The organism is Microvirga sp. TS319, assembly GCF_041276405.1.
Classification (GTDB): domain Bacteria; phylum Pseudomonadota; class Alphaproteobacteria; order Rhizobiales; family Beijerinckiaceae; genus Microvirga.
Genome location: NZ_JBGGGT010000001.1, coordinates 1,429,634 through 1,487,304 on the forward strand (window position 1 = coordinate 1,429,634; position 57,671 = coordinate 1,487,304).

General features: G+C 61.7%; 46 protein-coding genes and 12 pseudogenes (2 of these 58 running past the window's edge). 30 read left to right on the top strand and 28 right to left on the bottom strand.

Annotation, left to right across the window (positions count from 1 at the left end):
- From AB8841_RS06535 to AB8841_RS06560, 6 genes and pseudogenes are all read right to left on the bottom strand, one after another.
- On the bottom strand, positions 1-549 hold the 5' portion of the coding sequence (locus AB8841_RS06535) for an ABC transporter permease (RefSeq protein WP_370435004.1). 492 nt of this gene lie to the left of the window's left edge; 549 of the gene's 1,041 nt are visible here — the first part of the coding sequence; its start codon is at positions 547-549; the stop codon falls past the left edge of the window.
- A 143-nt stretch (positions 550-692) separates the two neighbouring features.
- Positions 693-1,694 carry a sugar ABC transporter substrate-binding protein gene (locus AB8841_RS06540; RefSeq protein WP_370435558.1) on the bottom strand — a complete coding sequence of 334 codons (1,002 nt, stop codon included), beginning with the start codon at positions 1,692-1,694 and terminating at the stop codon, positions 693-695.
- A gap of 78 nt (positions 1,695-1,772) precedes the next feature.
- Positions 1,773-2,534, bottom strand: a complete 762-nt coding sequence (locus AB8841_RS06545) for an ATP-binding cassette domain-containing protein (RefSeq protein WP_370435005.1) — start codon at positions 2,532-2,534, stop codon at positions 1,773-1,775.
- A gap of 17 nt (positions 2,535-2,551) precedes the next feature.
- On the bottom strand, positions 2,552-3,253 hold the full coding sequence (locus AB8841_RS06550; RefSeq protein WP_370435006.1) for an SMP-30/gluconolactonase/LRE family protein: 702 nt from the start codon (positions 3,251-3,253) through the stop codon (positions 2,552-2,554).
- A 40-nt stretch (positions 3,254-3,293) separates the two neighbouring features.
- Positions 3,294-4,592 carry an ROK family transcriptional regulator gene (locus AB8841_RS06555; protein WP_370435007.1) on the bottom strand — a complete coding sequence of 433 codons (1,299 nt, stop codon included), beginning with the start codon at positions 4,590-4,592 and terminating at the stop codon, positions 3,294-3,296.
- 346 nt (positions 4,593-4,938) lie between these two features.
- Positions 4,939-5,394: pseudogene (locus AB8841_RS06560) on the bottom strand (DDE-type integrase/transposase/recombinase).
- Between the two features lie 41 nt (positions 5,395-5,435).
- Here AB8841_RS06560 and AB8841_RS06565 point away from each other — a divergent pair.
- Both AB8841_RS06565 and AB8841_RS06570 read left to right on the top strand, forming a co-directional pair.
- Positions 5,436-6,035, top strand: a complete 600-nt coding sequence (locus AB8841_RS06565; RefSeq protein WP_370435008.1) for a sensor histidine kinase — start codon at positions 5,436-5,438, stop codon at positions 6,033-6,035.
- Positions 6,036-6,091: 56 nt separating this feature from the next.
- Positions 6,092-6,403 (top strand): response regulator, encoded by a 312-nt coding sequence (locus AB8841_RS06570; protein ID WP_370435009.1) that lies wholly within the window; start codon positions 6,092-6,094, stop codon positions 6,401-6,403.
- Between the two features lie 452 nt (positions 6,404-6,855).
- Here AB8841_RS06570 and AB8841_RS06575 read toward each other — a convergent pair whose 3' ends face one another.
- From AB8841_RS06575 to AB8841_RS06585, 3 genes are read right to left on the bottom strand one after another with little or no spacing between them, the layout of a single operon-like run.
- A complete protein-coding gene (locus tag AB8841_RS06575; protein WP_370435010.1) occupies positions 6,856-7,884 on the bottom strand; it encodes an ABC transporter permease in 1,029 nt (342 codons plus the stop codon).
- A gap of 24 nt (positions 7,885-7,908) precedes the next feature.
- On the bottom strand, positions 7,909-9,462 hold the full coding sequence (locus AB8841_RS06580; protein WP_370435011.1) for a sugar ABC transporter ATP-binding protein: 1,554 nt from the start codon (positions 9,460-9,462) through the stop codon (positions 7,909-7,911).
- 54 nt (positions 9,463-9,516) lie between these two features.
- On the bottom strand, positions 9,517-10,485 hold the full coding sequence (locus tag AB8841_RS06585; protein WP_370435012.1) for a substrate-binding domain-containing protein: 969 nt from the start codon (positions 10,483-10,485) through the stop codon (positions 9,517-9,519).
- 391 nt (positions 10,486-10,876) lie between these two features.
- Here AB8841_RS06585 and AB8841_RS06590 point away from each other — a divergent pair.
- Positions 10,877-11,575: pseudogene (locus tag AB8841_RS06590) on the top strand (IS6 family transposase).
- 282 nt (positions 11,576-11,857) lie between these two features.
- Here AB8841_RS06590 and AB8841_RS06595 read toward each other — a convergent pair.
- Positions 11,858-12,787 carry a 3-keto-5-aminohexanoate cleavage protein gene (locus AB8841_RS06595; protein ID WP_370435013.1) on the bottom strand — a complete coding sequence of 310 codons (930 nt, stop codon included), beginning with the start codon at positions 12,785-12,787 and terminating at the stop codon, positions 11,858-11,860.
- The gene (locus AB8841_RS06600; RefSeq protein ID WP_370435014.1) at positions 12,784-14,124 is read right to left on the bottom strand and encodes an aspartate aminotransferase family protein; all 1,341 of its coding nucleotides are present in this window, start codon (positions 14,122-14,124) and stop codon (positions 12,784-12,786) included. The genes AB8841_RS06595 and AB8841_RS06600 overlap by 4 nt, the downstream gene beginning before the upstream one ends.
- Before the next feature lie 166 nt (positions 14,125-14,290).
- Here AB8841_RS06600 and AB8841_RS06605 point away from each other — a divergent pair, with 166 nt between their 5' ends.
- Positions 14,291-15,220 (top strand): LysR family transcriptional regulator, encoded by a 930-nt coding sequence (locus tag AB8841_RS06605; protein WP_370435015.1) that lies wholly within the window; start codon positions 14,291-14,293, stop codon positions 15,218-15,220.
- Positions 15,221-15,323: 103 nt separating this feature from the next.
- On the opposite strand, the gene AB8841_RS06610 is transcribed toward AB8841_RS06605, so the two are convergent.
- Both AB8841_RS06610 and AB8841_RS06615 read right to left on the bottom strand, forming a co-directional pair.
- Positions 15,324-15,800 (bottom strand): thioesterase family protein, encoded by a 477-nt coding sequence (locus AB8841_RS06610; RefSeq protein ID WP_370435016.1) that lies wholly within the window; start codon positions 15,798-15,800, stop codon positions 15,324-15,326.
- A 44-nt stretch (positions 15,801-15,844) separates the two neighbouring features.
- Positions 15,845-17,134, bottom strand: coding sequence for an ArgE/DapE family deacylase (locus AB8841_RS06615; protein ID WP_370435017.1), 1,290 nt, complete (start codon positions 17,132-17,134; stop codon positions 15,845-15,847).
- A gap of 308 nt (positions 17,135-17,442) precedes the next feature.
- Here AB8841_RS06615 and AB8841_RS06620 point away from each other — a divergent pair, with 308 nt between their 5' ends.
- The 7 genes and pseudogenes from AB8841_RS06620 to AB8841_RS06650 all read left to right on the top strand — a co-directional run bounded on the left by AB8841_RS06620 (position 17,443) and on the right by AB8841_RS06650 (position 23,551).
- The gene (locus AB8841_RS06620; RefSeq protein WP_370435018.1) at positions 17,443-18,228 is read left to right on the top strand and encodes an ABC transporter substrate-binding protein; all 786 of its coding nucleotides are present in this window, start codon (positions 17,443-17,445) and stop codon (positions 18,226-18,228) included.
- An 85-nt stretch (positions 18,229-18,313) separates the two neighbouring features.
- Positions 18,314-18,961: an amino acid ABC transporter permease gene (locus tag AB8841_RS06625; RefSeq protein WP_370435019.1), complete on the top strand. Its 648-nt coding sequence runs from the start codon at positions 18,314-18,316 to the stop codon at positions 18,959-18,961.
- A 12-nt stretch (positions 18,962-18,973) separates the two neighbouring features.
- Positions 18,974-19,633: an amino acid ABC transporter permease gene (locus AB8841_RS06630; RefSeq protein ID WP_370435020.1), complete on the top strand. Its 660-nt coding sequence runs from the start codon at positions 18,974-18,976 to the stop codon at positions 19,631-19,633.
- A gap of 35 nt (positions 19,634-19,668) precedes the next feature.
- Positions 19,669-20,415 carry an amino acid ABC transporter ATP-binding protein gene (locus AB8841_RS06635; protein WP_370435559.1) on the top strand — a complete coding sequence of 249 codons (747 nt, stop codon included), beginning with the start codon at positions 19,669-19,671 and terminating at the stop codon, positions 20,413-20,415.
- A gap of 26 nt (positions 20,416-20,441) precedes the next feature.
- Positions 20,442-22,073 carry a N,N-dimethylformamidase beta subunit family domain-containing protein gene (locus tag AB8841_RS06640; RefSeq protein WP_370435021.1) on the top strand — a complete coding sequence of 544 codons (1,632 nt, stop codon included), beginning with the start codon at positions 20,442-20,444 and terminating at the stop codon, positions 22,071-22,073.
- A 10-nt stretch (positions 22,074-22,083) separates the two neighbouring features.
- Positions 22,084-22,539, top strand: coding sequence for an N-acetyltransferase family protein (locus AB8841_RS06645; RefSeq protein ID WP_370435022.1), 456 nt, complete (start codon positions 22,084-22,086; stop codon positions 22,537-22,539).
- Positions 22,540-22,852: 313 nt separating this feature from the next.
- Positions 22,853-23,551 (top strand): annotated as a pseudogene (locus tag AB8841_RS06650) (IS6 family transposase).
- A 19-nt stretch (positions 23,552-23,570) separates the two neighbouring features.
- On the opposite strand, the pseudogene AB8841_RS06655 reads toward AB8841_RS06650, so the two are convergent.
- A pseudogene (locus AB8841_RS06655) lies at positions 23,571-23,774 on the bottom strand (IS6 family transposase); the annotation flags it as partial.
- Between the two features lie 338 nt (positions 23,775-24,112).
- Between AB8841_RS06655 and AB8841_RS06660 the strand changes: the two are divergent.
- Entirely contained in the window at positions 24,113-25,228 is a 1,116-nt protein-coding gene (locus AB8841_RS06660) for a D-alanine--D-alanine ligase family protein (RefSeq protein WP_370435023.1), read from the top strand.
- 40 nt (positions 25,229-25,268) lie between these two features.
- Here AB8841_RS06660 and AB8841_RS06665 read toward each other — a convergent pair whose 3' ends face one another.
- The 3 genes and pseudogenes from AB8841_RS06665 to AB8841_RS06675 form a co-directional block, all read right to left on the bottom strand.
- Entirely contained in the window at positions 25,269-25,769 is a 501-nt protein-coding gene (locus tag AB8841_RS06665; protein WP_370435024.1) for an RES family NAD+ phosphorylase, read from the bottom strand.
- 394 nt (positions 25,770-26,163) lie between these two features.
- Entirely contained in the window at positions 26,164-26,325 is a 162-nt protein-coding gene (locus AB8841_RS06670) for a hypothetical protein (RefSeq protein WP_370435025.1), read from the bottom strand.
- Between the two features lie 58 nt (positions 26,326-26,383).
- Positions 26,384-27,108 (bottom strand): annotated as a pseudogene (locus AB8841_RS06675) (IS6 family transposase).
- A gap of 44 nt (positions 27,109-27,152) precedes the next feature.
- On the opposite strand from AB8841_RS06675, the pseudogene AB8841_RS06680 reads away from it, so the two are divergent.
- The 9 genes and pseudogenes from AB8841_RS06680 to AB8841_RS06720 form a co-directional block, all read left to right on the top strand.
- Positions 27,153-27,404 (top strand): annotated as a pseudogene (locus AB8841_RS06680) (transposase); the annotation flags it as partial.
- Positions 27,405-27,550: 146 nt separating this feature from the next.
- A complete protein-coding gene (locus AB8841_RS06685) occupies positions 27,551-28,048 on the top strand; it encodes a chemotaxis protein CheW (RefSeq protein ID WP_370435026.1) in 498 nt (165 codons plus the stop codon).
- A complete protein-coding gene (locus AB8841_RS06690) occupies positions 28,048-29,496 on the top strand; it encodes a CheR family methyltransferase (RefSeq protein WP_370435027.1) in 1,449 nt (482 codons plus the stop codon). Before AB8841_RS06685 ends, AB8841_RS06690 begins: the two co-directional genes overlap by 1 nt.
- Positions 29,497-29,498: 2 nt before the next feature.
- Positions 29,499-30,101 (top strand): chemotaxis protein CheW, encoded by a 603-nt coding sequence (locus tag AB8841_RS06695; protein ID WP_370435028.1) that lies wholly within the window; start codon positions 29,499-29,501, stop codon positions 30,099-30,101.
- Position 30,102: 1 nt separating this feature from the next.
- Positions 30,103-31,779, top strand: a complete 1,677-nt coding sequence (locus AB8841_RS06700; RefSeq protein ID WP_370435029.1) for a methyl-accepting chemotaxis protein — start codon at positions 30,103-30,105, stop codon at positions 31,777-31,779.
- Positions 31,780-31,806: 27 nt separating this feature from the next.
- Positions 31,807-34,068, top strand: a complete 2,262-nt coding sequence (locus AB8841_RS06705; protein WP_370435030.1) for a response regulator — start codon at positions 31,807-31,809, stop codon at positions 34,066-34,068.
- A complete protein-coding gene (gene cheB / locus AB8841_RS06710) occupies positions 34,065-35,141 on the top strand; it encodes a chemotaxis-specific protein-glutamate methyltransferase CheB (RefSeq protein ID WP_370435031.1) in 1,077 nt (358 codons plus the stop codon). The genes AB8841_RS06705 and cheB overlap by 4 nt, the downstream gene beginning before the upstream one ends.
- Positions 35,138-36,865 (top strand): response regulator, encoded by a 1,728-nt coding sequence (locus AB8841_RS06715; RefSeq protein WP_370435032.1) that lies wholly within the window; start codon positions 35,138-35,140, stop codon positions 36,863-36,865. The genes cheB and AB8841_RS06715 overlap by 4 nt, the downstream gene beginning before the upstream one ends.
- Positions 36,862-38,796, top strand: a complete 1,935-nt coding sequence (locus AB8841_RS06720) for a response regulator (RefSeq protein ID WP_370435033.1) — start codon at positions 36,862-36,864, stop codon at positions 38,794-38,796. The genes AB8841_RS06715 and AB8841_RS06720 overlap by 4 nt, the downstream gene beginning before the upstream one ends.
- Here AB8841_RS06720 and AB8841_RS06725 read toward each other — a convergent pair.
- Positions 38,782-39,112 (bottom strand): annotated as a pseudogene (locus tag AB8841_RS06725) (IS481 family transposase); the annotation flags it as partial. The gene AB8841_RS06720 and the pseudogene AB8841_RS06725 sit on opposite strands and share 15 nt — an antisense overlap.
- A gap of 71 nt (positions 39,113-39,183) precedes the next feature.
- Between AB8841_RS06725 and AB8841_RS06730 the strand changes: the two are divergent.
- The 3 pseudogenes from AB8841_RS06730 to AB8841_RS06740 form a co-directional block, all read left to right on the top strand.
- Positions 39,184-39,381: pseudogene (locus tag AB8841_RS06730) on the top strand (IS6 family transposase); the annotation flags it as partial.
- 105 nt (positions 39,382-39,486) lie between these two features.
- A pseudogene (locus AB8841_RS06735) lies at positions 39,487-40,429 on the top strand (IS630 family transposase).
- 16 nt (positions 40,430-40,445) lie between these two features.
- Positions 40,446-40,541 (top strand): annotated as a pseudogene (locus tag AB8841_RS06740) (DDE-type integrase/transposase/recombinase); the annotation flags it as partial.
- 61 nt (positions 40,542-40,602) lie between these two features.
- Here the strand turns inward: AB8841_RS06740 and AB8841_RS06745 are convergent.
- The 4 genes from AB8841_RS06745 to AB8841_RS06760 form a co-directional block, all read right to left on the bottom strand.
- Entirely contained in the window at positions 40,603-41,301 is a 699-nt protein-coding gene (locus AB8841_RS06745; protein ID WP_370435034.1) for an IS6 family transposase, read from the bottom strand.
- Positions 41,302-41,421: 120 nt separating this feature from the next.
- Positions 41,422-43,326, bottom strand: coding sequence for a hypothetical protein (locus AB8841_RS06750; protein ID WP_370435035.1), 1,905 nt, complete (start codon positions 43,324-43,326; stop codon positions 41,422-41,424).
- Positions 43,313-45,973 (bottom strand): hypothetical protein, encoded by a 2,661-nt coding sequence (locus AB8841_RS06755; RefSeq protein WP_370435036.1) that lies wholly within the window; start codon positions 45,971-45,973, stop codon positions 43,313-43,315. Before AB8841_RS06755 ends, AB8841_RS06750 begins: the two co-directional genes overlap by 14 nt.
- Entirely contained in the window at positions 45,970-46,305 is a 336-nt protein-coding gene (locus AB8841_RS06760) for a hypothetical protein (RefSeq protein WP_370435037.1), read from the bottom strand. The genes AB8841_RS06755 and AB8841_RS06760 overlap by 4 nt, the downstream gene beginning before the upstream one ends.
- A gap of 349 nt (positions 46,306-46,654) precedes the next feature.
- Between AB8841_RS06760 and AB8841_RS06765 the strand changes: the two are divergent.
- A pseudogene (locus tag AB8841_RS06765) lies at positions 46,655-47,350 on the top strand (IS6 family transposase); the annotation flags it as partial.
- 683 nt (positions 47,351-48,033) lie between these two features.
- Here the strand turns inward: AB8841_RS06765 and AB8841_RS06770 are convergent.
- The 5 genes from AB8841_RS06770 to AB8841_RS06790 form a co-directional block, all read right to left on the bottom strand.
- Positions 48,034-48,165 (bottom strand): hypothetical protein, encoded by a 132-nt coding sequence (locus tag AB8841_RS06770; protein ID WP_370435038.1) that lies wholly within the window; start codon positions 48,163-48,165, stop codon positions 48,034-48,036.
- Positions 48,166-48,401: 236 nt separating this feature from the next.
- Positions 48,402-48,884, bottom strand: coding sequence for a DoxX family protein (locus AB8841_RS06775; RefSeq protein ID WP_370435039.1), 483 nt, complete (start codon positions 48,882-48,884; stop codon positions 48,402-48,404).
- A 79-nt stretch (positions 48,885-48,963) separates the two neighbouring features.
- Positions 48,964-50,475, bottom strand: a complete 1,512-nt coding sequence (locus tag AB8841_RS06780) for an autotransporter outer membrane beta-barrel domain-containing protein (RefSeq protein ID WP_370435040.1) — start codon at positions 50,473-50,475, stop codon at positions 48,964-48,966.
- A 92-nt stretch (positions 50,476-50,567) separates the two neighbouring features.
- Entirely contained in the window at positions 50,568-52,034 is a 1,467-nt protein-coding gene (locus tag AB8841_RS06785) for an autotransporter-associated beta strand repeat-containing protein (RefSeq protein WP_370435041.1), read from the bottom strand.
- 545 nt (positions 52,035-52,579) lie between these two features.
- Positions 52,580-53,545, bottom strand: a complete 966-nt coding sequence (locus AB8841_RS06790; RefSeq protein WP_370435042.1) for a helix-turn-helix transcriptional regulator — start codon at positions 53,543-53,545, stop codon at positions 52,580-52,582.
- 631 nt (positions 53,546-54,176) lie between these two features.
- Between AB8841_RS06790 and AB8841_RS06795 the strand changes: the two genes are divergently transcribed.
- Positions 54,177-54,614: a hypothetical protein gene (locus AB8841_RS06795; RefSeq protein ID WP_370435043.1), complete on the top strand. Its 438-nt coding sequence runs from the start codon at positions 54,177-54,179 to the stop codon at positions 54,612-54,614.
- Between the two features lie 2 nt (positions 54,615-54,616).
- Positions 54,617-55,753 (top strand): hypothetical protein, encoded by a 1,137-nt coding sequence (locus AB8841_RS06800; protein ID WP_370435044.1) that lies wholly within the window; start codon positions 54,617-54,619, stop codon positions 55,751-55,753.
- Positions 55,754-55,847: 94 nt separating this feature from the next.
- On the opposite strand, the pseudogene AB8841_RS06805 reads toward AB8841_RS06800, so the two are convergent.
- Positions 55,848-56,204: pseudogene (locus AB8841_RS06805) on the bottom strand (ATPase domain-containing protein); the annotation flags it as partial.
- A gap of 204 nt (positions 56,205-56,408) precedes the next feature.
- Between AB8841_RS06805 and AB8841_RS06810 the strand changes: the two are divergent.
- The 3 genes in view from AB8841_RS06810 to AB8841_RS06820 are tightly spaced (at most 36 nt apart) and all read left to right on the top strand, a layout consistent with a single transcriptional unit that may run on beyond the window.
- Complete coding sequence (locus tag AB8841_RS06810; protein ID WP_370435045.1) at positions 56,409-56,789, top strand: antitoxin Xre/MbcA/ParS toxin-binding domain-containing protein; 381 nt, start codon at positions 56,409-56,411, stop codon at positions 56,787-56,789.
- Positions 56,749-57,504 (top strand): RES family NAD+ phosphorylase, encoded by a 756-nt coding sequence (locus AB8841_RS06815; protein ID WP_370435046.1) that lies wholly within the window; start codon positions 56,749-56,751, stop codon positions 57,502-57,504. The genes AB8841_RS06810 and AB8841_RS06815 overlap by 41 nt, the downstream gene beginning before the upstream one ends.
- A 36-nt stretch (positions 57,505-57,540) precedes the next feature.
- Positions 57,541-57,671 carry the 5' end (the start) of a GNAT family N-acetyltransferase gene (locus tag AB8841_RS06820; RefSeq protein ID WP_370435047.1) on the top strand. Its footprint extends 361 nt past the window's final position, so only the first 131 of its 492 coding nucleotides appear in the window; it begins with the start codon at positions 57,541-57,543; its stop codon lies off the right edge, out of view.

Here is a 57,671-nt window from a genome sequence, read left to right on the forward strand (position 1 = left end):
GGCGACCCCTCGGATTTCCGCGGGCAGGCCGTAAACGGAGCGGCCACCTGACAACGCTACGACAAGTCCACGTGCCCAGATGAAGGAGGCAAGGGTCACGATGAAGGAATTGATTTTCAGCCCTACGATGAGCCACGCATTCGATGCTCCTATCACGGCTCCGACGGCAATGGAGATGAGAAGCGACACCGGCAGGTTCAGCCAGGATGGCTCGAATGAGAATTGCAGCCCCGCGCCGTTCGTTCCGAAGATCACGGCGGTGACCATGGCCGACAAGGCCATGGTCGATTCGATGGAGAGATCCATCTCGCCGGCGATGATCACCAGGGACAGCCCGGCGGCCATGATGCCGACGAAGGTTGATTGCTCGAGAATGTTGAGAATGATGCCGATCTGAAAGAAACTCGGAATGACGAGCGAAAAGCCGGCAAGGACCACCACCAGGACGAACCAGACCAGGTTGTCGAGAATGAAACTGGCGACGGCCGCACCCTTCGGTGCTTGGATCGGTACGACCGAGGAAGACGATGAGGTCCGTGTAATCTGCATTGATCTCTCCTGGAAGCCGCACGCCGGATGCGGTAGCGGGGCTCCATGCGGGTGAGCGGACGGAACTGCTCGACAGACATGGACTTCGGCGGCAAGGCGGAACCCAGTCTTGCCACCGAAGACACTCACTCACAGGGTCACGGCTAGTCGACCGGGACGATCTTTGCGGCTGGGGCCTTCAGGTTGCCCCAGAAATTCGGATCATCCACGTTCTGCTTGGTGATGGCGGACCCCGGAATCTTCAAGTTGGGCCCCCATGCCTCGTCCGTCAGGGTCGACTTGAGACCAAGCACATCATAGGTGCCCGGCTTCAGAGGCTGTTTGGCAACAACCTTGTCGGCGAACATGGCGAGAGCCGCAGCCTGCGCATAGAGCGGCTGTTCGACCTCGACCTGCTCCCATCCCTTGCGGATCAGGTCGAGCCCGACCGGCGCGCCATTTGAACTCACCAGCATCACATCGCCCGGCTTTTTGCCCTTGGCCTCGAGGATCGCAACCACGGGAACAGCCAAGTGGGCCGCATGAACGAAGATGAGATCGATATCTGGGTTGGTCAGCAGTTGATCGGATGCAATGTCACCCGCCTTCGAGGCCTCCCATTGCAGGGCCGGCTGGCTCAGGATCTTGACATCCGGAAAGTCCTTCATCTTGGCCTCGAAGCCCTGCTGGATATCAAGCGTGTAGCTGTCGCCAGGATCTCCGAGGATCTGCAAAACCTTACCCTTCACGCTACCCTTGCGCTCCTTGAGCAATCTTTGGATTTCGCCAGCCGCGATTTCGCCGATCTCCACCGTTCCGGCAACGGAGGTGAAGTCCGACTTGGTCGACTTGATCTGCCGGTCGAAGATCATGACCGGGATCCCGGCGGCCCTCGCCTTCTCGATCCCAGGCTTCATGGCCTCGAAATCAACCGCCGCCAGCGCGATCATGCTGGGCTTCAGGTTGATGACGTCGTTCATCTGGTTCTGCTGCAGGTCCGTGCGGTTTTGCGCGTCGAGGGACACCGTCTCGTAGCCGACATTGCCCATGAAGTTCTTGATCGCCGAGACGGATTCTGTCTGGAACTCGTCCAGCAGCGTCGGAACCAAGTAGTAAACCTTGCCCTTCGACTGGGCATAGGCCACGGACGCCGAACCGGCGAGCATGAGCGCCGCCACGGCCGTCCCGATGAAGATCTTCCTCGTGAACATGTGGTTCTCCTCTGGTGAAGTTGCTTGCTCTTGTTATTGGGCAGTCCGAAGGTTGAGATCGCCGGTGATCATTCCGATGACCTCTTCGGGAGTCGTGTCCTCAGTCCGGACGTTCCCCGCAACGGTACCGTGCCGGATCACGATGATCCGGTCTGCCACTTGGAAGGCTTGCGCCATGATGTGCGTGATCACCACCACGCCGATGCCCTGGGCCGCGACGCGCTTGATGGTTTCGAGTCCACGGCGGGTCTGCTCGACGCCAAGCGCCGCAAAGGGCTCATCCAGAAGAACGAGCTTGCCGCCCCAGTGAACGAAGCGGCTGAGTTCTATGGCCTGACGTTGGCCACCCGAGAGATGCTCGACATTCGTCCGCAGCGACGGGATCCGTGTTCCGGCCTCAGCCATGGCCTTCGCCGTTTCCTCGTACATTGCACGCTCGCGCAGGACCGGGATGCCGAGAATGCGCCGCGTGAGTTCGCGGCCCATGAAAAAATTGGCCACCACGTCGACATTGGTGCAGAGCGACAGGTCCTGATAGACCGTCTCGATTCCTGCTGCCTTCGCTTCCGCGGGAGATGAGAAGTGCCGCTCGGCCCCTTCGAACAACATCTGGCCGGATGTTGCGTTCAGACCACCGGAAATGATCTTCACCAGCGTCGACTTTCCAGCACCGTTATCGCCGAGAAGGGCAATGACCTCCCCCTTCTTGATCTCTAAGCTGATGCCTTTTAGCGCCTCGATCGCACCAAATCGCTTCGTGATCCCTTCCAGCTTGAGCAATGCTTCGTCGGCCATGTTCCCCTCGCTTCTCTTCAGTGCAGGTTGCCAGTCCCGGCCACATGCACCTTATTTTCCGGCGAACCGGCCACATCGGTTTCAATCATCCAAAGAGAGCCGGCGAGGCGGTCGCCCACCTCCGTGTCGTTCGCTGGGGAGGTGACGAACAAGGTGCTCAGATCTTGACCACCGAACGTGCAAGTCGTGATGTTTCGGGTCGGGAGCTCGATGAAGCGGTCGATCTGCCCATCGGGCGCCACCCTGACGATCCCGCCGCCGTAATAGCGGCAATTCCAGATAAAGCCGTCCCTATCGATGGCAGATCCGTCGGGAATTCCGCGTTCGAACCCTGACAGGAAGATGCGGCTCTCCCCGAGATTTCCGGTTGCAGCGTCATAATCGTAGATACGCATCTCGTTCTTGGGATAATCCGCGAAATAGAACCGAGTCCTCTCGGCATTCCAGCAGAGCGTGTTCGAGATACCGATATTGAGGACCCACTCGGTCACCGTGCCGTCCGGCGCGATGCGGTGAAGAACGCCCGGCGTCCCACCTCGCTCGACCGAGCCTCCGTCAGGGGCCACATTGTTGAACATCGAGCCGACCCAGGAATTGCCGCGCGGATCAGGGCGGCCATCGTTCAGTCGCACCTCAGGCCAGCCCGAAAGCCTGAAGCCATGGTGCACGCGCTGGTCGGCAACTGCCGCAAGACAGACAGGACTGGATATCTTCATCATCGCTCCTTTCCCGATAGATCGGTTGTCCCCGCGCCCAGGCTCATCGCAAGAGCGCCACGCCACCTCCATCCGACACTTTCAGCGTCTCATGTGATGGGCCCTCGAAGAGGCGGAAGCGGTTGCCCTCCACCGCTCGCAGTGCGCACACGACAGCTCCGAGAACCGTCGAGCGGCCGCTCAGCGCCGAGATGGTCATGCGCCGTGGCGGCATCGGAATGAGAGCCGCGACCCGCTCCCGCAGGGGAGCCAGCAACTGATCGCCGGCCCGTGAAATCCCTGCGCCGAGGATCACCATCTCCGGATTGAGAACGCAGCAGATATTCGCTACTCCGCTTGCGAGTCGCCCGAGGAGCCTGTCCACGATCCTCCGTGCCGCCGTATCGCCCTCCCGCGCCGCCTGGTACACTATCTCGGCATTGACGGAAGCGCCCCTGTTCTTCGTCAGTTCGATCAAGCGCGGGCTTTCGCCGCTCTCGACGGCCCTGCGTCCGAGCCGAGCATACGCGGGACCGCCTGCCGCCCATTCAAACGATCCGAAATTGGAGGGCGTTGCGTCCTCCGGATCGGGAATGTCCATGAAGCCGACTTCCCCGGCAAACCCGTCTGCACCGCGGAAGATCTCGCCCCGGATCAGCAGGCCCATGCCGATACCTGAGCCGAGATGCAGATAAACCGCGTTCTGAACGTCCTTCGCCTCGCCCCAGCGCTGCTCAGCGAGAATGGAGAGCTGAACCTCGTTTTCGATGAAGACAGGACAGCCAAAATGGGAAACGAGCAGTTGCCTGAATGGAACATTGCTCCAGCTCGCGAATGCGGGGGCGAGTTTGAGGGTACCTGATTCCTGATCGATGAACCCCGGAACGCCAGCAGCAACAGCCCACAAGTGATCACGGGTCAGATGAGCGGACGAGAGAGCAGCGCATACAAGCTCCTCGATCGCACCCATGAACTGCTCCGGGTTCGCCATGTAGCCGGGGCTGTCCAATTGCTTCTGCTCGTATGCCACCGGATGACCAGCCAAGTCCGTCACCATGACAGCGAGCCGTGAGGCACCGAGATCCAACCCGAGCACATGACCGACATCGGCCGCGAACGAAAGAGAGGTTGCTCTCGGTCCGGGGCGCTCCTGCTTGATCGATGGGCGCTCGATCTCGCGGATGTATCCTTGAGTACAGAGATTGCTGATGATCGCATTGACGGTCGGCTTGGAGAGACCAGTGAGTTTCGCCAAGTCGGAGCGGGACAGAGGTCCCTGGTCCCGAACAGCTTGAAGGACCAAAGTGGCATTGGTCCGGCGCATGTAATTGGGCGTCGTCGCAGCTTGGCGGGTTCCATCCACTAGCGTGCCCTCCAATAGTTAGGAAAGTTAATTGTTAGGTTTCCTTTCCGTCAACTAACTCTTTTGGTCTTCAGGTGGAAAATCGTGCGAAGTAAACGTGCATTGTTTGCAAGCTCTCGGCAGGCACTGTGGCATGAGCAACTTTGTTATGCGGATTTTTCTTGCAAGCGATTGTTGTCGTCTCATGCTGAGACCAGCACGGCAATGATCCAAACCGAACCTAGCCTGGCTCGGCTGGGCACTCTGCCCTTCTAGGATAAATCCGATGGGCACCATCAAGGAGGATTTCACATTGGGCATGTCACGCTAACCTGAAGGGACGGTAATGGGCCCGATCTTGTGGATCTCAGGCAAGCACACTAGGTGCGGCTTTCCATGCCGCCACTGCCTGGAGGCGGTACAGACAGGTGGCGAGAGCAGAGCGGTGCGCGCGAGGTGGTACGAACAGGTCCTGACGGATGAAAAGATGGTTGTGAACCGCTGCAGACCTCCCGCTGACCGAAAGCCCTGCGTCATGCGCTTTCGCTTTCGCAGCGGCACGTGCGAGTTCTCTGCTCTGTTGTTCAAGCCCTTGTGGGATCGGTGCTCAACGCTTGGCTGCCTTGGTGTTGCGGCGGGCGTAAGACGGCCCGAACTTCATCGCCCAGCGCCGGACCGTCTCGTAGGAGACGACTACACAACGCTCGAGCAGCATCTCCTCGACGAGCCGCAAGCTCAGTGGGAAGCGGAAGTACAACCAGAATGCATGAGCGATGATCTGAAGTGGAAAGCGGTGGCGCTTGTCGCTGATGGGCTGGATCATGCCAGTCGATCTATACGACCCACTCTCATGCGCGAGTTAATGTGACGCCACCCCGAGAGCTCGTGCTGAAGGAGCTGCACCATCGGCTGCACAACAACCTCCGGATCGTCATCAGCCTGCTGCGCATCACGGAGAAGACCCTGGAGAACCAGCGCGACCGCGAACAACTCGCCGACCTTGGGCAACGGATTCAGGCGCTCAGCGCGCTCCAGGAGGAATTCTACCGTTCCGAGGATTTCCGCCGGGTGAATGTCGCCGGCTTCCTCGAGCGTCTGGCCCGGAACCTCATCGGATTGGCGGGAGGACGCGTGACGCTGTCCAGCGATCTGGAGGAAGCGGAAATGCTGATTGACCTGGCGGTGCCGTTCGGGTTGATGGCGAACGAGGTCATCACCAACGCCCTGAAGCATGCCTTCCCCGACGGGCGCACGGGCCATCTGTCCGTCCGGCTTACGCAAGCCGAGGAGCGGCTGGACCTGACCGTCGCGGACGACGGTGCGGGTTATGCGGGGAGTATGCGGACGGAGGGCTCCGGACTGGGCATGCGCCTCGTTCGGCGGCTTGCCGGCCAGATCGGGGCCGAGATGTCGTTCGAGGGAACCGGAACGGGGACCATATGCCGGATCGGCATTCCAATGTGAACGGCAGGCTGCGCGTCCTCGTCGTGGAGGACGAGTGGCTCGTGGCCGACTAAATCGTGGACATTCTCGAGGAGGCCGGGCACGAGGTCGTCACCGCCGAGGGAGCGCTGAGGCATCTGGAGCGGACCGCCGTTGACATCGCCGTCCTCGACATCAAGCTGAAAGGCTCCATGAGCGGGATCGACGTGGCGCGAGCGGCCCGGGAACGAGGCATCCCGCACGTGTTCATCACGGGATCGGGCGGTCCGGCCACCCGGCAAGCGGCCGAGGCCACGGGACCGGTCGGCTTCCTCCAAAAGCCGTTCAGCCCGGCGGGGTTGATGGCGCTCCTCGCAGGACCCATACGGGAGAAGGCGCACGGGAATTGACGATCCCGCGCGGCAACGAGGCGGTTAATTCCTGGCGAAGGTCTGGATCGGGTCGAGCCTGTGTGAAAACTCGAACAAGCTCAACCTTGGCGCACTATTCGTACAGCTTGATGCCTCTGACCCGGGGAAATCCCGGCCTACTCAAGCCTGTAAGACATAAACTTACTCGAAGGCGTGGCTCGGCAGCGTTTTCACACGCTCTCGGTCAACCTGAGCCCTTAGGCCAGGTTCTACGAAGGTCCTGATACGGCTCCATTCTGGAAATGCGGCGAAGGTAGCGCCACTGCCAAGGACTGACCTTCGGCACCGCTAGCAGGAATGACTGGGAAAGCACTGGACTTCGAGGTCAACTCCACGCCGTCCTGATATGAGACTTTCCAACTCGATTGGTGCCAAGTTCGAATAGCTCGCCCAAGCGGTGAGGGCTTCTTCCCCATCTGAACCAATCCGCCTCAATATCGCCGACGGTTCTTGATGTAGCGATCGAACGCAACCGCGCTGATGATGATGAGTCCGATAATGACCTGCTGGATATATGATGAGACATTGTTGAGAACGAGCCCGTTGACGAGAACCCCGATCAGCGTCGCGCCGATGACGGTCCCGGCAATTGACCCTGCACCACCGAACAGACTCGTTCCGCCGATCACCACCGAGGCGATCACCGTCAGCTCATAGCCCTGCCCCGCTACCGCCTCCGCGGAGTTGAGACGGGCATTGAGAACGAATCCAGCGAGACCTGCAAAAAACCCAACTATCACGTAGACCGAGAGAATGATTCGGTTGACCAAGATGCCAGATAATCTGGCCGCTTCCAGGTTGCCGCCGACAGCATAGACGTTTCGCCCATAGCGCGTGTGGCGCAGCACCACGTGACAGATGAGAGCGCAAAACAGGAAGAGAATTACCGGCACGGGAACCGGCCCGATCACCCCCTGCCCCCACCACCGGAAATTAGCGTCGAAGCCGGAGATCGGACCACCGCCGGAAAACCAGAGCGTCAAACCACGAAAGGCCGATAGGCCTCCCAGAGTCACGACGAAGGGTGGGACCTTCAAGCGCGTGATCGCAAAGCCTTGGATGAAGCCGCACAGCACGCCGATGCCCACAGCTGTGAGCAGCGAGGCGAACCATCCGTAGCCAGTGACCTCGTCGGGACCCAGCGAGAAGGAGTTGCCCGTCGAGCCCTTGGCGACAGCGGCAGCCACAATCGCGGAGAGCGCCAGCACCGAGCCGACGGAGAGGTCGATTCCGGCAGTGAGGATCACAAACGTCATCCCTAGCGCAATGAGGCCCGTAATCGAAATCTGGCGCATCACGTTGAAGAGGTTCGTGGGGTCCAGGAATCGGGGCTCTAAAGCCGCAAATACGGCCATCATGAGAAGGAGGAAGATGAGAGGAGCGAACCGGCTGAGCAGTTCCCAAGGAGACCGCCCCTTCCGGATCTGCGCTGCAGAGTTCACCCCAAAGGCCTGAGCCATCCTTCTCTCCATGAATTCGCGCTCTCAACCTGGTGCCTGGTCACGGTGGGCCAAGGGTCGGTCGAGTGTCATCAGAGCCATCAGCCGCTCTTGAGTCGCCTCGTCGGCCGGGATCTCCCCCGTGATACGCCCTTCCCGCATCGTGACGATCCGGTCGGAGATGGCGAGTATCTCAGGCAGTTCAGACGAGATAACCACGATGGCGATGCCGTTGGCGGCCAAGCTATCCAGAAGCTCATGCACCTCGGCCTTCGCCGCAACATCGATCCCTCGCGTCGGCTCGTCGACAAGCAGCACCTTCGGCTTCACTGCAAGCCAACGTGCCAGCACAATCTTCTGCTGGTTGCCGCCCGACAAATTCGAAATGGGCTGCTCCGGGCTTCTCATCCGAATGTTCATCAAACCGCGGAACTGTTGCAGGTCTGACTGCTCCTTGCGTTCATCGACGAAAATCCCCGCACGCAAGAAGCGGCCTAGAGACGCAATGGAAAAATTGCTCCTGATGGCCTGCTGTAGAAAAAGCGCCTGCTGCTTGCGATCCTCCGGCACAAGCCCGATCCCGAGACGAATGGCGTCGCTTGGAGAGCGGATCCTGACAGGCTGCCCATCTATTTCGATCGTCCCCGCTGCAAGCGGATCCGCGCCGAAGATCGCACGCGCCATTTCCGTTCGCCCTGATCCGACCAAACCGGCAATGCCCAGAATCTCTCCGGCGCGCGCATCGAGATCGATGTCCTGCAGCCTGATCGCCTGCGCACGTGCGCCCTCGGTGCACACCCCCCGAACGTTAAGGCGAACGGCCCCACCCGCATGCCGTGTTGATGGACGCCTGTACAGCTCCGACGCCTTACGTCCGACCATAAGCTCGATCACTGCGGCCGTTGTGAGATCGTTGCGATCCCGTGTGGCGGCGAGCTTTCCGTCGCGTAGGATCGTTAACCTATCACAGACCGTCATCGCCTCTTCGAGACGATGGGTCACAAACATGATGGATACGCCCTCTTGGCGCAGGGTCCTCATGATCACGAGAAGGCGCTGGACCTCCGCTTCCGACAGCGCAGAGGTCGGCTCGTCCATAATGATGAGCCGGGCTTTGATGGAAAGGCCCCGGGCAATCTCGACCAACTGCTGCTCGGCGACAGAGAGTTCCGCAACCGGAGTATCAGGGTCGATGTCCAGCCCCACTCGTCTGGCGATCGCCTGCGCCTCGATTCGCATTCGCTTCCAATCGATCAGGCCCCCTAGCCACAGCGGCTCGCGGCGAATGAAGATATTCTCTGCGACACTCAATTGCGGAATGAGGTTCAATTCCTGATAGATAGTCACGATACCGGCATCCTGGGCGGCCTGCGGGGTTGGCACGGCGATCTCCCGCCCATCCCATAGAATGCCTCCGGCATCGGGAGTCTGAGCGCCCGAGATGATTCTCAACAGCGTGGACTTACCCGCGCCATTCTCGCCCAGTAGGCCATGGACTTCGCCACGGGATACCGAGAGCGTCACCCCGTCGAGTGCCGTGACGCCGGGAAATCGCTTCGTGACATCGCGGATCTGCAAAAGGGGTGAGAAGTCATCCATGACGAGGTTCACAGGGAACTCGGCCGATCCGGCGTGGAACCAGCCCGGCCACCGCTACGACACTTCCGAGATGCGTTCCGCCTTATCTACATTCTCCTTGGTGATCGCCACCGGAGTGAGGAGCTTCACCTGCGTTTCCGGCTTCTTGCCGTCACGCGCGTAGGAAACAGCGATCCTCATCGCCTCGCGGCTCTGCTCGCCGGGAAACTGCTCGATCGTGGCGGCCATCTGCCCAGCGCGGATCGCCTTCAAGGCTTCCGGCAAAGCATCAAAGCCGTAGATGGCAATACCGGTGAGGTTGCGAGCCTTGACGGCTTCCATTGCGCCCAGCGCCATATCATCGTTAGCGCAGACGATCACGTCCGGCTTGCCCTTACCGGCAAGGCCTGCCTCCGTCACTGAAAGCCCTTCGGCCCGTGCGAAATTGGCTGTCTGCTCAAAGACAATCTGATACTTGTCCTTTGCTTTGTCGAGGACGTTGTGCAGACCCTTGTTGCGGTCGATGGCAGGCCCGGCACCCGGTTGTCCCTGCAGGTGAAAGATCTTAGCCCCATTAGGAAACGCTCTCATGATGGCTTCGGCCTGAGCTTCACCGCCCTTCACATTGTCGGCGCCAACATGGGCAAGGATGCCGGACACACCACGAACCTGACGGTCGATCGTGACTACGGGGATGCCAGCCTTCACCGCCTGTTCGAGGGCGGGAGCCATTGCGTTCACCTCCAGGGGTGAAATGATGATAGCGCTCACCTTCTGCGTGATAGCAGCCTCGACATCGGCGGTCTGCTTGGGAACCGAGTTCTGTCCATCGGTCTCGATCAATTGGATGTCGCCCAGCGACTTCGCCTCCGCCTGCAACTGGCGCTGCATGTGGACGAAGAACGGAAAGGACAGGCTCGGAAGAGACGTTGCGATTACAAGCGATTTCGCCTGAGCGAGAACAATCCGCCCTCCAGCGGCGGTGCTGAAAGCAAGTCCGGCGGTGAAAGTCACAAAGTTTCGCCGGGTCAGCAGAATGGACATAACTCTTCCTCCCATGGGCTTGGCCTTGTGGCCAATTGTGCCGAATATAACGCTACCCGAGAATTTGCCCTAGACTATAAAGAGTCTGGACGGCGAACCGACGAATAATCAGGTATATTTTAGGAAAATCGGCAAATTTTCTTATGCAAATCAGGAATAGTTAGGCCTTAAATGGATGCCGCATGTAATGCGAGCTTTGGGATGCTGGTGCGAGCTTGGGCAGAAACTAAGTTGCTAGGCCGGCAAATAGAGGCTGGCCATCTCAACGGGAGATCTCATGAACAAGCCACTTAACTTTCTGAGTACGCTCACGGGATGCTTTGCGGAACTGTCGCAAACCGTTCAGTAACTCAGTTCGGTCTATGCCTCCGGCAAGCTCCAGAGGTTTACGATGTTCAAAGGCCGTCACTTCGATCGCTCGGTAATCCTGCTCTGCGTGCGGTGGTATTTGGCCTACAACCTCAGTCTCCGAAATCTGGAAGAGATGATGGCTGAGCGAGGGATCACCGTCGACCATGCGACGGTGCATCGCTGGGTCATCCGGTATTCACCCGAGCTGCTGAAGCGGTTCAATCAGCGAAAGCGAACCGTCACCGCCAAGTGGCATGTCGACGAGACATATATCAAAGTACGGGGCCAGTGGCGCTATCTCTACCGTGCCATTGATAGCAACGGCGATACCGTCGAATTCTGGTTCAGCGAGCGGCGCAATCTAACTGCGGCGAAACGATTTCTTCGAAAGGCCCTTAAGCGGCATGGCCGTCCCGAGAGGATTGTCTTCGATGGCAGTCAGACCAACCGCGAAGCGATCCTGTCGTGCGATACCGTAGATCGGCTCCAGAGAAGATTGCAGTGAGATCCGAACCCCATTCGCATTCGACACAGTGCCTACCTGAACAATCGCATCGAACAGGATCATCGGGCTGTCAAGGGACGGATCCGACCGATGCTCGGGTTCAAGTCGATGGCGTCCGCTCGGGCGATCCTGGGCGGCATTGAGATGGTTCACATGATTCGCAAAGGACAGGCGAAGTACGCCTGCAATCTGCAGCCCTCTCTCGCCGAGCAGTTCAACATCCTGACTGCGTGAGGCCTGCGCGGGAAATAGCCCTCTTTCTGTCGTCACTGAAAATTCGCGACAGAGCCGCTTGAACTCGGGGGTGAATTCTCGCCTGGTCTTCGTCATCAAACACCTTCCCGCTCCCGCAGGAGCGTATCAGAGGTGTCCGTCAAAGCGAGCGAGGATCACTCGATAGTGACTCAATGGCTTGGGTGAGTCCCCTACCTAGTGTCCGGTCCAGCGGTGTAGGAAAGCGTGGTCAATCGAGATGCAACGCCCGGCCATCACTTCCTTGAGGTCTCTCAAACTGCCTCACGCCGGATTCAGAGCTGCGCCTTTCAGAGCCAGCATCTGACGCGCTTCCGCGGGGCTCGCAACTCGGTAGCCAAGCTCCTCGACCAGGCGGCGGATCTTGCGGACTTGCTCCGCATTGCTCGTGGCAAGCTTGCCGCGCTCGATCATGAGGTTGTCCTCAAGGCCGACCCGCACGTTGCCGCCCAGGATAACGCTCATGGTGCCGAGCGGGAACTGCTGGCGCCCGGCGGCAAGCACGGAGAACTGGTAGTCCGTTCCGAGCAGGCGGTCGGCCGTAGCCTTCATGTGCATGAGCTGCTCGGGCGCGGCGTCGATCCCACCAAAGACACCGAGGACGAACTGGAGGAAGACAGGTCCTTTGAGCAGGCCACGCTTGCGATAGAAGGCCACCGTCTGGATATGGCCGACATCGTAGCATTCGAGCTCGAAGCGCACGCCTCGGCCGTCACCGAGATCGGAGAGGATCGTCTCGATATCCTTGAACGTGTTCTGGAAGATGATGCTGCGCGTCGCCTCCAAGAACTCGGGCTCCCAATCGTGTCGCCATGCTTCGTAGCGCTCGGCCATGGGAAAGAGCCCGAAATTCATCGAACCCATATTGAGCGAGCACATCTCCGGTTCAACCCGCCGCGCCGGAGCGAGGCGCTCGTCGATGCTCATGCGAGAGCTGCCGCCCGTCGAGACGTTGAGGACCGCGTCGGTCTCCCGGGCGATGGTGGATAGGATCTCCTCGAACAGCGCCGGATCGGCGCTCGGCATGCCGGTCTGCGGATCGCGGGCATGAAGATGGATGATCGCCGCGCCGGCCTTGGCTGCGTCGATCGCCTGACGCGCGATATCCTGCGGCGTCACCGGAAGATGCTCGCTCATGGTCGGCGTGTGGATCGAGCCCGTGATGGCGCAGGTGATGATGACGGGCTTGCTCATGCGGCGTCTCCGTAGCCGAGGCCGGTTTCCTTCGCGAAGGTATCGAGGCTGTCCACGAGGATGCCCGTGATCTCGTCGATCTGGTCATCGGTGACGATGAGCGGCGGACAGACGAGGAAGTGGTCACCCAGGCGGCCGCCGCGGGTGCGCCGCGAATAGATGATGAGGCCCTTGTTGTAGGCGATGTCCACCAGCCTGTTATGGGCGTTGAGTTCGACAGGGAGCGGCTCCATGGTCTCGCGGTCCGACACGAGTTCGAAGGCGAGCAGCAGGCCCTTGCCGCGCACGTCGCCGACGAAGCCGTAGCGCTGCATAAGGGCCTGGAGCCGGACCTTCAGCTTGTCGCCCTGCACCTGCGCCGCGTCCACGAGCCCGAGGCGGTCGATCTCGTCGAGCACTGCGAGGCCCGCCGCGCAGGCAAGCGGATTGCCCGCATAGGTGAAGCCGTGAATGAAGCCGCCGCTGTCGATGACCGCGTCCGCGATGCGCCGGTCCGCGACCATCGCGCCGAGCGGCACGTAGCCCGCGCCGAACCCCTTGGAGAAGGCGATCAGGTCCGGCCTCATGCCCCAGTGATCGCAGGCGAGATATTGGCCGGTGCGTCCCGCGCCGCTCATCACCTCGTCGGCGATCAGCAGGATGCCGAACTCGTCGCAGATCCGGCGGATCTCCCCGTAATAGCTGTCGGGGGCCACGAGCGCGCCAGTCGACGCGCCGCCGACCGGCTCCATGATGAAGGCCAGCACCGTCTCGGGCCCCTGCCGGAGGATCTCGTCGCGCAGGTAGCGGGCGTATTTCAGGCCACGCTCGTGGTCGCTCAGATCGTCACGGTCGAGATAACAGGTCGGCGCAGGGATCTTGGGCATCTCGTGCATCATCGGCGAGAACGGCGCGCTCATGAGCGACATGCCGGTGACGCTGAGCGCTCCGAGGCTCGATCCGTGATAGGAGGGGAAGCGGGAGATCACCTTGAACCGTGAAGCCTCGCCCGTCGCAATCGCGTATTGCCGGGCCAGCTTCAGGCAGCTTTCCACCGCCTCGGATCCTCCGGACACGAAGAAGACTCGGTCGAGTCCCGGCGGCATCCGTTCCGCGATCCGCCGGGCGAATTCCTCCGCGGGCTCGTTCTCGAAATGCAGCCGGTAGCCGAAAGTGGATTTCTCCATCTGGCGCCGCATCGCTTCGAGGACCACCGGATTGGAGTGGCCGATGTTCGACACCATTGCGCCGCTCGACCCGTCGAGATAACGCTTGCCCGAGACATCCCACAAGTAGACGCCTTCGGCGCGATCCAGGAGCGGGCGACGCAACCGCGTCTGATAAAACAGGTTCGACATGGTGGCTGGTCCTATTCCCCTCGTTTCGTTCCGCCGGAACGCTCTGGGCTGCTTTTAAGAAACATGGCTCGACAGGAATGAGCAAATAAATAGGATGAACCATCCTCATTCAGGAAAGGAATGGTTCGGCGTAATGCGGGGACGGGTACAAAGATTCGTATGGACGATGGACTGGAATCTCCTGCGGACCTTCATGGTCATCGTGCAGGAGAAGGGAATCACGTCGGCGGCCGAGAAGCTGCGCCTCAAGCAGCCGACGATCAGCAATGCGTTGCGCCGCCTGGAGGGGCATTTCGACTGCCGGTTGATCGAGCGCCGTCCGGGGATCTTCGAGGTGACGCCTGCGGGTCAGCGCCTCTACGCGGAATGCGTGGTTCTCTTCAACACCGTATCGGGTCTCCACGCCCTCGTGCACGACCAGCCCGACGAGGTGACGGGCCGGATCGAGATGGCCTTCGCAAGCCATGTGGTGTGTCCCTTCCTGGACGAAGCGCTCGCGGAATTCCACCGCCACAATCCGCGCGTCACCTTCGCGACTTCGGTGCTCTCCAGCCAGGAGGTGATAACGGCGGTCGCCCGGAAGGATGCGGCCTTCGGGGTCTGTCTGATGCATGAGCGCAATCCCAAGCTGCAGTTCCAGCCCCTCTACCGAGAGAGCTTCGGATATTTCTGCGGCCGCCAGCACCACCTGTTCGGCAAGCGCGGGGTGAGCATGGAGGATCTGCGCGCCGAACCATATGTCTCGTTCAAAACGGACCAGATGGCGGATGCCCTGTGGCCCATCGCCATGCTCCGGCAGCAAGAGGAATTCACCGGCCTGGTCATCGGTACCTCGTCGCACTTGGAAGAGGTCAAGCGGCTCATCATCGCCGGCTTCGGCTTCGGCCCGCTTCCGATCCACGTGGTCGAGGACGACGTGCGCAATGGCCTTCTCTGGCGGCTGCCGCCCTACGAGAATCCGCCTGAGATCATCGTCTATCTGGTCTATGATCCGACCGCTCGGCGCAGCAGGGCCGAAGCGCTCCTGCTGGAGCGCCTGCTGACCCAAATCGACGCGACGCCGCTGGAGCGGCGAACCTACCCGTCCGTCGCTTGACGACAAATCCAGACGAGGGCGGACACACCCGCCCCGGCCTTCCGCGGAAAGACATGAGACGAGCGGCAGCGCTTCCGCTCCCCAGCCCGCGATCCCGCGCTTCTTATGCCCGCTTCAGCCCGACCCGCCGGCTTGCCTGTTCGGGCCAGCCCAAGCGGTCGGAGGCTGCCTTCCAGGCTGTCAGGCGCCCGGCGATCGTCTCGGGCATCGGTGTGGAGCGGCGCTGATCTAGGTTCACGTGCATCGTCACGACTTCCAGGCTCGCTGCCAGAAATCCCTCCTCGATACTCCTGATCTGATGGAAGAGATGAAGGCGCTTCGCGTCGAAATCGAGCAGGCGCGTCTCGATCGCGAAGGGCGCGCGGGCGGGAAGCTCGCGATGGAACACGGTATGCAGCTCCAGTGCGAAGGTCGAGCAGCGCTCCCGTGTCCGGTATTCCGGATCGATTCCGATGCGGTGGAGCCATGCAACCGATGCGATGTCGAAGGCCGTCACATAGGCGGCATTCGTCATGTGGCCGTTGAAATCGATCCACTCGTCACGAACGGTCTCGCGGACCGAGATCCAGGGAGCTTCCATGAACCCGCTTTCAAAATTAATGGATATACGGCCTATGGGAGCCGTCAGGCGCGCTCAAGGCCGCACCATTCCGCTGTGAAGAGCGCAAGGACCTCGCCGACGTGGAGGATGCTGTCAAGCGAGACCCATTCGTCGATGCCATGATAGCTGCCGCCACTCGGTCCATAGCAGGTCGCGGGCGTTTCCCCGTAGAGCTCGAAGAAACGTATGTCGGTCGTCGCCGTGGAGGCGAGCGTCGTCGGATCCGAGCCCATCACGGTCCGGTGAGCCTGCGCGAGCACCCCCATGAAGGGCGCGCCGCGATCGACGACGCATCCCTCCGCCTGGAAGCCCCGATAGGAAATCTCGATATCCGAATGCGCAAGCGCCGGATGCCGTGCCCGCGTGGCTGCGATGGTCTCTTCCACCATCATCCTGACGCTGGCGAGCGGAGTGCCGGGATAGAAACCGACCCGCACCAGCATGGTGGCGGAGCACGGCACAGTCGAGCCCCAATCGCCCCCCTCGATGCGCCCGAGATTGAAGTTCAGGGGATGGGGATTTGCGGCGAATTCCGGATGACGCAGGCTGTGCTGGTTCCACTCCGCCTCCAGCTCCTGGAGAACCTGGAAGAGCATGTGGCAGGCCAGGATCGCGTTCGATCCGACCGAGGCCTCGAGCACATGGGCGGGCTTGCCGATGACGCGGACGGTGACCCACATGACGCCGACCTGCGAGGTCATGATGGTCTGCCCGAAGGGCTCGGGGATGATGGCCGCGTCCGCTCTCTCTCCACGCGCCACGCAGGCAAGCGTCCCGTTGCCGGTGCATTCCTCCTCGATCACGGACTGGAAGGACACGGGCGCCGCCGGCGCGAAGCCGAGATCGCGAAGCGCTTCGAAGGCGAGGCAATAGGCGACAAGGCCGGATTTCATGTCGCCCGCGCCGCGTCCGTAGAGGCGCCCGTCCCGCTCCGAGAGTTCGAAGGCGGGAGAGGTCCAGAGCGATGCCTCGCCCGGGGGCACCACGTCGATATGTCCGTTGAAGATGAGGGAGCGCCCGGCGGGCCGGCCCCGGGGCGCATGCCGGGCGACCACGTTCGGGCGGTTCGCATAATCCGGCATGACCGGGGGCGAGAAGCCCGGCAAATCGCGGATGGCGCTCAAATCCACGTCGAAGGTCTCGACCGCAAGGCCCATCTCCGCGAAGATGTCCGCCATGATCTCCTGCCCCTGTCGCTCGCGTCCGAGGGTGGTGTCGGCGCGCACGAGCCGGCGGAGGCGCTCGACAGCTTGGTCGCGGCGAGCCGCGACGGCCGCGTGCAGGTCTCGCCTGAAGGTCTGGTCCTGGTGCATCGTGTCCTCGGCGGATGAAGAGTGAATCTGACGCGGGCCGGAGGCCGGCTGGTTCCGGAGAGCACAGCCGGGCGGGACGGGAGCGTCAAATAAAAACGGCCAATGCGTCACATTCTCACGCTCTATGAAGAGGCTCGCCCGACCCATTCATCAAAGCAATCAGACTTATTTCAAATATCTATTTGCGAAATGCTCCCACGGCCCTTCTTCTAGGACAGGGACCGCATCAGAAAAGCGGCCGCCACCGGCTTCCTCCCCGAGAGCCGGCATGGTCGACACGAGGGCGTTCGGGGCTGGGAGAGTAGGCAATGTCAAGGTTCTCGCCACGTCGCGTCGCCGCAGGCCTTTCGGTCGCGCTGATGCTCGTATCCGCGGCTGCATCGGCCGATGGGCTGAGCGAAGTCAAAAAGAGCGGCGAGCTGAGCGCTGCCATGAGCGGTGCCTATCCGCCGTTCAACTTCATCGACTCCCACACAAACCAGGTGGTGGGCTTCGACGCGTCGATCGCCGAAGCTATCGCAGAGCGCCTCGGCGTGAAGGCCAAGGTCGTCACGACCGCCTGGGACGGCATCATCGCCGGGCTTCTCGCCAGCAAGTACGATTCCATCATCGGCAGCATGACGATCACACCGGAGCGCGAGAAGGCGGTTGATTTCGTCGGCCCCTATTATCATGCGGGACGTGGCGTGTTCGTCGCGGAGGGGTCGCCCGTCAAGAGCCTCGATGTCCTCAAGGGCAAGACCGTCGGCGTGACCCTCGGCGAGACCCACGAGAAATGGGCGCGTCAGCAGGGCGGCTGGACGATCAAGACTTACAAGGGCCTGCCGGAGCTTCTCCTCGAGCTCAAGGCCGGGCGCGTCGACGCCATTATCGCCGACAACGTGGCGGTCCTCGTTGCGGCCAAGAACAGCGGCGACAAGGTCATGCAGCTCAGCACGCCCGACATCGAGGGCGGCAGCGTCGGGATCGGCATCGCCATTCGCAAGGGCAATCCCGAGCTGAAGGCCGCGATGCAGAAGGCTCTGGACGACATCATGGCAGATGGAACCTACGAGAAGATTTCCATGAAGTGGATTGGCCGCGACATTCGCTGATCTCGAATCCGAGCCCACAGAACCTCAGGGCCATTCGCCCTGAGGTTCCTTTTTCGAGATCACCCTCGCGCCCCGGGAGCCGCTCATGGATTTCGGACTGATAACCCGCATCGTCCCATTCTTTCTCGAAGCAGCCCTCGTCACGGTTGAACTGTCGGTCCTGTCGCTCCTCCTCGGGCTGTCCGTCGCGGCACTGCTGACGGCCGGGAGGCTGTCGGCCTCCGCGCTTCCGCGCGCGGCTGCGACGGCGTATGTGAGCGTGATGCGCGGCACGCCCTGCCTGATCCAGCTCTTCATGCTTTACTTCGGCGGCCCGCAGGTCGGCATCCATCTCAGCGCCTTCGCGGCCGGCGCCATCGGGCTCGGCCTCAACATCGCAGCCTATATGTCGGAGTCCATGCGCGGCGCGATCCTGGCGGTGGACCGGGGACAGGTCGAGGCGGCGCGCGTCATCGGGTTCAGCCGCTCCCAGACCATGCGGCTCGTGGTTCTGCCCCAGGCGGCCCGTCTCATGATCCGCCCGCTCGGCGTGAATGCGGTCGCGCTCGTGAAGGGCACGGCCCTCGTCTCGACGATCTCGGTCGTGGAGCTCACCTATACGGCGCAGCGTTTCATCGGCTCGACCTACAAGCCGTTCGAGATATTCGCCGTCAGCGCCGTGATCTACATGGTGATCATCTACGCTCTCGCGAAGGCCGTCGACGCTCTCGACCGCCGCTACGCAGCTGCCTGACGGAGGCCTGACTTGCAAGGCTTGGATTTCAGCGTCGTCTCGCCCTACCTCGACGTGATCTGGACAGGCGTGGCGTGGACCGCGGTCATCACGGGGATGGCTTCCGTCGTGAGTGTGGCTGGCGGCGTAGTCCTGGCCGTGGCCGTGCTCTACGCTCTATCTATCGTCGCCTATCCGGTGCGCATGTTCAGCTGGGTCTTCATGGGAACCCCGCTTCTCCTGCAGCTCTACCTCATCTATTTCGGACTCGTGCAGATCGGCATTGACATCCCGGCGCTGGCGGCCGGAATCATCGGTCTCGGCCTCCACTTCGCGGTTTACAACGCGGATATCATCCGCGCGGGTATCCTCGCCGTGGACATGGGCCAGATGGAGGGCGCACGCACCATCGGCTTCTCGCGCTGGCAGGCACTGCGCTATGTCGTGATCCCGCAGGCACTTCTCAACACGGCGCCGCCGATCGGCAACAACCTGATCGCGCTCCTCAAGGAATCCGCGATCGTATCGGTGATCGGCGTCGCGGAGCTGGTGCATTCGTCGCAGCTCGCCATCAGCGAGACCTACAGGCCCTTCGAGTTCTACGTTCTTGCGGCCGTGCTGTACTACGTCCTCAACCTAGCCCTCGAGGGCATCCTCAAAATTGTCGAGACAAGAGTGGAGGCGATCCGATGAAGGGCGTGGAGAACAGCGGCGGCGCGCCGTCGCCGATGGTGCAGGTGATCGACGCGCACAAGTCGTTCGGGCCCCTCGAGATCCTGAAGGGGATCAACCTCTCGGTTGGAAAGGGCCAGATCGTCGCCATCATCGGGCCCAGCGGCTCGGGCAAGAGCACGCTCCTGCGCTCGATCAACCACCTTGAGAAGCTCGATCGCGGCGAGGTCTGGGTGGACGGGATCCAGGTCAACAGGCCACTCAGTGGCCGCGCCTTCGAACAGCACATCAACCATGTGCGCCAGCACATGGGCATGGTGTTCCAGCAGTTCAATCTCTTCCCGCATATGACGGTCAGCCAGAACATCACGGCCGGGCCGATCAAACTGCGCAAGATGCCCGCTGCCCAGGCCCGCGATCTGGCGATGGAGCTGCTCGGGAAGGTCGGACTGCAGGACAAGTTCGACGTCTATCCATCGAAGCTGTCGGGCGGGCAGAAGCAGCGCGTCGCCATCGCCAGAGCCCTCGCGATGGCGCCCTCGGTCATGCTCTTCGACGAGGCCACTTCGGCGCTCGACCCTGAACTGGTCGACGAGGTCAACCTGGTGATGAAGCAGCTTGCCAAGGAGCACATGACCATGATCATCGTCACGCACGAGATGCGTTTCGCCAGCGAAGTCGCGGACCGGGTGCTGTTCATGGACGGGGGCGTGGTGGTGGAGGAGGGCCCTCCCAGTCAGATCTTCACGAATCCCACCATGGACCGCACACGGGCGTTCCTCAAGAAGCACTTGGCCACGTGAGCGGCCGCAGGAGACACGATAGAGCCATGATGGACAAGAGCTTTCCCGATTTCGGCCTCTCCCACGAGGAGCGGCGTCGCGCCGTGCTCGGCCACTATTACGAGCAGCCCGGCATGGACGGGACGCGCGGCGAGATCTGGTGCTACACCGACCGCTATTCCTATCGGGCCGGGGATATCGTCACGCTCTTCGTCAGCTCCACGGCCGAGCGTTACCGGCTCGACATCGTGCATGACGGCGGCAGCGAGACCCCGGTCGTGACCGTCGAGGGCCTGAGCGCCCGTTGGCAGGATACGCCGGACCAATGCTCCGTCACCGGCTGCGGTTGGACGGATTCGCATGCCTTCCGCATTCAGCCCGAATGGCCCTCGGGCGCCTACCGCATCACCTTGACGGCGGAGGGCCGCGACGGAAGGCTGATCCGCTGTCATCATCTTTTCATCCTGCGTCCTGATGCCGGGGCGAAGCCCGGGCGGGTCCTTCAGGTGGCGGCGACCGGCACCTGGACCGCCTACAACACGTGGGGCGGCTCCAATCACTACCAGGGCCTCACCGGCCCGAAGCGCAACCAGTACGCGCCAGTGGTCAGTATCGAGCGGCCATTCTGCCGCGGCTTCGTGGTACTTCCGCCGGATGCCCCGCGCGTGCCTCTGGACGTCCCGGTCCCGCCCGCCATGCCGCCGCGCTATCCGCACATGGAATGGGCCTACGCCCACGGCTACAGCAAGAAATACGCCTCCTCCGGCTGGGCGAGTTACGACAGCCATTTCTTCCGTTGGGCGGAACGCGCCGGCTACGCGGTCGATCTCGCGAGCCAGCACGAGTTGCATTTCACGCCGGAAATCCTCGATGGCTACGATTGTGTCGTCTTCGTCGGGCACGACGAGTACTGGACATGGGAGATGCGCGACGCGGTCGAGAGATACGTCCGCAACGGCGGCAAGGCCGCGCGCTTCGCCGGGAACTTCATGTGGCAGACGCGCCTGGAGGACGGAGGCCGCCGTCAGATCTGTTACAAGTACCGCGCCGAGGAGGATCCGATCCTCGAAGGCGGCGACCTGACGCGCCTGAGCACCTCCTGGGAGGACCCGCGGATCGGCCGTCCGGGCTCGCAGACCTTCGGCCTCATAGCGACACGTGGGCTCTATGTGGGCTGGGGCGGCTGCGCGCCCCGTGGCGTCCGCGGCTTCCCGATCTACCGGCCGGAGCATTGGGCCTTCGCCGGGACGGGGATCTACTACGGCGATCTCCTCGGGGCGGATTCCCACATCTTCGGATACGAGGTCGACGGCCTTGATTACGTCATCGAGGGTGGCCTGCCGCGGCCCGCCGAGGGCAGCGGCGCACCGGACGGCCTTCAGATCCTCGGGTTGGGGATGTCGTCTCTCAAGGAGGAGAGTGCTGATATTCCGGCGGACGATCAGTTTCTCTCCGATGAGGATGCGCGCTTCGTCGCCCGTACGCTCGTGGGCAACGACGGGCTCGAGGCGGTCGACAAGATCAAGCGCGGCGCCGGCATGATCGTCAATTTCCCCATGGGGCGGGGCGAGGTCTTTCATGCGGGTACCTGCGAATGGGTTGCTGGCCTTCTGCGGCAGGACCCCATGGTCGGGCGCGTGACCGCCAACGTCCTTGATCGCTACCTTAGCGGACACTGAGCGGATGCCCATGATCCGGGATGCACGACTGGACGACCTCGACACAGTCGCCGCAATGCTACGGCGACTGGGGCATCACGTGGGCGCCAAGCCGAAGGTGGCCGCGGAGGATCTCGCGGTTTTCGGCCCGCACGGGCGCGGGGACTTCACGATGCTCGTGGCGGAAGGTGAGAGCGGCATTCTCGGCATCCTGCTCTATTCCATCGTGTTCTCGGCGTGGCGCGGACGTCCGGGCATTTACGTGTCGGACCTCTACGTGGAAGAGGCTGCGCGCGGTCTCGGGCTCGGCACGCAACTCTTGCGCGCCGCCGTTGCGAGGGAACTGCCGCGTGGCGCTGCCTATCTTAAGCTCGACGTGGACCGGAAGAACGAGACAGGTCTCGCCTTCTACGAGAAGCGTGGCTTCAGGCGCCGCGATTCCGACCACACGATGATGTTGGACGAAGACGCTATGCGGCAGTTGTGAATTCGGGGCCGCCCTACGCCCAAAAGGGCTACGTCAGTGAAAAGTGGACCCCGTTCTCCGCTTGAACGATGCGCTCTTCAAGGGAGTAGAGTATCGGATAGGCCCCAAAGTGCACATCCATTTTTGGGTCCGATGCTCTAAAGATCAGCGACACGCTGCTGTCGTCGAGGAGCCCGACAGCGTCCCCAGAGCGCCGCGCCTTTGTCGGTCATGAAGATCGTGACGACGAGGCCAGAGCTGGCTTGGATCCGTCGCAAACTTTTCGTTTCAGAGTTTCAGCTACTGTCCCCTGGGATTAATGACGGGGTGTGGCGTGTTCAAGGGCAGGCATTTTGACCGATCGGTGATCCTGCTCTGCACCCGGTGGTACTTGGCTTACAATCTCAGCCGCCAGAATTTGGAGAAAATGATGGCTTAGCGCGGCATCTCAATCGATCACGCGATGATTCATCGATGGGTTGTCCGGTACTCACCTGAACTTCTGAAGCGCTTCAATGCTCGCAAGAGAATTGTCACCAGCAAGTGGCGCATCGACGAAACTTCCATCAAGGGCAGAGGTCGCTGGACGTACCTTTATCGAGCTATCTACAGCAGCGGTGACACGGCTGAGTTTTGGTTCCGCGAACGGCGTAACCTCACTGCTGCCAAGCGGTTCCTGCGAAAGGCGCTCAAGCGGCATGGCCGACCGGAGCGGATCGTCATCAATGGCAGTCAGATCAATCGTGAGGCAATCTTGCGGTGCGATGCAGAGAGCCGTCTGCGGGACCGATCAAGGCGTGGGCTAACGCCAATCCGCATCCGGCAGAGCCGCTATTTGAATAACCGAGTTGAGCAGGATCATCGGGCTATCAAGCGGCGGGTCCGACCGATGCTCGGGTTCCAGTCCGTGGCCACTGCCCGTGTGATCCTCGGCGGTATCGAGATGGTGCACATGATGCGTAAGCAGCAAGCGAAGTACGCCGGAAATCCGCACCTGTCATTAGCAGAGCAATTTGAGCTGCTTGCGGCCTGAGCCGGCGGCAGAGCCCCGGCCAGCTTCTCGCCCTCGCTTCAGATTTGCGACGGAGCCGTTCGGGCGAGTACCGGACAACCCAGCGATGCACGGTCGCGTGATCAACGGAGATGCCGCGCTCGGCCATCAGCTCTTCCAAGTTCCGGAGGCTGAGATTGTAAGCGAGATACCACCGCACACAGAGAAGGATCACTGATCGATCAAAATGCCTGCCCTTGAACACGTCATCCTCCGTCCCCTGAACCAAGGTGGCATGAGCTGAAACTCTGAAACAAAAAGTTTGCGACGGAGCCGAGCCACGCGGCGCTGCCATGACGCAGGAAGGCAATTCCGCCAAGCGATTGGCTTGCCGGCGGACCGTGATCGTCGGGGTAGCGATGCGACCCCGAACGGGAGTTCCCGGAGCCCCCCAAGCCGCCCTGCCCCAGTCTGGCTCACCATGGACAACACCAACGAACATTTGTTTACTTCTCTCAATCACATTCGATACCGGCATCCGCCGAGCAGAGGGTTGTTGCCCTCTCGTCTGAGTTCGGTTGCGCCAGGCCAGGAGGGATCCGGATGAGCGTGCCTCGGAGAACCGTCGCGATCTTGTTTGGTGGCCGCTCCGCGGAGCATGAGGTCTCCAAGATGTCGGCCGCTAGTGTCCTCCGCGCTCTTGATCCAGAGCGATACGACATCGTTCTCATCGGAATCGATCGAAATGGACGTTGGCTGCTTTGCGACAGCCGCAACGGTGCTGGAGCGGGGGAGCAGCGGCTAGAGCTGCCGGACAACGCTCCGCAGGTCGCCCTCGTCCCAGGGAGCGGGGGTGGAGTCATCGTCCGCGATGGCGCAGCCAACGGCCTGGAGAGCCTGCGTCTTGACGTGGTCATCCCGGTTCTCCATGGGCCGAACGGAGAGGACGGAACCGTTCAGGGGCTCCTGGAATTGGCCCAGGTCCCTTTCGTGGGCTCCGGCGTACTGGGCTCGGCCGCCAGTATGGACAAGGATGTGACCAAGCGCCTCCTGCGCGATAGCGGTCTCCCAATTGTGCCGTTCCTGACCATGACGCCCCGCAGCCGGATGGACTACCAGGCTGCAGCCGAGGCGCTCGGATCGGCCGATCTTTTTGTCAAGCCCGCCAACATGGGCTCGTCCGTCGGTGTTTCCCGGGCCCGGTCGGCTGAAGAGTTCGACAGCGCCTGCGCGCACGCCTTTCGGCACGACGGCAAGGTCCTCGTGGAGAGGAGCGTTGCCGGGGCAAGAGAGATCGAGTGCGCTGTCCTGGAAGATGCGTCCGGCGAAGTTCGGGCGTCTCCTCTCGGAGAGATCGAGCCCGCGGATCGCCATGGCTTCTACAGCTACGATGCGAAATACACCGATGCGAATGGCGCGCTCCTGTGCGTCCCGGCCGACCTTGCTGCCGAACAGGCGGAGCGCCTGCGGGATCTTGCCATCGCAACCTTCCGGGTTCTCGGCTGCGAGGGATTGGCGCGTGTCGACTTCTTCCTCGATCCGCGGCAGGACGGCGGCCTGTTCGTGAATGAGGTGAACACCTTCCCCGGCTTCACCTCGATCAGCATGTATCCAAAGCTCTGGGAGGCTGGTGGCCTGTCCCAGCGGGAGCTCATGGAGGCCCTGATCGCGCACGCTCTGGCCCGCCATGAGCGTCGGAATGGTCCTGGGAACCGATGAGACGCGCTGAAGGAGCTGTCCCGCTCTTGAAGGCGGCGACTTATCGCGGAACGATTTTCACTGTTGGCGCACCCGGCATGTTCCACCGGAACAAGACGAGGTGCCACAGGCCGCTCGCCGTCCGGGAAGGATCGATCAAGCCATGTGCGCCGGCTCTCTCCAGGTGTGCTCTTACGCCCCAGGAGGTTGGCACTCCGCCGTTTGCGACCAGTTCCTGCCAAGGGGCCAGCGCATCGCCACGGCGGATACCCATCTGCTCACAAGCCCGATCATCCCGGAGATCGAAGATGGAGTGAGCCTCAACCGCCATTGCGCAGACTGTCCTTCGCGTCCCCGCGGGCAGAGGATGAGCCTGCATCGCAGCAGCAACACCCTCTTCCGTTGCGCTCATATAGAGCGTTCGTTGGCCGGGCTTGGAGTAGCGGCCAGCTGCGATCGATCCACGGAGGCTATCGGCGCTTCCATCAGCCACTATCGCCCTGTAGAAGGTGCCATTCACGCTGACGAATACGCGTGAGGCCTCCGGGATGATGTCTGGCATCACTGTCTACCTATAGCGTGCTGGAAAGGCAGCATCCGAGCAGTTCGGGATACAGAATACAAGCACCTTACACGCTGACAAGAGACATACGAGGGCGCCCTTTTCAACGACGTACCCTTCCTGTGATAGTCTTTGCTATCGAGCTCCGTGGATTTCCGGTCCACACGGCCCTGCTAGGCACTTGCCGCACAACTCGTCACGTTACGCTACCTGATTGATATTCACCGTCGTGGAAAATCCATGGTCGTCAGAGGCTTACCCCCTGGACGGAGGTCATTGCCGCCGAATGCCGGATAGAATTTTGGTCAAAGTGACTCCGGCGGTCGACCTCGCATGAGGTCGAGTGCTTGTGGAAACTTATGATCGCGACATCCCAGATTGAGACTTGCAAGCCTCAATCTGGAACCGGCTCAAGGACTTTCTGAAAGCAAATCGTCCGTGTATCGCGGTAGCCGAGATGCTCGTAAAATTCCCGGACCGGCGCATTATCTTCGCGGACGAGGAGATTGAGCTTCCATATTCCCTTTTCGGAAAGCCAGTTCTCGGCTGCGGTCATGAGGATGTGTCGCAAATTGCGAGTTGTACCGAAGCATCGGAGCGATTTTCACCGAACTTTACGCGACTAGTCGCTCGAACTGCTCCGCAAGTGACAGGTTCGAATTGCAGGCGTACTTTGCCTGTCCTTTGCGCATCATGTGGACCATCTCGATGCCGCTTAGGATCACACCCGCACTAGCCATAGATTTGAACCCAAGCATGGGACGGGCTCGCCTTTTGACGGCTCGATGATCCTGCTCAATCTGATTTTTCAAGTAGCGGCTCTGTCAGATCCGGATCGGCTTCAGCTCGTGCCTCGACCGGTTCTGAAACCGATCTGCTATGTCGCAGGACAGGATGGCCTCGAGCTTGGTCTGGCTGCCGTCGATGACGATTCTCTCAGGCCGGCCGTGCCGCTTCAGGGCTTTGCGCAGGAACCGTTTGGCCGCCGCCAGATTGCGTTGTTCGCTGAACCAGAGTTCGACCGTGTCTCCGTTGGTGTCGATTGCTCGGTAAAGATACATCCAGCGACCCGGACCTTGATATAGGTCTCGTCGATGTGCCACTTGCCGGTGACGGCTCGCTTGCGACGATTGAACCGCTTCAGCAGCTCAGGTGAATACTGGACAACCCATCGGTGAATGGTCGCGTGGTCAACCGAGATGCCGCGCTCGGCCATCATCTCCTCAAGGTTTCGCAGGCTCAGATTGTAAGCGAGATACCACCGGACACAGAGTAGGATCACGGATCGATCAAAATGCCTGCCCTTGAATACCTGTTCCTCCGCCGCTGGGACCTCCACCCTAGTAGCTGAAACTCTGGAACAAAACGTTTGCGACGGAACCCAAGGCCTACGATCATCAGCGCTGCCGTGCGGAATGCCGGCGGCGCTCCATCATGCCCAGAATTGCCCGCCGCGGCGTGGACGCCGGCGAGCGCCTGGGGCGCTACCGATGGGTGGTGGAACGCACCCTGGCCTGGCTCAACCGCTTTCGCCGTCTCACCATTCGCTATGAACGACGCGAGGACATCCATCTGGCCTTCACCACACTCGGATGCGCGCTCATCTGCTTCAACCAATGCAAACGGTTTTGTTAGACGCTCTTAGTCCAAGTTATTGCCATGGCGGTCGGCCGTCAGTATTGGTAAGCGCCTACGGCGAATACGGCAGGCCTCTTTGGTGCCCACATATTCGCCCGCGTGTGTATCTCTGCGATCCCTTCCAGACGTGAGCCATGGCGAGCATGCAGATTCTCCTCTTCGATGTGTGCGGAATCGCCTGCGCCCTGCGAAGCACCTCTGTTCGGGAACTTCTCCCGGTGCCGCGCCTGTGGTGCCCGCCCGCCCTGCCGCGTCCGGTGGCGGGTTTCTTCAATCTTGGCGGTGCTGCGGTTCCGGTGATCCGGCTCGATGTGCTCCTCAGATTGAGGGCTGAGCCCACCTCGTCCGAGACAAACCTTTATCGGCATCTCATCATGCTTGACGGCCTGTCTGTCTCGGGTCCTGCGGCGCTGCTGGTCGATCGGGTTCGGGATGTGGCCGACATCCATGGGGCGCAGGTCTCCCCGGTTCCGCCGGAGAGCAGTCTCAACGGATGTGTCGAGGCCGAGATTGATCACCAAGGTCAGCTTCTCCATCTGCTGTCCCTGGAGCGGCTTCTCTTCGCCGAAGAGAAACTGGCCCTCGATGAACTCAGTTCGCATGCCCGGACCCGGCTGGGCGAATGGATGGTATCAGCCTGATGGCTGCCCGAACCGCTCCTTCCTTACTCGCCGACAAGGATTTTCCTAGGCTGAAAAGCCTCATCGTCGAGCGGACGGGACACTTCTATTATCAGGACAAGGACGATCTGCTCTGGGAGCGGGTGTATCGGCGCTTTCAGGAAACCGGCGCGCGCAGCGCAGCGCAGTTGATCGCCCTCTTGGAGGATCCCGAGGCGGGCCCCGACGAATGGGCACGCCTGGAAGCCGAGATCACCATCGGGGAGACGTTCTTCTTTCGCTACGCCGAACAATTCGCGGCGTTGCGGCAGAGCATCCTGCCTGAGATCATCGCGCGAAAGAAGCACGATCGGCGCCTGCGGATATGGAGCGCAGGCTGTGCGACCGGGGCCGAACCTTACTCGCTTGCGATCCTCGTTCATCAGCTTCTCGGGGATGACCTTCCCGACTGGCATCTCGGCATCGTCGGAACCGACATCAATACCCGCTTTCTCGAAACGGCGCGGCAGGCCCGCTTCGGCCCATGGGCGCTCCGGTCGCTCTCTTCGGAGGACAGGGCCGCATACTTCCTGCCGGTGGATCGCCAGCAATGGCAGGTCAGGCCGGAGTACCGCTCGCTCGTCCGCTTCGAACAGCACAATCTGTTGAGCCTCCTCGACGGGAGCTCGCCGCTTCAATATTCCGAATTCGACCTGATTCTGTGTCGCAACGTCCTGATCTACTTCCACCCCGATACGGTGAACAGGATGGTCGTCGCCTTGCGCGACTGCCTCCTGGACGAGGCCTGGATGCTTCTGGGGCATGCGGAGCCCAATCCGTCCTTTGCGTCGCTGATGGAGGTCGTGAACCTTCCGGGGACGATCGCTTACAGGCGCCGTGACGGCAAGATCCCGGAGCCTGAAGCAGCGGTCGAGACCGGACCGGTCCCACACGAGTTGCGACGGCCGGAGCCGCCGCGAATGTCCTTCCGTCCGGCACATCCCCACGTCGGTCCAGATCTCGGCCCACCGCGCGCCCCTGCGCCCAAGCCCCGACCGCCCACTCCGCCCGCCGTTGCGTCCCCCAGTCTTCTGGCCGAGGTTCGCCGCAAGGCCGACGCCGGTGACCTCGTCGGCGCGAGCGCGATATGCAGTCGGGCCCTTCTGGCGGAGCCCCTAAACGCCACCCTGTATCTTTACCATGGATTGGTGTCCCAAGCTCTGGGGCGCCACTCAGAGGCGGAGGAGGCCTTCCGCCGCTGTCTCTACTTGGATAAGAGCTTTGCCATGGCGCATTATCATCTCGGTCTCCTGCTCTTGGCTCACGGACGCTCCGCCCCGGGACGCCGTGCTCTTGCGAATGCGGCCAGGATCACCGCATCCCTGCCGGAAGGTTACCCCATTCCCGAAGGGGATGGCCTGACGGCGGGTGAGCTGCACAACCTTGTCCGGATCCACCTTGATCCGGCTCCTCCCGGGCGGAGGAGGTGAGCGTGGCACATTCAAGGCAGCGCAGGCCTGGACAGAACGTCCGGCCATCGCCCCTGTCGGCTCAGGAGAGAGCCAGCCGGCTCCTGGATGAAAGAACGGAGCGGCTCGCACGTCGCTCCAACGGCGATGGGGCGACGGCCGACGATGCCGCCCAAGTCCTGATCTGCGCCGTCGGCCCAGAATATTACGGTCTTCCTCTCGGCGCAGTCGCCGAAATCCTGGCGTTCCGGGCTCCCATGCCAGTTCCCGGCGGGCCTCCCGGTTTGATCGGAATGCTTGGCCGCGGCGGCCATCTGGTCAGCGTCATCGACCTCGGCGTGGCGGTCGAGCAGGCCGCCACCTCGTCCGGAGGAGAGTCTTCGGAACGTCATATCGTTCTTCTGAAACAGGAGAAGCCGCGGGTCGCCCTCTGCGTCGACCGAGCCCTTGCTGTCGAGAACGTGGTTCCACTGACCGATGCGGACACCACGGAATTTCGCATGAACGCGGTCGTCGCTTATGCGAAGACTGCTGGCTCTGCGGATCAAGACAAGGTCGTGGCCCTGCTGGATCTCGAGCGCCTCCTTCGTCCCTTCCTTTCTCCCTTCTCAGTTCCCGGAGTCTAACGTGACGGTCTCGATCTCGAATCGCATCCTTCTCGGTTTTGCCGTCATCGTCGCCCTGATGGTCGGGCTCGGCCTCTATACCGTCGGGCAGCTCGACGATGTCCGCGGGACGACGGAAACGATCGTTTCGCGCGACCTCACGATGATGCGGCAGATCAATATTATCGGTGAGCAGCAGAACCGGATGCGCGCCGTGCGGGAGGAGGTTCTGTCGCGCTACCTCCTGCGCACCCTGGGACAGCAGCAGGGCTCCCCTGACGAACTGATCGGCGAGTGGGGGCGCTTGGCTGCCTCCACGGACACCGCTCTGGCGCAGGCTCTCTCGGAGGCGAGCGGCTATGCGGCCCGCTCCCTCAGCGGCGACAGGGCGGAGGCCTGGCGCAGTGTCGTCGACCATCTCAGCGCAGCAGGCGGAGAGTTGCGCCAGATCCGAGCCGCCACCGAACGGCAGTTCGGAGGGGTTCAGGGCAGCGACCTGACAGCTGTGCTGGCCACCCAGAGTGCTCTCGGGGCCGCCCGGAGCGGCTGGAGCAAGGCACTCGACGATACCCGCAATGTGCTCAACGAGGCCATCACGGCGGGGCAGCGTCGGGTCGGCGAGGTCTACGAGCAGAGCCGGATCTCGGTACTGCTAGCCCTCGCGGGCGTCGCTGTTCTCAGCGTCCTGATCACCTATGCCCTCCGCGCCTCGATCGCCAATCCTCTGAGTGCCTTCATGGAATTCGTCGAACGGGTCGGCCGCGGCGATCTCGCAGGCCAGACCGCGACCGTGGGCAGGGATGAGATCGGCCGCCTCGGCGGAACCTTGAACAGCATGGTGGATGGCTTGCGGCAGCTGGCGAGTCAGAGCCGCGAAGCCACAGAGAACCTGAATGCGGCCGTGGCGGAGATCCGCGCCTCGACCCAGGAGCAAGCGGCCAGTGTCGAGGAGCAGCTTGCCGCCGTTCAGGAGACGGCCGCCACCGTGGACGAGATCACCCATGCCGGTGCTCAGATCGGCAAGCGCGCTCAGGAGGTCATCGCCTCCGCCCAGGCCACGGCCCAGACCAGCCTGTCCGGGCTTCAGGCCGTCGGGGAGACCGCGCGCGCCATGGATGCGATCAGAGAGCAGGCCGAAACGGTTGCCGAGAACATCGTAGCCCTCAGCGAGAAGACACAGGCCATCGGCGAGATCATCGCGTCGGTCAACGACATCTCCGAGCGGACGCACCTTCTGGCCCTCAATGCCGCCATCGAGGCCGCCGCCGCCGGGGAGAACGGCCGCAGCTTCGCGGTCGTGGCCTCCGAGATGAAAATCCTCGCCGATCAGGCCAAGGATGCCACGAACCAGGTGCGGTCGATCCTCGGCGACATCCAGCGCGGCATCAATGCCTCGGTCATGCTGACGGAAGAGGCCGTGAAGCGCGTGAGCGCCGGCAAGGAGCGGACGGATACGACCACACAGACGATCACCGAAATTTCGAGCCGCATCCAGGAGAGCGTGCAGACTTTCCAGCAGATCGTGGCCTCGACCAATCAGCAGCAGCTCGGAATCGAGCAGGTCACGGGCGCCCTCCAGAACATCCGCCAGGCGAGCCAGCAGACCGCGGCAGGCACCCGTCAGCTCGACATGGCAGCCGCGAACCTGTCCGATCTTTCGCGGCAGCTGGTCGGCCTCGTCGACCGTTACCGGGTTTGAGGGCGCCGGATCGGAGAGCCGTGCATCGTGACCGATATCCGCCAACAGCTGCAAGCTGCCTTTGAAGTCGAGCACCGGGAGCATCTCCAGGCCATCCGGCATGCGCTCGACAGCGCCGATCCGGGCACGATCGATCTGGCGGATGTCTTCCGTCGCGCCCACAGCCTGAAGGGCGCGGCCCGGGCGGTCGACCTTCCGGCCGTCGAGGAGATCGCCCATCGCCTGGAGGCGCTGTTCGCCCGCGTCATGGACGGCCAGCTCCATCTGGACCAGACCACGCTCGCCGATGTCCGCTCGAGCCTTGATGCCATCGAGGACATCGTCGCGGGGGCGCGATCGCCGGATGACCGGCCGGACCCGCGCGCCGCCGATCAGGAGCTGGCATCGCCGGCCCCTCATGACACGCCTCCAGCTGTGCCTGCGCCCCCGCACGCCGCTGCCGAGCGCGGGCGGCCTGCCGCGGCCGACAATACGGCTCCGGTCGGGACCGGCACCTATCTGCGGGTGGCGGCAGAGCAGATGGAAGAGCTCTCGACATCCATGCACCAGCTCCTGGCCGCGCTGCAGGCAGGCGAGAGGCTGGACCAGACGTTGCGCGAGATCGAGAACGATGCGCGGGGCCTCAGGCGCAGCTGGGAGGCGCTTCAGGCCCGGATCATGTCGTCCGGCTCAGTGGAACTCCGGCGGAGCTCTCCGGAAGCCGCGCAGGCAGGGAGCAGCTCGATGTCCCGTCTGCGTGACTTCGACGAGGACCTGAAGATCCTGTTCCGGCGCCTCTCCACTCTCGCGAGGGATCGCAAACAATCCTCCTGGGCCATTGACCAGGCGACCCGGAAACTGCGCGGCACTGTCGACCGCGTTTCACTCGCCGCCGCCGAGACGGTCTTCGGCGGCTTCGGTCCGATGGTGCGCGAGATTGCCCGGAAGGAGGGGCGCGATGTCGACGTGCGGACCCTCGGCCTCGATCTCCAGGCCGATCGTCAGGTGCTGCAGGCTCTCAAGGACCCGATCATGCATCTCCTGCGCAATGCCGTCAGCCATGGAATCGAGCCGGCAGCCGAGCGGACCGCCAAGGGCAAGTCCGAGCGCGGCGAGATCGTCCTGGAGATGGTCTCGCGCGGCGGCCGACTTGTGATCAGCGTTCGCGATGACGGTCGTGGCCCGGACTTGGCGCGCATTCAGCGGGTTGCGATCGAGCGCGGTCTCCTGGCGCCCAAAGCAGACGACGCCATGCCCCCATTGATGGATCAATTGCTGCCGCTCGTCTTCACGCCCGGCTTCTCGACCGCTACGGAAGTCGATCGCCTCTCCGGCCGGGGTATGGGATTGTCGGTGGTGGCCGAGGCTGTCCGAAAGCTGCATGGCTCCGTCCTGATGCGCCCCCGCTATCCCTGGGGCTCCGAGATTCTGCTGAACGTGCCTTTCACGGCCGCCCGCCAGTCCCTGCTTCTCGTCGAAGCCGAGAACCGCATGTATGGCCTGCCGTCACATGCCGTTACACGGCTTCTCCGTCTGCTGGCCTCATCCCTGGAAAGTGTCGAGGGGCGCCCGACCGCACGGATCGAGATTGGGGGCAAAGACGTTGTTGTTCCTGTTATCGCCATTACTGCTCTGACAGGATCCCCCGATGCGCAGATTTCCATCGAGGCAGGCCACGTGAAGGCTGTTCTCATTCGGCATGGCTCACGTCACTGTGCGTTGGCCGTGAACGCATTCCACGACGTTCGTTCGCTGCTGGTCAGCGACGCCCAGGCGGTGGGCCTCGCCGACGTGGTGTCGGGCACTGTCCTCCTCGAGGAGGAAATGCCGGCGCTCGTCCTGAGCCCGGATCGCCTGATCGAGCATTGGGTGAGAAACGAGAGCCGCCTGGCAGCCGGCGGCCTCGGGCTGTCGTCCGCGGCCCAGGAGCAGGCGCGCATTGCCACGACCATCCTCGTGGTGGACGATTCCATCACTACGAGGACGCTCGAGAAGAGCATCCTCGAGGCGCAGGGCTATCGGGTGTTGCTGAGCGTCGATGGAATTGACGCCCTGAACATTCTGCGCTCCGGTGAAGCGGTCGTCGATCTCGTCATCGCCGACGTGGAGATGCCGCGCATGGACGGCTTCGGGCTGCTGCAGGCTATCAAGACCGATCCGCGGATCGCCCCGACTCCCGTCATCCTCATGACATCGCGGGCGGATCCCCAAGATGTCCGGCGAGGGCTCGACCTGGGCGCCAACGCCTACATCACCAAGCAAAAATTCGACCAGCGCGAATTGCTGGCAACGATTGGGCAATTGCTATGAGCCTGTCGCCGCCGGCACCCGTGCGCGTGATGATCGTCGAGGATTCCGTCGTCGTCCGCCAGCTTCTCGTTCATATCGTCGCTCGGGATCCGCGCCTCGTGGTAGCGGCGGCGGTCGGATCAGCCGAGGAAGCGCTCCACGAGATCGGTCGCGTCCAGCCGGACGTGATCTCCATGGACATCCGTCTGCCCGGCATGGACGGGCTGGAAGCCACGCGGCGGATCATGACGGATCATCCCACGCCGATCGTCGTCATCGCCGGCAGCGTCGAGGACGAATCTCTCAAGATCTCGATGAACGCGCTGAAAGCCGGCGCCCTTACGGTGGTCGAGAAACCCGTGGGACTGACGAATGCCGGCTTCGACGCTATTGCCGAAACAATCTGCACCCAGCTCTACATCATGAGCCAGGTTCCGGTGGTGCGGCAACGCTCCTTCGCCTGGCGCTCCCGGACGCCCGACCTGCGGCCGGCGCAGCCGGAACGCGACAGGAGCTCCTTGCGGCCGACGATCATGGGCCTTGCAGCATCCACCGGCGGCCCCCCGGCGCTGGCGAAGATCCTGGGAGCCCTCCCGGCCGAATTTCCTCTTCCGATCCTGCTGGTCCAGCACATGGGGGCCGCCTTCATGGAAGGGTTCGCGTCCTGGCTGAACGGGCTTGTTGCCCTTGACGTCCGGATCGCGAGCGATCAGGAAACCCCGGTCGCCGGCAAGGTCTACGTCGCACCCGGCGACCGCCATCTTCTTCTGTCCCCGACCGGCGCCCTGCAGGTCAGCGCTGCGCCCCCTCTGGGAAGCCAGAGGCCGTCCGCGACCCTCCTGTTCCAGTCGCTGGCCAAGTCGGTGGGATCGCGGGGGGTTGGAGTCGTCCTGACCGGCATGGGGGAGGACGGCGCGCAAGGCCTCGTCGATCTGCGCCGCTCTGGAGGCTATACCATCGCGGAAGACGAGAGCACGGCCGTCGTTTACGGTATGCCCGCTGCGGCCCAGCGCCTGGGAGGCGTGCGGCTCAGCCTTCCGCTCGATCTGATCGCGCCGCGGCTCCTGAATCTGACGCGGGGCGAACGCGAATGAGCATCGGCCGCAGCGGAGCATTGGCTGCCCATATCCTTCTGGTGGAGGATTCCGCCACCCAGGCCCTCCAGCTCAGGCATTTCCTGGAGACGAATGGATTCGAGGTCGACTGGCATTCGACGGCGGAGACAGCGCTCGACAGCCTCAACGAGAGGCTGCCCGATCTGGTCGTCGCCGATTTTCACCTGCCGGGCATGAACGGCGACGAGCTGACGCGCCAGATGCGTCTGAACGTCCGCACCCGCGCCATTCCGGTGATTATCCTCACGGAGGCCCGGGAGCGCGCCGTGGAGCGGCAGGGCCTCGAGAGCGGCGCGGACGCCTATGTTTCCAAATCCGCCGAGCAGGAGCTGATCCTCCTGCGGATCAGGGCGCTGCTCCGCAGGCGCTTCACCGCGATCGGCGAGATGCCGCACAGCCACGAAGCCCCGAGCTTCAGCACGTTCCGGCGAGCCTGCATTCTTGTCGTCGGCGAGAGCCCGGCCCAATGGGCCTCCCTTCAGAACCTGCTCTCCCGGGAGGGTTATGACGTGACCTGGGCGGCGGAGCCGGCCGAGGCGCTCCGCATGATCGGGAATCCCGACAGAGCCTGGGATTGTGTTCTTATCGATCTTCTCAATCCGATCTTCGACGGACTTGAGCTATGCCGGCAGCTGAACACCTATCGGGGCCTCGCCCTGATTGCTGGCAGGGAGGGGGCGAGCTTCGCCCTCGTCGGATTCGGCAATGAGGATGGCGGCGACCTCATGGCCCAGGCCTTTGCGGCGGGGATCGACGATATCATACCCTCAGGCATCGAGGCGGAGGTCCTGCGAATCCGCATTCGGGCTCACATCCGGCGCAAACTACTCCAGGATGAGAACTGGCGCATCGAAGCGGAGATGCGGGAGCGGGAACTCGCCTTGGCCCGGGCGCGCGCCGAAGCCGCCTCGGCAGAGGCCCTGGCCAGGGCCAATCACGAGCTGGAGGAAACCAACCAGCGCCTGCGGGGCACCCAGGCCCAGCTCGTCCAGGCCGCCAAGATGGCCTCCCTCGGTGAGCTCGTCGCCGGCATCGCCCACGAGATCAACAATCCTCTTGCCTTCATCCTCGCGCATCGGGGAACGGTCGAAAGGCTGCTCGACGAGATCGCCACGAAGCTGCCTCCCGAGACAGGGCTCGAGCGGCAGGTCACGAAATCGCGTGAGCGAATCGGCGCGATGAAGCTGGGGTTGAGCCGGATCCAGGAACTCGTGGTCAAGCTGAGACGCTTCTCCCGCCTCGACGAGGGGGATTCCCAGTGGATCAACGTTCCGGAGGCGATCGATTCGGTCGTGACACTTTTGGGCCAGAAGCTGGGCTCTCGGGTCGACGTGCGCCGTCATTATGCCGCCGTGCCCGAGCTCTACTGCTCCCCGGCACTCCTGAATCAGGTGGTCATGAACATCATCGGCAACGCCGCCGATGCAATCGAGGGAAGCGGGGCCATAGATATTGACACGTCGAACGACGAGGCAACTTATGTCATCCGGATCAGCGACACGGGTCCAGGCATTCCGGCGGACCTGCGGGAGCGCATCTTCGAGCCCTTTTTCACGACAAAGCCCGTCGGGGCTGGAACGGGACTTGGGCTGGCAATTGCTTACGGTGTCATCCAGGCCCATAAAGGATCAATCTCGGTAGATCAGGGCCCTTCCGGAGGCGCCCGATTCACTATTTGTATTCCGAGGCAGAGTGCTCAATGACCTTGCCGAACGACATGAACTCAAGGAGTGGCACGATCCTGGTCGTCGACGACGAGCCGGATATCCTGGTTGCCCTGGAGGATCTGTTCGAGGAACAGTACCGCGTTGTGAGCACCACGTCGCCGGTCCAGGCTCTTGCGATCATCAGACGCGAGCCCGATATCGCGATCATCATCTCCGACCAGCGCATGCCGGAAATGCCGGGCGACGAGTTCTTGGCCAAGGCGCGGCACGACACGGACGCGGAAGCCATCCTGCTTACGGGCTATGCCGATATCGAGGCGGTCATCGGTGCGGTCAATAAGGGCCGGATCATGGCCTACGTGCCCAAGCCCTGGGATCCGGAGGCTCTGTTGAACATGGTGGGCGCAGCCTACCAGCGGCGCCGTCTGGCCCAAGAGCTCGACACGGAGCGCGCCCTTCTGCGCGGACTGATGGAAAGCTCCAGCGACCAAATCTCGTTCAAGGATCTGGACGGGCGGTTCGTGCGCCTGAACACCAGCAAGGCGCAGAGTCTCGGCCGCGATCCCGATCAATGCGTCGGCTGCCAGGAGCGCGACTTCGTCGCGGCCGAACGCGCAGCCTTAATCGAGGATGCGGAGCGGCGGGCCATCTCGGCGCGCGCGCCGGACGAGGTTGTCGAGGAAAGGGTGCTGTCAGAGGGGGGGGCCCAATGGATCCTCATCAATCACATCCCCATTCTAGACGAGTCCGGAGCCGTCACGAACCTCGCGACCATCGAGCGCGACATTACTGAGCAGAAGCTCATGGAAATGCGTCTGCGGCAAGCGGACAAGATGCAGGCGCTCGGCACGCTAGCGGGCGGCGTGGCGCATGATTTCAACAACCTGCTGATGGCCGTTCTCGGCAGCCTTGAGCTGGCGTCACGACGTACTTCGGATGATCCTCGCCTGGCGCGTCTCCTGCAGAATGCCACTTACGCCGCCGAGCGCGGAGCATCCTTGACGCAGAGGCTTTTGAGCTTCAGCCGCCAGCGTGACTTGAATCTTCAGGCTGTCGACGTCAATCAGATCATCCGCGGCATGGACGATCTGCTGGGACGGACGCTTGGGGGCATCGTTGAGGTCAGGCGCAATCTGGCTGAGCGTCTTTGGCCCGCGCTGGTCGATCCGGATCAGTTGGAACTGGCCATTCTCAATCTGTGCATCAACGCACGTGATGCCATGACCGAAAACGGGACGGTGACAATCTCCACCCGCAACGAGGCAGTGAACGAGAACCAAGTCACCGATCTGGGCAGCGGTGACTACGTGGTGATCTCTGTCACGGATACTGGAGCGGGCATGCCGCCGGAGATCCTCGCCCGGGTCCTTGAACCGTTCTTCACCACGAAGGAAATCGGAAAGGGGACCGGGCTCGGTCTATCCATGGTCTATGGCCTCGCCCAACAATCCGGCGGTACTGTCGTCATCAGAAGTACGATGGAGGTCGGTACGTCCGTCGACCTCTATCTGTCCCGGACATTCATCGATGGATCTGTTGCGCCTCGCGACGGGACGGAAACCGTCGTTGCAAGTCCAAAGATGCGCATCCTGCTCGTCGATGACGACCAGGAGGTCAGAGTTGTGACGGCGGCCTATTTGCACGAGATGGGGCATCGGGTCGTGGAGGCGTCCAGCGGATCATCTGCTCTTGAGATCCTCAAGGACAACGATCAGTTTGACCTTCTGGTCGCTGATTTCGCCATGCCGATCATGACAGGACTCGACCTGGCCGAGCGTGCCAGAAAGCTCAATCCGACCTTGGGAATTCTTCTTATCACCGGCTATGTCGATCCTAACCGGATTCCGGAAGCTTATTCGATCCTGAATAAGCCGTTTACCTATAGCGAACTAGCGACACGCCTCGGCGAGATCATCACGGATCAGGAGAGATGTGTTCCGGAGAGCACCGTTCCCGTGGCGCTGTAGACAGCGATGCAACGAGGATCGCGTCAGGTGTGGGATGATGGACTGAAGGACGTAGAGGCAGTCGTCCAGCGGCAGCAGCGTGTGCTGGCGGAAAGGCGACGATGAGTGCCCCCTCGTCCAGCGACAGCACCATCGGGCGTGGCTCTTTCGACCCGGTTGGCCGATCGGCCACCGAGTTACGCTTCTTCCACTTCGCAACCGTCTTCTGGTTGATGTTGTAACGCTCGGAGAGCGCCCTCAGGCTCTCTTGACTATTCTGTATTGGGCGACGGATTGCCTTTGTCGTCGTGGCGCTGCCGTGTAGAACCCGCCCCATAGTGTTTCCTCGGCACTGTTGCATTAACCCCGGCCGTATAACAAGGTTCGGTTCGTCAAGGGACCGCCTCATTGTCTCTGTTCGAGCGTCGCCGCTTTCCGGTCGAGATCATCCTGCTGTGTATGCGCTGGTACTGCAAATAGGGGATCAGCTATCGTGACCTCGCCGAGATGATGCAGGAGCGTGGTGTCGAGATTGATCCGTCTACGATCTTTCGGTGGGTTCAGCGCTATGCCCCGGAGATCGAGAAGCGGGTACGCCCGTATCAAGGCCCTCGTTCAGGATCCTAGAGCCATTTCCGGCTATTTCGAGTCAGAGGGATTCCGCCCTGAGCTCTGATGTGGCTTGCTGGCTTCCAGACATGGAGGCCCGGCATGGCACGTGCTTACAGTCAGGATCTACGGGATCGGGTGATCAAGACGGCCCTGGGTGGCGTCTCGGTGCGGCAGGCCGCCGCCCGCTATGGCGTTGGCGCCTCAACGGCCATTCTGTGGGTGCGCCGCGCTCGATCCGGCGAGGTGGCGGCCCGCCGGCAGGGACAGCCCAGAGGCTCCAAGCTCGATGCGCATGCGGCCTTTCTGGTGGAGCTGATTGACGCCTCCTCGCATATCAGTCTTCACGAGATGCAGGCCCGCTTAAGGGAGGAGCGCGGCGTCTCGGCTGGCATCGGCACGCTCTGGCGCTTCTTCCACGCGCGGGCGATCACCGTCAAAAAAAACCGCGCACGCCTGCGAGCGCGACCGGCCTGACGTCAGAGCCGCACGCGAGGTCTGGTGTGAGGGCCAGCTTGATCTCGATCCGGACCGGCTGGTGTTCATCGACGAGACCAGCGCCTCGACCAAGATGGCGCGCCTGTATGGCCGTTGCGCACGAGGGCAGCGTTTGCGGGTCGGCCTTCCGCACGGACACTGGAAGACCACCACCTTTGTGGCCGGCCTGCGCCTGAGCGGGTTCTCCGCCCCGATGGTGCTGGACGGGCCGATGACCGGCCCGTAGTTTGCAGCTTACGTCGAGCAGATCCTGGTGCCGACCCTCCGACCGGGCGACGTGGTGATTTTGGACAACCTGCCGCCCCACAGAAGTGCGGCCGTGCGAGAGCTTGTTGAGGCGACCGGCGCCAGGCTGATGCGCCTGCCGCCGTATTCGCCTGACTTCAACCCGATTGAAAACGCCTTCGCCAAGCTCAAGGCCCTGCTACGCAAGGCAGCCGCCCGGACGAAAGAAACACTCTGGCAGACCATCGGCGAGTTGCTGGACGAGTTCTCGCCCGAGGAATGTGCCAACTACTTCAGGGCCGCTGGATATGAACCGGAGTAAGCGGAAATGGCTCTAGCGCGTCGATGAGACCTATGCGCGGGTCGGCGGCAAGTGGAAGTACTTGTTCCGGGCCATCGACAAGCACGGTCAGCTCGTCGACTTCATGCTGTCAGACCGGCTCTGTCGCAATTTCTGGCTGACGACATAAAGATCTGAACGCGGTTTGTGTTCGCTTATGCGGCGAGCCGCTCGAACTGCTCAACGAGGGACGGCTGAGACCTGTAGGCATACTTCGCCTGTCCTTTGCGCATCATGTGAACCATCTCGATGCCGCCTAACACAGCACGAGCGCTGTCCATTGACTTGAACCCCAGCATCGGGCGAACACGGCGTTTGATCGCACGATGATCCTGCTCGATCCGATTATTCACATATCGACTCTGCCGGATGCGAATTGGCTCGAGACGCCGTCTTGATCGATCCCTGATCCGGTCTGTCGTGTCGCAGGACAGGATCGCTTCGCGGTTGGTCTGGCTGCCATCGATGACGATCCGCTCAGGGCGACCATGATGCTTGAGAGCGCGGGACAGGAAGCGCTTGGCAGCGGCCAGATTGCGTCGCTCGCTGAACCAGAACTCGACCGTGTCTCCATTGCTGTCGATGGCGCGGTAGAGATAGGTCCAACGCCCGCGCACCTTGATATACGTTTCGTCCACGTGCCACCTCCTGGTGACAGCTCGCTTGCGGCGATTGAAGCGCTCAAGCAGTTCGGGCGAGTACTGGACAACCCAGCGATGCACGGTCGCGTGATCAACGGAGATGCCGCGCTCGGCCATCAGCTCTTCCAAGTTCCGGAGGCTGAGATTGTAAGCGAGATACCACCGCACACAGAGAAGGATCACTGATCGATCAAAATACCTGCCCTTGAACACGTCATCCTCCGTCCCCTGAACCAAGGTGGCATGAGCTGAAACTCTGAAACAAAAAGTTTGCGACGGAGCCGGCTTGATTGGAGGGAACTGAGCTGCTCTCCTCAAGGAGAGCATGGACGATCAGGCGTTCTTGCAACGACGTCGCAAATGGAAGCCCAGGAAGAGGCCCAGCAGGAAAAGGAGCAGCACCAGCCAAAACAGCCAGGGGTGGCGCTGACCATCGTCCGTCGCCAAGGGTAGGTTGCCGATCAGCTCGCGGCGCAGGTCGGCTTCGAAAGCGCCCAGGCTGCAGGTTCCATGTGCCAGCCGCGCATTGCTACGCAGATCGATCCCGCGCACCAGCGGATCGCCCGCGCAGACAGACGTCTCGCCCATGGATCGCGCTGGATTGCCCCACGCCAAAGTGTAATCCGGCTGCAGCCCAGGATCGGCGACCGGGAGTGCCGGACTGCAACCATTGTCCACATCTTGGAGATTCGCGGCGCCGAGCCCGATTGCTCCGCCTTGGGGATGGCAGTTGCCACGCGCATTACGGCTGAGGATCGTGTTCGTGAGCGTGAGCGCGGCTGAGGAGCCCGCCAGGGTGATCCCGGCAGCCTCGTTGTCTGCGACAGTCGCGTTGGCGAGACTGAGTCGCGTTCCGAAGATCGCACCACCGATTGGATCGGCGTCGGTCACAGCATTGCGGACAATCAGCGCGTTGCCGAGGGCAATCTCGCCTGTGCCGCCGTCCACGGCGGCACCCTGGCTCCCGGATTGGTTGCCGACGATGGTCCCGCGGGCAAGGGTAAGACGGTCGGGCGCGGCCTCGGTCTGGTCGATTAGCCCGTCGAAGGCGCGGCTAAAGGGCACAGAAAGGGGTGCCGCACGCCAGTGCGCAACACCGCCGCCGCGCCCGCCCGCGACGTTCGCCTCGAGCAGCACCGCATCTCCCTGAACGTCACCAGCCCAGAGCAGAGCCCCACCCGCAGTCTGCGCCCGGTTGGCGCGGAAGATCGTGCGATCGAGCCGTAGCGACACCGGGCCTGGCAGCGCGTCGCCGCCCCAGATATCCTCTCGGATCGGCCGGCCCCAGAAGAACAATGCCCCGCCGGCCCGGGCGGCGTTTTCGACAAGATCCACGCGTGTCAGTGTCAGCCGGGAGCCGATCGCCTGGACCGCACCGCCAAAGCCGAATGAGTTGTTGCCGGTGAAACTGGTGTCCGAGATGGTTGCATCTGCGTGCACGAGCACGAGCGCTCCGGCGCAGCATCCCCAGGCCTGCTGCCCGGCTTCCGGCGGAACGCCGTTGCCTTCGAAGGTCGATCGCCGGATGACGACTTTGCTGTCATGGACGAGGATCGGCCCCGAATTGGCACGAAAGGTCGCGTCCTCGATCAGCAGGCTGCGCGACGGCACGACACCAGGACCGGCCGCCGGTGGCCCGCTCACCAGCGGGTGCGCACGGTTGCCCTGGAACGTCGTCCGCCTCAGCACCACCCGATTGGCGTCGACCACGCCGCGGAACGGATGGACCGCCTCGAGCCCATTGCCCTCGAACACGCTGTCTGCGGCCTCGAGCCCCTGCACGATGTAAGGCGTTGGCGTTGCCTCGGTACGCACCGCGACCAAGATCACCTGAAGATCGGCGCCGCGGGCGATTGCAGTGCTTGTGTCCGTCGCCACGCCCGTCGCAGCACCACTCGGATCGTTACGCACGGTGAGGTTTCGCAGCTCGAGCCGCCCTTGGCCCTCGAAGAACGGCCGCGCACCAGTGCCGAACAGGAGCGCCCGGCTCTCGCCGTCAATCGAAACAAGCCCAGTGACAGTGTAGGTTGCCGTCAACTCAATTGCTGGCTGTCCAGCGGGGCAGCGCAAGACGACGGGTCCCCCGGTCGCCAGCGCGTCGCGCAGGTTGAGACCGCCCATTGCATCGTCCCGGCCGCAGGCCGTCACGACGGATTGCGCCTGCACCCGGGCGGGCGCTGCCAGAGCGGCAAGCAGTCCCATTGTGAGGGCAAGGACAAACCGGTCAGAACAGCGCATCGAGTATCACCCCGTCCTCACCGTTCCGGACCGGCGCCTCCTCGTTATTGAGGTCGATGAAGATCCGGCCCGGAACGGCGGGGTTGCGGATCGTAATGCGTGCGCCGCTCTCGTGGTTGACGAAGGTCCCACAGGCACGGCAGTCAGCGTCGAAGTCCTCGTCCATGGGCGAAAACTTGATCTCGCGGTTCTGCGTGATCGACCAGAACGTGAGATCGCCCTCGCCGAAGCTCTGGTTCCAGCTCCGGAACCGGTCCCGGTTGGCAGCGACAAACGCATCCTCGTACGCTTGGATGGTCGGGAATTGGCTACGCTGCGCGACCTCGACGAAGCCCCAGTCGCGCTCCTCGCAGGCCGGATTCGTGCCGCGCGCATGGCAGGACGACTTCCAGACCGCGAGATAGATGTCGTTGTCGCTTCGCTCGTCCCCATCACGCAGCTCCGGACACGAGGCCGCATCCATGAATGAGAGGAACATCGACCAGGGCTGAGTGCGCGCCGGCGTCAGGCAGTCGGCAATCGGCTCGGGGATCTCGAAACGGATGCCACAGGCGAAGCTGCCGGTAACACAGCGATTGTTCGAGAACGAGGCGACCGGGGGATCGGCACCGGCGTCGAAGAGTTCGGGCGTTCCTTCAAAGCGCAGGAAATTGGGATAGGTAGCCCGACGCGCGGCCGCCGCACCGATCATCAGCGTGGTTGGAACACCAACGCCTTTGTCGTCGGCCGGACCTGTCGGGTAGATCGTGAACTGGATCCCGACCAAGCCCAGCCAACCGAGGTTCATCCGAAGGCCCTGAGCATATCCCGTGGAGTCACCGCCGGCAGTGAGCTGCCAGCCCGGCCCGCCGCTGTAACGCTCATAGCCCTCGTAAGTGTAGGTCTGCTCGTATGGCCCAGTCTTATGGATTGCGAGGTCGAGGATGAGGGCGTGAGGGCGATAGCGCGACGTCGCATGCCAAAGCATTTCTTCGGTACTGCCATAGGAGGCACGGCCATCCGGCCCCTGCCGCGTGTCACCCGTCCAGAACTGGAGTGCGGCCAGGAGGTGATCGGCGTTGCCGATGAAATCTGTCAAAGGGAGCGGCGGATGACCGGGTGCGCCGCGCGAGAGCATGTTGACTTTGGCCAACCGGCGGAAGGGCACGATCCTTCGTCCCTGACTGCTGCCAATTGCCGCCTTCACGGCGGAGAGGTCAAAGACTGCGGCGGCTGCGGTCACAATCGCCTGGTCGCGCTCATGGCAGCCTGTGTCCTCCACTCTCTCCCAGGACCAGCCCAGCCGGCAGGCATCGTCGATCAGGTTCAAAATCGCCGCATGGCTCAGCCGGGCGTAGGGCTTCGCATTATACTCCACGAAGTCCTCCTCGACGATCCGCTGCAGCCGCTCGAGGAGCCATTGCCGCACGTCCTCGGTTTTACCTGCGATCTCATCAAATCCGTCACGGTTTTCACTGATTCGCAGCTCCTCCATCATTCGCTTGTTCTTGAGGTAGATGGAGCTGTTCTGCATCAGCAGATGATTCTCAGTCTCCTCAATGCCGGCCACCCACAGCGTCGTGAACGCGCTTACGACAACGATCGCACCGGCAACCGCTGCCGCCGCAGCAAGTCCGGCCGCAAGGCCGCCGCCGAGGCCTCCCGCGAGCGCCCCCAGAATAGCACCAGCCACCAGCGCCACGGCGGCAACGATCAGAAGGAACCGCAGGAAGCGCCAGATGTCATCCCCGGTCGAGGACTCGTCGACGTTCTCGCCTGAGATGGCCCGCTGCTGCTCCTGGTCGTAGTGCTCGTCGTCGGCAACGTACTCGTCGGCAGTGCCGAAGCTGTTCGTCTTGTTTCCACAGCTAAAGACGAGGTCGTACGTCTCGCGTGCGGGCCCGCCCCGCAACGTAAGCAACTCTCGATCGATCTTGCCGATTGCTTGACGGGCGTCGCCTTCGACCCGTGCGTCAATGGTGATCGCCTGCTCAAGCAAGCGTGCGAGGCGTGTGTACTCGATGACTGACATGTCCCAGTCACCAGCCGCGTCCATTACCGTGAACGAGCCGGTCGTTACCACATCGAGGATGCAGGGCAGCTTATCGGCCGAGGTGCCCGGATATTTCGGGATACGCCGCCCATCCTTGAACTCCCACGCGCCGAGATCCGGATTCATGACAACCGTCCGCACCTGCGCAATCAGGCACGCAGGCGAGAGTGCCAGAACGATCTGAACTGCAAACTCACCGGCCCGGCGGGCCTGAAATGCGTCGCGGCAGGCCGGACCATAGAGGGCGACATATTCCTGACTGCGCCGCTGCGCGAGCGGCTGGAACTGCTCAAGCGGTGGTGGCTCGCGGTTGTCATTGGCAAATCCGGCCACCTCCATTTCGCAGGCGACGTCGTACTTGGCTGCCCAACCGGCCTTGGCGACCAAGTGCATCGACGGCCAGCGCCTCTCCTTCACCTGCTGCTCAAAGTTCTCCTCATCGAGGCAAGTCCTGGGCCGCAACGCGGCCCGCTCACGGTCTGGCATGGTCGCGATGGCTGTCGTACCACTCGTCGCCCGCTGGCCGAGATCGAAAGTCTGGGCAGTGGCGCAGACCATCGCGCTGCCCGTGAAGAGCAGCACGAATAAGAGTATCTGGCGGGTTATCGCCGTCACGGCTCGCGTCTCGACGGGTCGAGCTGGTTCTCGTCGGCAACCGCGCCACGCCGATCGGGCGTAACGCAGACGAGATCACCAGTGAACGCTTCACGCCAAACATAGCCCTGGGCGCATGTCTTTGGCCCGAAGGCGCCGGATAGCCAGAGCACAACGGCACGGGAGTTTTCAGCGACGACGAGATCGCGGCTGGCAGGCAGTACGCAGATCCCGTCGGCCGGAGCCGATTGTCGAGGGACAAATCCAGCCCTGCAGGGACCAGCAACTGCAGGCGACAGCAGCCACGCGAAGAGCACCCAGATCACGGCAAGCGCTGCAAGATCTGCAGCCACTCCGCCGTCCTGACGCCAATTCCACGATCGAAAGATATCGAACCAGTTGCGACGTCGCACCGAAGCACCCTCCCATCGATACGATATCATATCGGGGGCTTACCTTTGATGCTGGGCATACTGAGTACCTCAGCTGGCATTGGCCAACCCCATGTGGGTGATCCATGTGTGACGTTAATTCAGCGTTGGTTTCCTCGGCGCGCTGGAAGACGCCGTCAGTCGCGATCCGCTCGTACAGATTGACCCGGCGTCTACAACTCGCTTCAGGGCCTGCGGTCGTCGCGGATCCGTCGCGAGCCGTTCAGCAACTTGGTTCGGTTGACGTCTCCGGCTCACCCGGAGGCGTACGATGTTCAAAGGCCGGCATTTCGATCACTCCGTGATCCTCCTACGTGCCCGGAGATATCTGGCCCACAATCTGAGCCTGAGAAATCTCGAGGAGACGATGGCCGAGCGCGGCATCTCGGTCGATCATGCTACAGTCGGTCGCTGGGTGGTCCGTTACTCACCCGAACTGCTCGAGCGCTTCAACCGCCGCAAGCGAGCCGTCAGCCGAAAATGGCATATCGATGAAACTTACATCAAGGTCCGAGGACGCTGGATGTATCTCTACCGAGCTATCGACAGTCATGGCGATACGGTCGAATTCTGGTTCAGCGAGCGGCGGAATCTCACGGCCGCCAAGCGCTTCCTACGTAAGGCTCTCAAGCGACACGGCCGACCCGAGCGGATTGTGATCAACGGCAGTCAGACCAATCGCGAGGCGATCTCGTCCTGTGATGCCGAGAGCCGTTTGCAGGAGCGCTCGAGTCGCCAACTGCGGCCCATCCGCATCCGGCAAAGTGCCTACTTGAATAGTCGGATCTAGCAGGATCATCGGGCGATCAAGCGCCGCATTCGTCCGATGCTCGGGTTCAAGTCTTTGAACAGCGCTCGCGTGATCCTGGGCGGGATCGAAATGGTTCACATGGTGCGGAAAGGACAGGCGAAGTACGCCTGCACTCATCAACTGTCGCTCGCTGAGCAGTTCACGTTGCTCGCCGCCTCAGTGTCGGCAGAAGCTTTCTTGCCTGCGGCTCCAGATCCATTGCAAACAGCCGATAGGCTTCAGGATAGGAATCGAGACGTCGATGGACGTACATCGTGTCGACACGATCGGAAACGGGCCCTGGCTGATCGAGGCTCCGTTCAATTAACGAAAGCGTGGATTGATCCATTGCCACGTCCAAATCCTAACGTACTCCTCTTGACAGCCCCGGGCCCGCAGCAATCCGCCTGGAAGCCGCTTTGAATTTGCGTAGGCCTAACGTCAGTTTCTCCCTGCAGGCCTTTTCCCGGAAGGTGTCCCATCCGGATTCATGCCGTAACGGCGATACAAAGCCTCTTCGTCACGAGCCAACTGGGCGTCCATGCGCGCGTCAGCGCTCCGTGCCACTGCGTTTCGCGCTGCGAGCGCGACAGGAGCTTTGGCGAAACTGGAAAGGCCCGTCGGATCAGCGCTGGCCGCAAGACTGGTGGCGCCTTGCGCAGCTCCCAATGCAGTTGCCTCAGCGTTCAGTTGTTCCTCCAAGGCTCTCGTCTCGCTCGAGAAGTTCGAACCTTGAAAATTGGATTGCGTGCTCTGGCAGCCGGCTAGCGCCGCTACGACCACGAATAGCGGTGCTAATAGACCACGACGATGATTTAAAAGGACGCGCATATTTCGACCTCGATAGGTTTGATAGATTCTCAATAGCAGGCGACCTTGAACTCGGCTTGGTTCCGCATCACGGAGCCATGCAGCGGCCCCATCGCCCGCGCAGCAAGAGCCCCGCCCGGTCCAGCGAAGCCGATGCCAGCCACGGCCGTGTTCACAGCCATATCCGCTGCCCGAACACTTTGCGAATGCGCCTCTATCTGATCGATGCAGGATTGTGCCGAGGCATACGCCCTGGCAGTTTCCCGATCCTCAGGTTCTGCGCCGGGTCTGCTCGCCGCCAACTCGGCGGCCGCCTGACGACTCGCCATGTCAGCACGCAAGGCGCCCATTCGCGCATCACTGGCAGTACAGCCAGCCGCGAGCAGGCAAGCCATGCTGATCACGAAATGTCTTGCCTTCATGCGATTTGCCTTTTTCTGCTCGCACCCAGCTCAGACGCGTAAATCGCGACGACGAGGCCACCGACGACGGTGATGTGTTCCAAGACGACATGGAACTCTATGGTTTTCAAGGGCTCTTGCATGACCCAAAAGCCGTGGGTGATCGGGACGATGGGAATGGTGAAGGCGGCCAGAGCTCCGGCGCCAACCCAACTCCAACGATCGAGGATGACGAGGGCCGAGCCGACAAGAAGCGTTACTACCGTCGCAAAATGGAAGAGGATTTCCGACACAAGACCGAAATGGTGCATTTCCGCCAACCCACCATCGAAATCGAAGAGTCTGGCCAGTCCGCAGGACCAGAACGTGAAGGTCAGCGCAGTGCGCGCCAAATAGCCGAACCAAGGGCCGCCAAAGACGGTCGCAACTGCGCCGACGAAGTGTCTTGGGGTGCGAGTCAAAACGCCCACATTAGGGGTTTCAACAGTCTCAGAACTCATAGCAAATCCGTTTGAATTTTTAGAGAGAGACGGAGACGATGCCGACTTTAAGCCGACAAAGTCATCGTGTGATTCAATTTCAGAGCCTGACGTTGAAGTTGGCCTTGACCGACTGATCGGACATGTCGGAGCCGAACTGGCCCCCGTAGGTCACGCCGAGCACCGCATCCGGCGTCAGGGCGAAGTCGAGACCGGCCTCCATCACCGCGGCGTTCCGCGCAATCGGCACGCCAGCAACGGTAAAGGCGTCTCCACCGCCAAACCGCATCGTCGAGATCGGCGTGACGCCCCCGAACGCGTGACGCCATCCGAGTGCACCCTTTGCCGTCAGGTTCGCGCCATTTACTTCGAATGTACTGGAAGCGCGCAGACCGAGAGTCGTGAAGGTCGCATCGGTGTCGCTCGATAGGCTGGTCAGTGCCGCAGCGCCGCCCCTTTCGCTAATTCCGTCCGTATGCAGATTGACGTAGGCCAGATTGGCGAAGGGCTCGAACCTCGTTGCACCCATGTTCACACCATAGGCCAGTTCGCCGAAGACCTGCGCTGTGCCCGCGTTATCATCGCCCTTCAAGCTGCCTCCGAAACCGGAGAAGCTTACGCTGCGGTTCGTGGAGATATCGTGCCACGTATAGGCAGCGCCCGTGCGGAAGGCCAGATTGCCCCATTGTGTACCGCCATAAAGGCCGAGATGGTAGTTATCGCTCGAGCCGGAGGAATAACGGTCCTTCATGTCGAAGCTGGTGTTGCTGTAGCCTGCGACCGCGCCGAAGCGCCAGGTATCGAAGACTGGGGTGTCGAGACCAACGAAGAAACCGCCGGTCTTGCGATTGAGACGCGCAGCGTTGCCGTCACCATCCGTGTGCCCCCACGAACCGAAGCCCTCACCCCAAAGCGCGATGCCATTGGTATTCGCCGCCACCGGCACTGGCTTGCCGTCGACATAAGTCGTGACCACCCCACCGGAAGAACCGACGCCGTCGAAGGCTGCCCGAATGCGGTCATTGATCGCGTTGCGGACAAAACGGCTGTCCTCAATCATCGATGCCTTCGCCGAAGAATGGATTTCGCCCGACAGTTGATCAAATGCCGTTCGGGCCTGGGAGACCGACAGGTTCAGCACCGCATTGTGGAGCGGATTGCCGGAGCCAAGGCTCTCGACCCCGCCGCCGGTCGCAATCTGGTTGCGCGTCACGCCAACGTTCTGAAAGCTGACCGTGTTGCGGGTTATGGTCAGATAAACGTTGTTGGCATCGTAGCTGGGCGTGGGATCGAGGAAGGCGAGGTTGGAGGTGACGCCGGCGAAAGTTCCACCGACACCATTCGCGGTCAGGATCGTATAGGTCGTGGCCGGAGCGTAATTCCCCACGCCGGCGAGCACCCGGACCGTGCCGCCGTCGATCGTGGCCGATCCGGTCGCATTGATGCGATCACCCGCACCTGCCGCATTGACCTCGACTTCGAATATCGAGCCCTGATCGAAGGTGATGTTGCCGGTGACGTTCAGCGTACCGATCGAGTTACCCGGCGCAATCGTGCCTTTCACGAGGGTGTCACCGATCGTACCAACGCCCTCAAGGCGGGCGCCGAGCACAGTAACCGTCCCTCCCAGCGCGCCGTTTACGACCAGCGTGCCTTCATCGACTATGGCCTCACCGGTGAATCCCCTGCTGTTACCTGAAAGTGTCAGCTTACCGCTCCCCCCTTGGTGAAGTATCCCGACCCGGTCAATGAACCTGCAAAGCTGGTGTCGATATTCTGATGCAGCGAATGCGTCGCCGTACCGATCGCCACCAATCCCCCGGTACCGGATAGCGAGGACATGATGAGACTATAGTCATTGAGGTCGAGTGTGCCTCCGTTCACCGTAAAGGCGGTGTCACTCACGAACGCCTTTTCCTGACCGGCCCTCAATATTCCGCCATCGACGATTGTGCCGCCCGTATAGCGGTTGGTGCCGGTGAGCGTCAGATCGCCGTCCAGCAGATGCACTGCGCCTGTGCCGGAAATGGCTCCGTCGAACGTCGTCGCATCCGATCGATTAAAGGCCAGCGCGCCGTTGTTGACGACTTCGCCGACGATCGACCCTGACGTGCCGCCGCTGCCGATCTGCAGCGTCCCCTGGCGAATTTCCGTGCCACCCCAATAGTTATTGTCTCCATCGAGGATGAGCGTACCAAGATCGGTTTTGGTCAGACGGCCCCCGCCGTCCAAACGGTTAGAGATGGTTGCGACATAATTCGCACCGGCCGCAGTTCCGTCACCGACGCGAATGATCGCCTCACCCGCGGCGAGCGTGAGCAAATCACCGTACAGGTTATAGCCGCTGGTTGCGAACTGCATACCGGTGGTCTCTACCTGTCCGGTACCCGTGTAGACTTCGACATTGCCGGCGTTGCCACCGAACCCCACGGATCCGGGGCGCGGACTCATCGCGCCATTCGTCACCCCCTGGGCATCGGTGAAAGCACGTCCGCCAGTTCGCCACTGGCCGTCACCTCCGTCGACCTTGCCGTTGTCCCAATTCTCCTGTTTGTCGCCGTCCCAGAACAGGAGGGGACCTTGCTGTTCGCCTCGGGCGGCGAGATTGACTTGTCCTGCGACGGCCGTCTGTACGCTCACTTTATCCCGAGAGCCGTTTGGTACGGTCGCGATATCTAGGCCGTTCTGGGTCAGCGAACCTCCATAGTTGAACAGTCGATAGCTACCCGGGCCGAACCCGCCGACATCTTTCACGCTGAGCGCCCCGTCGAGCGTCAGATCCCCGGCAACACTGAAGCTGGCTTGGTTCGAATTCGCGCGCAGGTCGACAGAGACGTGGGATTCTTCGGCTAACACGAGCGTATCGGCCGCTGTAAGAGTAAGTGCCCCGGTCCCGCTCAGCAGCGGGATGCCGTCGCCGGTCTTGGTTACGTGATAGGCCCCGCTGACGGTCCCTCTCTGATCGGCGCTTCCGGTAGCGACGTTCAGCTCGGTGTCGGTTGCCATCGCAACGGGCGCAACCGCGCTCTGCCCGTCACTGTAAATGATTGTTCCCGCGCGTGCGGGCGAGGCCAGAGCAAGGACGGCAAGTGAAGCGCCGGCGAGGAGAGCTTGCGTATACCTCAGATGTGACACGTTTGCCGACTTCGATAGACTAATATTACCTTGCAATTCTCATGCTCCTTGACTTTGCAGGCGCAGACAAAGCTCCGCCGGCGACGGGCGCCGCAGCGTCCGAGATGAAAAACCAACTGTTTTTGTGATCGACCGGATTTCCCTCGCGCCTCTACAGAGGCGCAACAACGACCATCTTCGAGCCGATCCCTCCCCCGGCTTTAGCTCGCTGACGGAACAGAGGGCCGCGCATTAGCGTAGCGCGGCGCGACTCACCGACTCCCGGTTCGCTCCCGACATTCCTGCGCAACACCCAGATCGTATCCAGGGGCATGGCCCGCAAACTCTTGAACACCTTCTATGATACCCCACTGCGTCATTCGCGACGTAACTCTCGCCACTCCCGCTGCAGATTAAGAAAAAATGGCTGCGACTCGCTTGGGCAAAACCGAACCGATTTTTTTGATGAAGAACGAACAAATTTCGTCACTCAACAAGACAGGCGCTGCCTCGGCCGATCTTTGGCATCCCAACGAATAGTCGTCGCTTCATCCCTGGCGAAGGAATGCGCGCGCATGGACTGCGGGGATTGTCGTTGAATATTACTGCGCTGAGCGCTTAACGTCAGATGGCGTCGCGTTGAAGCGTTGTCGAAAAGCTCTGCTGAATGTCGAGAGATCTGAAAAACCGACATCGTATGCGATTGTGGTGATCCTGTACGAATCGCCTCCTTCCTGGAGAAGACGATAGGCAAGATCGAGCCGCGCATCCCGCACGAATTCGGTGAAAGTCCGCCCCTCGCTCTCGAACAGTCGCTGGATATAGCGCGGCGTCACGCCTTGACGACGTGCGACAGCATCGATGCTGAGACCGGGGTCGGACAAGCCTTGCAGAATGTCCTGCTGAATAAGCCTGCGGCGCGCAACCGCCTTGCTACGCTCATTGCGCTCTGCTCCACCGCGGACGAAACCATCAAGAACAACGGAGGTCAGATCATAGACGTGCCTGGCGGCCATTGCAGCGACTTTGACCGAAAGCGGTGGATGACGTCGAAGCGTTTCGACATAATTGGCCAAAAGCGGCATCCCGTCGGCCGACGACGGAATAAGGTAACTCGCCTCCAGTTCAAGGCGAGGTGCAAGATCTGCGATGATGTGACGATCAAGCGAGACTCCGCCGACCACCGTCGGCTTGCCATACCGGAATTCATTGCAGGTGCCTTCACTCAAAAACACGACATCGCCAGCGGCGACTTTGAATGCGGCCTTTCCCTCGATCGAAATCTCATAGTCCTGATTGTGGATCAAAAGCAGGTATTGTTCGCAGCCATCCTGCAGCAGGTCGCGAGTCCGCGTCCCGCTGACCGGCGAATAGAAGCCCTGGCCAACCGTTAAGCCGCTGGGGAGAAACATTGCCTCGATGTCGACGCGGAAGTTCTCGGGGTCGGCTGGGACAAGCACCCTCCCCCCGATATGGCGACCCAAGAAGTCATGTGCGAAAGCCAGTCGCTCCTGGCGGGGAACATCGTTCGTGGACAGCCGCCGCGTCGGAAATAGAATTGAACTCAAACTGGTCTTCTCCTTTCACCTTGTCGCTCGAACAACGTCAATCCCATTGCCCTCGGTTGGAGACAAAATCGCCGGTCCAACACCGGGTAGAACTATGCAACTAATGAGGCTCGGCTGTCTTGGCGAAATACGAACCAAAACTTTGCGCAGAACGAACACAAGCATTCGGGCGTGGGGAAAAGGAGTTAAGTGCACGAAAAAATGCGTTTATTTGTTGCGGAAGCCCTATACGCTGAACATACGTTGTGTAAGTTCGGTTGCTCGCGCACTCGACGTGATTAACTCTGATGACGAAGCCGCCATGATAGTAGAGGGTTTCTTTGACGCCCGACCTGTTGACCATCGGACACTTGATATCGACGCGAAGTCCTACGCTACTCGTTTTTCGATATCCTCAAAGGTGAATTTCCACGGCCCGGCGCAAGCCAGGCCATGCGACGCGCGAGTCAAGCAGGGACGCGCAGGCACTAAACTTAACGCTCACTGCCAGCTGGTTCACTCGCCTTAGGTAGATTAATTCAATCGTGTGAATGCACCAGGCAGCAGCAGCGTCGATTGCAGGCTTTCGCCTCGAAGCGAAGCAGCACCCCTGATTTGCAGTTCCATAAACCCCAGAAAGCGGAGGCCCCTCATGCAAAAGAATCTACTGGTAATTGCTACAACGATCGCAATTTCGTTGGGAAGTTTGAGCGCGTTTGCCGACAACGTCGACCTGTCGCCCGAACAACGTGCGGCCAACATCAAAGAGTACAACGAGCGGAAGGCTCAGGGCATAGTTGAAGTGCCTCGTGGCGGGCGCGGCGCATCCAAGAAGCCGCTGTTGGAGCGTGGGACCGGCACACCGCAGCGCCAAACAGCTGGACCGAGCAGGCAGAAGTGCGAAGAAGCTGCACGCAATGCCCAAGCAACGGCGACCGGGACAGCTGTCCTTTCAGGCGTGATCGGGCTTATCCCTTTCGGGGGCTCCGCATCCGGAATAGCTGGCGCAGCAGCCAACGTTGGCGCGTCGGCTGCGGGCGAAATCGTACGCCAGAGTTCTGCGGCCGCGATGCAGAAGGAATGTATGTAAGCATGCCCCCTTCCCTCAGAGGCGCTTGCTTCGTTCGCAACGTGCCGTTCCCGATAAAGAGCCTCGCCTATGCCACCTTGTTTGGCTTCGCATGTGCCTTCCCAGTCGCCCCTGCGCACGCGGAGGCGGCCTCTTGCTCCTGCCGGCACCTTGAAAGTATTCAACAGGAGATCAGGAACGCGGAGGCTCTGCGCGACATACAGCAAAGGATCAGCGACGAGCTGGAAGCGATTGAGGCGCCACTGATCGAGGCCAAAAAGAACCCGCTTCACCCAGATTCCGACGTCAACATCTACGATCGCTCGCTGCGGGCGCGACAGGATATATTGAGCAAGTTCAAGCTCCCTTACTCACCGGCGAAAGGCTACACCGGGCCGGGCAGCATCAAAATGGCCTATGGAACCTGCGAGCAATCTGCGTCCGACCTGGACGCGTTAAAAGCCGGCTCACAGTGCCAGGAACTAGCAGATATCAATCTCGCTCATGAAAGCGCACACCGTACGGAGTGCCGAGAATCCGGCGCTGCTGAGTATTGGAAGCGATTGCCAAGCAAGATGGCAGCCGAGGAGGTCGTGCAATACACCCAGCAGATCGCAGACTTACGTAGACTGCTGAAGAAGGTACTCGACGCGGGCGACATCACCGTTGAAGCCCATATGGAGCCGCGGATCAGAGGGCCGCAGTTCGACGTGACCTACTCCTATCAGACGGGCCCCATCAAATTGAAGGGCAAGAGTTCGCCCGGTTCTGACCGATGGTCACTGAATGGCGACGGCCTGCAAGTTGTCAGGATCGGGCAGATGAAAATCGCCGGAATGAATTGCACCTCTGTAGGCCAGACGAACACGCGCATCGATCTCTCTATGGAGACCGATGGTCTAACAATGGCCTTGAAAGGCAACTCAAAGAGCGCGCCAGGGGATGTAAAGGTCCAATGCCATGGCGGCTACGGCATGTCGATGAGGCCACAGCAAGAAGTAGGCCACGGGGAGTATTTTTCCGATCAGGAGGTCAGGGTAGAGACCAATATGTCCCACGACGTCAGCGCCATGGACTTTGCAAAGATTCTGGCGCGGGGCGGTTTGACGGCCACTGGCACTGAGACGATTAAAGTCAAGCTGATTTGTCCGGGGTCCTGAATGGGTCACGAAGCGTCGATTCATGCCGATGCCGGAGCTGAATCGGGCGAAGTAAAAGCTCTGCTGGAGAGCGACGAATTCATTCCGTGCGGAGATCCGGCTGCGATACGATGAGATCATCGAGGTTCACACCCAGCTTGCGGGCATAGACCGGATCAAGAGCATGCTCGGCATCAATGAACGCGCACACGCCGCCCCTCTTCTGGGCCTCGGCGATCGCATGCAGGGTCAGCGTGGTCTTGCCCGAAGATTCCGGGCCGTAGATTTCGATGATGCGGCCCTTGGGCAAGCCCCCCACGCCGAGCGCGATGTCCAAGCCAAGCGAGCCGGTTGAAATCGTCTCAACCTCAACGACATGATCGCCGCCCAGGCGCATGATCGAGCCTTTCCCAAAGGCACGCTCAATCTGAGCGACCGCTGTCTCAATCGCCTTGTTCTTATCCAAGCTCATACTGGCTCCCGCACGTCCAAATTGGTGGATAGGAGAAGATCTACCTCAAACCCCGCCCGAAGGCTAGAACAAAACGAGAACTGTGGTGAATTGTCAGTCGAGAGCCGACGCCCTCCCGTGCTCAGTTCCGAGCCCATGGTTGGGAACAATTCTCTTTACAGAAAGATTTACAGCTGTATTCTATCCACAGAAAGGAAGGGATGCATGAACATGACGCCACAACCTGCCCGGATCAGCCAGGATGCAGCGATCGTATCGAAGGCGGCTGTCCGTGCCGCGGAGCGGCTTGAACTTCCAGGCCGACTGTTCGCGTCCATCATTGGTGTCTCGGAAGCCACGGTCTCTCGAATGAAGACGGGCGACTTTGCCTTGGATCGGGATCGCAACGCCTTTCAGCTTTCCCTGCTCTTCGTCCGTCTCTATCGCTCCTTGGACGCGATCGTCGGTGGCAATGCCGCCTCGGCTGCATCGTGGTTCAAGAGCCATAACACCGCCCTCGACGCCCGTCCGGTGGAAGCGGTCCAATCCATTGCCGGCCTTGTCCATGTCATCGACTATCTCGACTCTCGACGCGCTCCGCTCTGAGTTCCGGCCCTTCAAGGGCCATTGCTGGCGCGTGGTCGAGTCCCAGTACGTCATCTCAACGGTGCCCCTTGTCGATACACTGGACGAGCAGGCGCGTCTCGAGGACCTTCTGGACGACACCAAGCCGCCGGTGCCGCCGGCGTGCCGCCACCTTCATCCCCTGCTCTACACGCCATTTCGCTATACGCCTCGGCAGGGATCCCGCTTTCGGCGGGCCGGACAACGCGAGGGTGCGTTTTACACCGCCGAGCACGTAGAGACGGCCATCGCCGAAATGGCCTTCTATCGGGTGCTGTTCTATGCCGAGGCTCCCGAAGCTCTGATCCCAGCGGATTTTGCTGAGTACACGGCTTTCTCGGTCGCGATTGACACTGACGCCCTGGTCGACCTGACCGAGCGTCAGGAGCCTGCCCTCTCCCATCTCAGCGACTACAGCGCCTCTCAGGCCTTTGCCGATCTCGCAAGAGCCGCCGGGGCGACGGGCCTGCGCTCCCTGTCAGTCCGCTGCCCGAATAAGGGCGCGGCTTTCACCTGGCTTTCGTGCGAGGTCTTCGACCGTCCTGATCCGGTTATGCGCCAAACATGGCGCATGCGTCTGACCCGGCTGGGAGTGCAAGCCCTCTGTGAAAGCCCGAGGCTTGCAATCCAATTCCCACCCGAGACGGCAACCTCCGATCCACGAACGGCAACCTTCGCATGGGAGCGGGCTGCCTAAAGCCAGGTGAGGAATTGCCACTCTTGGGGAGTCTCAATGCAAATCCGCCCCGCCATACTCAACGATATTGATGCCATCATGGCTTGCGAACGCCAGGCTGGGTACGAGGACCTGGTTGGCCGATGGACGCGGGAGCAGCACGCAACCGGTATTGCAGACCCTACTCA

Coding starts and splice junctions, on each gene's coding strand:
- AB8841_RS06645 (WP_370435022.1), top strand. CDS start 22,084: ATGATCCGGGATGCACGACTGGACGACCTCGACACAGTCGCCGCAATG.
- AB8841_RS06720 (WP_370435033.1), top strand. CDS start 36,862: ATGACCTTGCCGAACGACATGAACTCAAGGAGTGGCACGATCCTGGTC.
- AB8841_RS06550 (WP_370435006.1), bottom strand. CDS start 3,253: ATGATGAAGATATCCAGTCCTGTCTGTCTTGCGGCAGTTGCCGACCAG.
- cheB (WP_370435031.1), top strand. CDS start 34,065: ATGAGCCTGTCGCCGCCGGCACCCGTGCGCGTGATGATCGTCGAGGAT.
- AB8841_RS06715 (WP_370435032.1), top strand. CDS start 35,138: ATGAGCATCGGCCGCAGCGGAGCATTGGCTGCCCATATCCTTCTGGTG.
- AB8841_RS06620 (WP_370435018.1), top strand. CDS start 17,443: ATGTCAAGGTTCTCGCCACGTCGCGTCGCCGCAGGCCTTTCGGTCGCG.
- AB8841_RS06770 (WP_370435038.1), bottom strand. CDS start 48,165: ATGGCTGTGAACACGGCCGTGGCTGGCATCGGCTTCGCTGGACCGGGC.
- AB8841_RS06605 (WP_370435015.1), top strand. CDS start 14,291: ATGGACTGGAATCTCCTGCGGACCTTCATGGTCATCGTGCAGGAGAAG.
- AB8841_RS06540 (WP_370435558.1), bottom strand. CDS start 1,694: ATGCTCGCCGGTTCGGCGTCCGTGGCCTATGCCCAGTCGAAGGGCAAG.
- AB8841_RS06625 (WP_370435019.1), top strand. CDS start 18,314: ATGGATTTCGGACTGATAACCCGCATCGTCCCATTCTTTCTCGAAGCA.
- AB8841_RS06575 (WP_370435010.1), bottom strand. CDS start 7,884: ATGGCTCAGGCCTTTGGGGTGAACTCTGCAGCGCAGATCCGGAAGGGG.
- AB8841_RS06660 (WP_370435023.1), top strand. CDS start 24,113: ATGAGCGTGCCTCGGAGAACCGTCGCGATCTTGTTTGGTGGCCGCTCC.
- AB8841_RS06795 (WP_370435043.1), top strand. CDS start 54,177: ATGCAAAAGAATCTACTGGTAATTGCTACAACGATCGCAATTTCGTTG.
- AB8841_RS06815 (WP_370435046.1), top strand. CDS start 56,749: ATGTCATCGACTATCTCGACTCTCGACGCGCTCCGCTCTGAGTTCCGG.
- AB8841_RS06750 (WP_370435035.1), bottom strand. CDS start 43,326: ATGCGCTGTTCTGACCGGTTTGTCCTTGCCCTCACAATGGGACTGCTT.
- AB8841_RS06670 (WP_370435025.1), bottom strand. CDS start 26,325: ATGACCGCAGCCGAGAACTGGCTTTCCGAAAAGGGAATATGGAAGCTC.
- AB8841_RS06635 (WP_370435559.1), top strand. CDS start 19,669: ATGGTGCAGGTGATCGACGCGCACAAGTCGTTCGGGCCCCTCGAGATC.
- AB8841_RS06600 (WP_370435014.1), bottom strand. CDS start 14,124: ATGTCGAACCTGTTTTATCAGACGCGGTTGCGTCGCCCGCTCCTGGAT.
- AB8841_RS06640 (WP_370435021.1), top strand. CDS start 20,442: ATGATGGACAAGAGCTTTCCCGATTTCGGCCTCTCCCACGAGGAGCGG.
- AB8841_RS06810 (WP_370435045.1), top strand. CDS start 56,409: ATGAACATGACGCCACAACCTGCCCGGATCAGCCAGGATGCAGCGATC.
- AB8841_RS06665 (WP_370435024.1), bottom strand. CDS start 25,769: ATGCCAGACATCATCCCGGAGGCCTCACGCGTATTCGTCAGCGTGAAT.
- AB8841_RS06580 (WP_370435011.1), bottom strand. CDS start 9,462: ATGGATGACTTCTCACCCCTTTTGCAGATCCGCGATGTCACGAAGCGA.
- AB8841_RS06545 (WP_370435005.1), bottom strand. CDS start 2,534: ATGGCCGACGAAGCATTGCTCAAGCTGGAAGGGATCACGAAGCGATTT.
- AB8841_RS06800 (WP_370435044.1), top strand. CDS start 54,617: ATGCCCCCTTCCCTCAGAGGCGCTTGCTTCGTTCGCAACGTGCCGTTC.
- AB8841_RS06610 (WP_370435016.1), bottom strand. CDS start 15,800: ATGGAAGCTCCCTGGATCTCGGTCCGCGAGACCGTTCGTGACGAGTGG.
- AB8841_RS06685 (WP_370435026.1), top strand. CDS start 27,551: ATGCAGATTCTCCTCTTCGATGTGTGCGGAATCGCCTGCGCCCTGCGA.
- AB8841_RS06585 (WP_370435012.1), bottom strand. CDS start 10,485: ATGTCCATTCTGCTGACCCGGCGAAACTTTGTGACTTTCACCGCCGGA.
- AB8841_RS06595 (WP_370435013.1), bottom strand. CDS start 12,787: ATGAGCAAGCCCGTCATCATCACCTGCGCCATCACGGGCTCGATCCAC.
- AB8841_RS06615 (WP_370435017.1), bottom strand. CDS start 17,134: ATGCACCAGGACCAGACCTTCAGGCGAGACCTGCACGCGGCCGTCGCG.
- AB8841_RS06690 (WP_370435027.1), top strand. CDS start 28,048: ATGGCTGCCCGAACCGCTCCTTCCTTACTCGCCGACAAGGATTTTCCT.
- AB8841_RS06775 (WP_370435039.1), bottom strand. CDS start 48,884: ATGAGTTCTGAGACTGTTGAAACCCCTAATGTGGGCGTTTTGACTCGC.